The organism is Phenylobacterium sp., from assembly GCF_036264965.1.
Lineage (GTDB): Bacteria > Pseudomonadota > Alphaproteobacteria > Caulobacterales > Caulobacteraceae > Phenylobacterium.
Map to the genome: position 1 here is coordinate 1 of NZ_DATAPY010000168.1, position 47,879 is coordinate 47,879.

Sequence of the window (47,879 nt, forward strand, 5' to 3'; positions counted from 1 at the left end):
ATCCTCGGGTCGGCCTTCGGCCGAGCCCGGGGGCGGCCACCTCCTCCCACAAGGGGAGGAGGCTGCCTCAAGCACCCGGCCTCAATGTCGATCCGTCCTAGAGCTGTGGCCCCGGAAGCCCGGCCAATGCGACGCGGCGCCGAAGCGCGAGGCCGACAGTTGGAGCCAACGCAACCAGATGTGCTACGCAGGCGGCTCGCCGATCACCTAAGGCTAGACCCGGCCGTCACGGCCCACGGCAGGAGTTTGAAATCTTGAGCGATCTGACGATCCAGGCCCCGTCGGTAGAGACCCTGGTGAACATGGCCGATGGCCTGATGTGCGCCGGAGACACCCCCACCGCCGCCAACCTCTACGCGGTCGCCCTGCGGCGCGCCTCCCCAGAGCAGCGAGAGGCCATTCAGATCCGCCATGGTCTGGCGTCGACGACCAGCCGCCGCCGCGTGGCGATGTACGGGGTGCTGCAAGAGCTCGAGCAATTTGGTGAGCATGTCTTCGTCGGGGACGGTTTGGCCACCTGGTACAAGACCATGCCGTTCATGGCCGACGAGCGCTTCCTGGAGCTTGCCGGAAAACATGCCCACCTGCTGCCCATCGCCAACTGGCACTGGAACCTGCAGACGGTGCTATGGGCCGCGCAGCAAGCGCGCACGGTTGAGGGTCAGTTCGTCGAACTCGGCGTCTTCAAGGGCCATACGTCCATCTTCCTGGCCGAATACCTGGAGTTCGCGGGCTGGGACAAGCGTTGGTACCTCTACGACACCTTCGACGGCATCCCCGACGACCAGCTGGATCCCGGCTGGGCGAAGAACAACAAGGTCGTCTACAACCCACAGACCTTCAGCTACGAGGAAGTCCGCGCCCGCTTCGCGCCCTTCCCCAACATTGAGGTCATCAAGGGCCGCGTCCCCGAGATCCTCCTCGACAATTCGCCGGACCGCATCGCCTTCCTGCACATGGACCTGAACAACTCCACCGCCGAGATCGCGGCCCTTGAGGCGCTGTTCGACCGGATATCGCTCGGCGGCGTTATCGTCTTCGACGACTATGGCTGGGCCGCGTCGAAGGCGCAGTATGACGCCGAAAATAGATGGTTCGCCGACCGGGGCCTGCAGATCCTGACGCTGCCCACCGGCCAAGGCCTGTTCATCAAGACCGCCTGAGCGCCCTTAGACCCTGTCCCGGCTGACTTGAATCAAGTCAGCCGGGAAAGAACAGGGTCGTCGTCTATATCTGGAGCCGTTTGCTTGTCCACTTAGGTTGATACAACCTGAGTGGGAAGGGCTCTAGAGGACCATCTGCCACTGCCGGCTCAGCGCGACCGCCGCGCCGCGGCGGACCTGCACCTGCGCCGCGTAGGTTCCGTGCGGCCAGCCTCCGGCCGGCGCGGCCTTGCGTCCGACCTGGGCGAGCCACTGGGCCTTGTCGTGGTCGAGCGGCGGCAGGGCGTCGCGGGCCAGGACCTTCCCGTCGGGCCCGCTGAGCCCGATCTCGATCACATCGCCCGCTTCCAGGCCAATCAGCCGGGCGTAGGCGACGAGGGATGACGTCGCCTTTGGCGTCGCGATCGCGCCCTGTTCGACAGCGTCCATTGACGCGCGCTCGCCGGAAAAGCCTACGTTCAGGGCCTCGCCACGCCGATAGGCCAGAGCCTGGGCGGCGGCCGGCGCCCACAAGCCAGGCTGGGCGGCGCAGGTCGGGGCCGACACGGGCCCCGGCGCGAAGGGGTCGACCACCGCGTCCGCATGGCGGACGCTGAAGTGGAGGTGCGGGAACTCCGTTTGCCCCGAGAGCCCCACATGCGCCAGCCTCTGGCCCGTTGAAACCGTGTCCCCCACCTTCACCGCGACGCTGCCGTTGGCCAGGTGGCAGTAGTCGATGATCCAGCCGCCGCCGAGGGCGATGCCGACGCGATTGCCGCATTCGTGGCCGGCGACCGAGGGCGCGCCCGGCGCGTTGATCGAAACGTCAGCCACCCCGTCCCGCACCGCCACGACCTTGCCCGGCGCGGCGGCCAGGACGTCGACGCCGGCCCGCTGTGCGGCCATGTCGGGGACGCGGATATCGGTGCCGTCGTGCTTGTCATAGGTGCGGTGACCGCAGTGGTAGTCGAACGCCCCGGGGCCGCCGTCCCGGTCCACGTAGTTCTGGACCCCGCAAGTCCGGCCCACGTCGCAGGCGATCGGCAGGGCAAGCTGCGGTCCGTCGGCGCTCGCCGCGCACGCGCCGGCCCAGGGCGCAGCGAGGGTCAGGACGGTGAGGGCGGCGAAGGGCGTCAGGCGCATGGAGGGCCTCCTGTGCGGCGTCACCCTCGCGGCGCGCGGCGACCAAACTGTGGCCTCAACCGAATCGCACGCCCGTCAGGTCCGCCAACCGCGCGGCGTCGCGGGCGTAGACCGCCCGCAGGTGCGCCACGTCGTCGTCCGTCAGCTGGGCGCCATAGTCCATCTCGCGTCCGACGTGGACCTCGCGCGGCGCCGGCGCGGCGGACGGCGCCAGGCCGAGGAAGGCGCGCAGCCGCTCCAGAACCGGCCCCGGATCGGCGCGCAGATCCTCGGCGCGCAGCACCAGAACCTGGTCGCGCGGGAACAGGCCATAAAGCCGCGCCATCTGCTCGCCGTAGAAGCCGCGCTCCACATAGGAAAACTCGCGGTGGACGCCCCAGGGCTCAGCCGCGAACAGGCGCTGGCGGCCCTGGCGGATGCACCAGGCGAAGGGCTGGGTCTCGGCGCCGCGGGCGAACTCCATCTTCCAATGCGACCAGGCCCGCGCCACCGGATCGCGCAGCATGACCACCAGCTTCATCGCCGGATTGTAGGCGGCGATGCGTTCGAGGCTTTGCGGCCAATAGAGATAGATCGGCGTCGCCTCGCCGCGCAGCCGCCCGTCGAAGGGCGGGAAATGGGCGTGATAGGCGGCGACATCGGGGGCGGCCCAATCCATGACGTCATTGTCGAAGAAATGCAGTTCCTTCTCATCCGACATCGCCAGCCCCGGCGCCTCGGCCAGGTAGTCGAACAGGGCCGTCGTGCCGCCCTTTTGGACGCCGGCCACGATGAAGGCGACGCGATCCCCTGCCATGGTCCTCACATCCCCCGGCGCGACCGGCGCCGCAAGGCCTTCCAATCGGCTTATTGCGACTTCATAGCCCACGGCCTAGGCGATAAGACAGGCGCGGGGCGAGAGGCTTTTTGACGATGAAGACGGTGATCCTGGCGGGCGGCCTCGGCACGCGCATCTCGGAAGAGAGCCATCTGAAGCCCAAGCCGATGATCGAGATCGGCGGGCGGCCGATCCTGTGGCACATCATGAAGCTGTACTCGCACTACGGCTTCAACGACTTCATCGTCTGCCTTGGCTACAAGGGCTACGTGGTGAAGGAGTATTTTTCCAACTACGTGCTGCACAACGCCGACCTCACTGTGGACCTCGCCAGCGGGACCACCGAGTACCACGCCACCAAGCACGAGCCCTGGCGGGTCACCCTCGTCGACACCGGAGAGGGCACAATGACCGGCGGGCGCGTGAAGCGGGTGGCCCAGTACCTCGACAAGGACGAGCCGTTCTTCCTCACCTACGGCGACGGCGTTGCCGACGTCGACCTGCGCGCCCTGGCCGACTTCCACAAGGCGCATGGCCGCGAGGCGACTGTCACCGCCGTCTCGCCGCCCGGCCGCTACGGGGCGCTGGAGATCGTCGACGAGAAGGTCCAGCGGTTCATCGAAAAGCCACCCGGCGACAACGGCCTGATCAATGGCGGCTTCTTCGTGCTGCAGCCCAAGGTCCTGGACCGCATCGCCGGCGACGAGACCAGCTTCGAGGTCGAGCCGTTGGAGACCCTGGCCCACGACCAGCAGCTGATGGCCTATCGCCACGACGGGTTCTGGGCGGCCATGGACACCCTGCGCGACAAGAATCATCTGGAGACGCTATGGGCTTCCGGCGAGGCGCCGTGGCGGCGCTAGACCCCGAATTCTGGCGCGGCAAACGGGTCCTCCTGACCGGCCACACCGGCTTCAAGGGCTCGTGGGCGGCGATCTGGCTGGCGGAACTGGGCGCAGCCGTCACCGGCCTGGCGCTGGCGCCGGATCAGGAGCCCAGCCTGTTCGAGCTGGCCGGCGTTGAGGCCTGCACGACCTCGCTGATCGTCGACCTGCGTGACGCGGCGGCGGTCGAGGCGGTGCTGGCCGGCCGCAGCTTCGATCTGGCGCTGCATATGGCGGCCCAGCCGATCGTGCGCGCGGCCATTGCCGATCCGGTGGCCACCTTCGCCAGCAACGTCATGGGCACGGTCCATTTGTTGCAGATGCTCCGTACACAGACGAGTCTGCGTGCCGTGCTCGCGATCACCTCGGACAAGGTCTACGCCAACGCCGAGACCGGCCGCGCCTTCGCCGAGGGCGACGCCCTGGGCGGCAAGGATCCCTATTCGGCCTCCAAGGCGGCGACGGAGATCGCCGTGCAGAGCTTCGCCAGAAGCTATTTCGAACCGGCCGGCGTGCCCCTCGCCACAGCGCGCGGCGGCAATGTGATCGGCGGCGGCGACTTCTCGCGCGACCGAATCGTGGCCGACATCGTGCGCGCCGCGCGCGCCCAGCAGCCGGTCGTCCTGCGCCATCCTGACGCGACGCGGCCCTGGCAACATGTGCTGGACTGCGTGGCGGGCTACCTCGTTTATCTGCAGGCCTTGGCTACCGAACCCTCGACGCCGCGGGCGATGAACTTCGGCCCCCGGCCCGGCGGCCGCGAGGTGACGGTGGGCGAGCTCGCGACCCTGGGCGTCGAGGCGCTGGGGGCTCAGCCCTGGCGGCACGAACGCGACCCCACGTCCCTGGAAGCCCGGTCGCTGGCGATCGACGCCAGCCTGGCGCGGCGGGTGCTGGGCTTCGAAAGCCGGCTCGACGCGCCCGCCGCCGTGGCGCTGACTATGGACTGGTATCGCCGCCAGGCCAACGGCGAGGATGCGGCTCTCTTGTGCCGGGACCAGATCCGCATCTACGAAGGCGCCGCATGACCGTTCCCCTCTGTCGCTTCTGCCAGACGCCGCTCACCCACACCTTCCTGGACCTGGGCGACCAGCCCCTGGCCAACAGCTACCTCACCGCCGAACAGCTGGCGGCGGGGACGGAGCGCGCCTACCCGCTGCACGTGCGGGTCTGCCACAAGTGCTTCCTGGTGCAGGCCGACGACGCGGTGCCGGCCGACGCCATCTTCGACGACGGCTACGCCTACTTCTCCTCCTATTCGACGAGCTGGGTGGCGCACGCCAAGCGCTACGCCGAGACCATGACCGAGCGGTTTGGCCTGGGCCCGGAGTCATTGGTCGTCGAGGTGGCCAGCAACGACGGCTATCTGCTGCAGCACTTCGTCGAAATGGACATCCCCGTGCTGGGCGTCGAGCCCACGGCCAACACCGCCGAGGCCGCCATCGCCCGCGGTGTGCGCACCGAGGTGATGTTCTTCGGCGAGCTGACCGGGGCGCTCCTGGCGGCCAAACTCTTGTCGGAAAGGGGCGACCGGGCGGACCTGATGGCCGCCAACAACGTCCTGGCCCATGTGCCCGACATCGGCGACTTCGTGGCCGGCTTCCGGGAAGTCCTTAAGGACGAGGGCGTGCTGACCTTCGAGTTCCCGCACCTTTTGAATCTGATCGAGAAGGTGCAGTTCGACACCATCTATCACGAGCACTTCTCCTACCTGTCGCTGCTGGTCGTGGAGCAAGTGCTGCGGGCCAATGGCCTCAGACCGTTCGATGTCGAACGATTGGCGACCCACGGCGGGTCGCTGCGGCTGTTCTGCTGCCACATGGGCTCCGGCCACGAGGAGACCGACGCCCTCGTCGCCCTGCGCGAGGAGGAACACGCCGTCGGTCTCGACCACATCGACAGCTACGCCGGCTTCGCGCCGCGGGTGGAGGCGGTGCGCGACAGCTTCCGCGCCTTCGTCGCCGCCGAGAAGACGGCGGGGCGGCGGATCGCCGCCTATGGCGCGGCGGCCAAGGGCAACACCTTCCTCAACTACTGCGGTACGACATCGAACGATATCGAGGTGGTGTTCGACGCCAGTCCCGCCAAGCAGGGCCGCTACCTGCCCGGCAGCCACCTGCCGATCCTGGCCCCGGCTGAAGTCAGCGCGGTTCGGCCCGATGATCTGGTGATCCTGCCTTGGAACCTGAAGGACGAGATCATGGGTCAGATGGCGCGGATCCGGGACTGGGGCGGCCGGTTCGTGACCGCGTCGCCGGAGACGCGGGTCCTGCCCTGATGCGCTTTTCGTCGACCCCGATCGCCGGCGTGATGGTGGTGGACGTCGAGCCGCACGAGGACGAGCGCGGCGCGTTCGCGCGTCTTCAGTGTCCTGACGAATTCGCAGAGGCCGGCCACCCCTTCGCGCCGGTCCAGACCAGCCTGTCGCGGAACCCTCGCGCCGGCGCCCTGCGCGGCCTGCACTATCAACCCGCGCCCCACGGCGAGACCAAGCTGGTGCGGGCTGTCCGCGGACGGATATTCGACGTGGCGTTGGACCTTCGCGCCGACAGTCCGACCTACCTCCGCTGGACCGCCGAGGAGCTGTCGGCCGACAACGCCCGGGCCCTGTTCATCCCCGAGGGCGTCGCGCACGGCTTCCTGACGCTCGAACCCGACACCGACGTGCTCTATCAGATCAGCCCCGCCTTCCAGCCCGGCCACGAGGCCGGCGTGCGCTGGAACGACCCGGCCTTCGCCATCGCCTGGCCCGCCGCGCCCACGCTTATCGCGTCGCGCGACGCAGGCTATCCCGACCACCCGAGGTCCTCCGATCACTGAGGCTGAGATTGCCTGAGCGATCTGCTAGATGTGCCGCGCTTTCAAGGAATAGGTTCTCAATTCATGTCTCAGGAAAAGGCGCTGATCGCGCTGGAACGCATCGCCGGCGACGAGGCCTGGCGCGCGGCCTTCATCCGCGAGCTCATCGCCTTTGAGGGCGCCATCGACGCGCCCGGCGTCGACGTCCGCGAGGAGATCACCGGCCCGCTGGTGGACGCTCTGTTCGATGACGACCAGGTGATCCGCAAGACGCTCTCGACCGGCGTCACCTTCGAGTTCCTCTATCGTTCGAAGATCGCGCGCGACTTCGTGATGTCCACGCCCGAGGCGCCCGACCACGCCTGGGAGCCGCAGACCAGCCGCATCCTGGTGAACCTCGCCAAGCGCGCCAAGCAGGTGGTGGTCGGCGGCGCCTATTTCGGCGACCACGCCGTGCTGATCGCCCGCGAGATCGCGCCGCGCGGCGGCGTGGTGCACGCCTTCGAGCCCAACAATCAGCAGCGCGCCATGCTGGCCCGTAACGCCGAGCTGAACGGCCTGACGAACATCCGCCCGCGGCCCGAAGGCCTGTGGTCCGATAGCAGCACCAACCTGAAGCTAGTCGGCTACGACAGCTTCGCCAGTGTCGAGGTGGCCGAAGCCGACGCCGAGGACGGCTTCAAGACGGTGACCATCGCCGACTATCTGAAGGCCGCCGGCGTCGACCAGCTCGACCTGATCGTGGTCGACATCGAGGGCGCGGAATTGGGCGCCCTGAAAGGCGCCGAGCCCTTCCTGGCGATGCCGGCCGGGCAGGCGCCGGACATCCTCTTCGAGGTGCACCGTCACTACGTCGACTGGTCGGACGGCCTCGAAGCGACGGAGATCGCCCGCCTGCTCACCGGCCACGGCTATCACCTCTTTGCGCTGCGCGATTTCAACTCGAACTATGATCTCTCGGGCAAACCGATCGAGCTGATCCCGGCCGACGCCATCTACCTCGAAGGCCCGCCGCACGGCTTCAACATGGTCGCTGTTAAGGACCCGAAGGTCTTCGAGACCGCCGAGTACAGGATCGTCCGCGACGTCTCGCCGAAGTACCTGCGCCACAAGGATCCGAAGCTGCATCACCCGGCCGGAGGCCTCTAGACGACGTGACCGGCCTCGCCACCATCCTGGGCGCGACCGGCTTCGTCGGCCGCCGCCTGCAGGCCAGGCTCACGGCCGAGGGCTGGGACGTCTATGCCCCCGCCAAGGGCGACAAGTCGCTATTCGGCCGCGACATGGGGGTGGTGTTCTACTGCGCGGGCCTGACCGCCGACTACGACCGCCGGCCCTTCGATACGGTGGAGGCTCACGCCACTCTGGTCAGCGAGCTGATCCAGGCCGGCCGCTTCGAGCAGTTGATCTACCTGTCCTCCACCCGGCTCTATGACGGCCAGGCGGCGGCCGAGCTCGACGAGACCTCGCCGTTGCTGTTCGACGTCGCCGACCCGCGCCGGGTCTATGACCTCTCCAAGGCGCTGGGCGAAAACCTGACGCTCACCCGCACCGAGGGCCGCGGCGCGGTGGCCCGCCTGGCCAATGTCTACGACTGGGAGCCGGAGGCGCCGGGCTTTCTGTCGGAATGGCTGATCGAGGCCGCGCGGACCCGCGACCTGCGCCTGGACTCCAGCCCGCACGTCGCGCGCGATTACATCCACCTGGACGATGTGATCGCCGCCCTGATCGCCATGTCGGAAAAGCCGGCCCAGGGCATCGTCAACGTCGCCAGCGGCGACCTCACCGCCAATGGCGAGATCGCCAACATCTTCCTGCAGGCCGGATGGCATGTGGATTTCTCGCGCGACATCTCGCCGGCGCCGCCGCCTCGGTCCGACAATGCCCGGCTGCTGGCGCTTGGCGTGACGCCCGCGCCGGTCAAGGATGTGGTGCGCCGCTACCTGGAAGGGCTGAAGGCTTGAAGCTTCGGGGCCATACCCGCGAGACCCTGCTCGCCTACGTCACCGCCCAGTGCGCCCATGTGGTCCCGGACGGGCGCGAGGCGGTGTTCCGCACGGTCGCCGACGCCCACTTCGACCAAGCGCTGGAGCGGATGCACCGCTGTATCAACGCCTGCGCGCCCTGGCGGAAAGACGAGTTCAACGTCCTGCAGTCATCGCAGCACGCGATCTTCCTCTATTTCCTCAGCAACACGATCTGGAAGCGGTCCGGCGACACCGAGGCGCCGACGCGGCTGTTCCTGATGAACAAGGCCTTCAACGGCATCGACCTGTTCTACGAGATCGCCATGCCGGAGGTCTTCTACATCGGCCACAGCGTGGGCATCGTGCTGGCCAAGGCGACCTATGGGAATTACCTGGTGCTCTATCAGAACTCGACCGTCGGGCGGCACAAGGACCAGATCCCGGTGATCGGGGACCGCGTGGTGATGTATCCCGGCAGCTCCATCGCCGCCGGCGCCGTGGTCGAGGACGACGTGGTCATCTCCCAGGGCGTGCGGGTGATCGGCAAGCACGTGCCGCGCGGCCAGATGGTGTTCGCCGGCGCCGGCGCCGACCTGGTCCTGCGGCCTCGGCCCGACGACCTGATGGGCGAATACTTCCGGCTTTAGGCGGGCGCGAGCACGGTCTTGGCGATCAGGTCGTAGAAGTCCTGGGCGAACTGGCCGGTCTGGCCGAGTGGGCCCGAGCGCACCATCTCGCGCAGGTTGTGGCGCAGCTCCAGGCGCCGCGCCCGGTCGCCGGCCAAGACCACGGCCTTTCGGACGAACCCGTCGATGCTATCGCTCGCCAGGTCCGCAAGCCCGCTGTTGGCCAGGATCGAATAGCTCAGCCGCTCATAGAATGCCTCGCCGATCAGGCTGATCACGGGCACGCCCATCCACAAGGACTCGGTCGTCGTCGTACCGCCGGTCAGGGGGAAGGTGTCGAGGCTGATGTCGATCTCGTTGTAGAACGGCATGTGAGCGCCGCGCACGGTGCTGAAGACGATACGGTCGCCGGCGACGCCGCCCCGCTCAAATTCGGCGAGCACATTGCGGCGGAAGCTGGCGGTCCCACCTTCTGGACGCACGAACATGAACCGCGAGCCGGGTGTCTCGCGCAACACGCGGGCCCAGACCTCGAACATCTCGCGATTGTACTTATGCGGATTGTTGGCGGTGCCGTAGGTGATCAACCCGCTGCGGTCCTGGGGCACGCCGGGCTTGATCTCATGGGCGTCGGTGAACACCGCGCGCCCGAGCGCGATCCAGGTGTGCGGCATGATCAGCGGCGTTTCGAGCAACAGGTCGCGCTTGGGCGGGGTATTGTAGGGATCGGTGACCAGGTAGTCGATCGTCGAGAGGCCCGCCGAGTGCGGATAGCCCAGCCAGCTCGCCTGCCTGGGCGCGGCGCGATAGGCCATCAGATCCAGGCGGTTCATGTGCGTGGTGCCGCCCAGCTCGATCAGGATGTCGAGCTGATCGTCAGCGATCATCTGCGCCGCGTTGGGGCTGCTGATCTCAGGGTTCCAACGGTAGGCCGTCGACTTGGATGCGAAGTACTGCTGCATCCTGTCAGCCTGCGCGCCCTGATAGAACGAATAGACATAGAGCTCAAACCGCGGATCGACGTTGTCGAACAGCGGCTGGGCGAAATAGCCCACCGGATGCGCGCGAAGGTCAGAGGACATGAGGCCCAGGCGGATCTTGCCGTCCGGCGTGCGCGGCGCGGGATGACGCACCGGGTTGCGGGCGGCGTCGGCCTCCGCCTTCCGGCCCCAGATGGCGTGCTGCTCCAGAAGCTCGTAGCGGTCGTCCAGCGTCTTGACGTGCGCCAGATGCTTCAGAAGCGCGGTGTGGCGGTTGGTCGTCGCCCAACCGCGGCCCAGCGATTTGAAGTCGCCGAGCCGCGGGATGTCGTCGAAGGCGCAGACCCGGATCATGATCTCGTTCAGCACCTTGAACTGGCCCGGGCTCGTCGGCTTGAGCGCCAGAGCGCGTTCCACCAGCTGATAGGCCGCCTCGATGTGGCCGCCCTCGTCCCCGCTCCGGGTGCGCTCCAGGCTTTCGATGAAGCTGACCAGGTAGTCGAGGTTGTCGGGGGCCAGTTCCGTAGCCCGTCTGAGGTGCACGTTCGCCCGGTCGCGGTCGTAATCGCCGATCGTCGCGCCGAGCTGGAAATGCACCCAGGCGGTGTCGGGCATCCGCTCCACGAGCTCGCTCAGGTAGGCGTCGACGCGGCGGTTCTCCTGGGCGCGGCGCATCAGGATGATCCGCACCTCGTGCAGTTTCTGGCTGTCCGGATTGGCCGCCAGGGCCTTCTCCAGCAGACTCTGGGCCTCTGCCGGATCCTGCTCCTCGTTGGCGATGGCGATGATGTCCATCCAAGCTTCAACCAAGGTCTTCTGCAGGGCGAGCGCTTGCCTGAACCGGCTCTTGGCGGCGGCCAGCTTGCCCTGTTTCTGTAACGAGCGGCCCAGTTGGCGGAGCAACTCGGCGTTGCGCGGGTCGCCCCGGACCAGGCGCGTCCACACCGGCTCGGCGCGCACGCCGTCGTCGAGGTCCAGCAGCACGTTGCCGCGGTTCGACAGGACTGCGGTGTTGTTGGGAGCCAACTTGGCCGCCACATCGAGCCTCGCCAGCGCTTCAGGATAGCGCTTGAGCTTGCGCAGCATGACGCCGGTCAGGTTGAGCAGGTCCAGGTCGCGGGGATAGCGCTCCAGGCCGGCCGCGCCCCACTCGGCGCCTTCCGCGAACCGCGCGCGCTTGTAGAGCTGGGTCAGCAGCACACGGTGGATGTGGACCGGCTGGCCGGGGTCTTCCCGGATGACGGGGATCATCAGATCGATCGCCTCGTCGAGCCGGCCCGCCTTCAGCGCCGCATCCGCTGCGACCAAACGTTCGTCCATGCGTCCACTCAAAAAGCCCGCGCCCCCGCGTGTCGCGCAGCCTTAAGGCCGCTGGTGCGATGTGGCTAGAGCACGCGCCGGCGCAAGGGGTCAGCGCTTGCGGCTGAAACGCCATTTCAGCGCTAGCACCGCCGCCGACATTCCCAGACAGACAAGGTTCGAAACGGTCACCGGCCAGCTGGCGACGAGCACGCCATAGGCGCTCCAGAGGCAGAACCCCGCGACGGTGACCAGGTACATGGTCAGCGAGACTTCCGCGGCGTCGCGGTCGCGCCAGATCTTGGCGATCTGCGGCGCGAAGCTGCTCATCGAACAGAGTGCGGCGACGGTTCCGACGGCGTCGGCGAGGAGGTTGGACACGTGATGGCCCCGGCTGAGCGGGTTGAACGGGCGTGGCCAAGCTCAAGTTCCCACCGTCATCTGCAGCTGATCGGCCGGACTGTCACGGCCCCGTCACACGACTGGCGATGCTAGACTGACGTCCGAAGAACGGAGATTCGCCGCTGTCCCTGCTCGATCCCATCTCGCCGTCGATGCCGGCGTCGCAGCTTTATGCGACGCTGATCGACGCCTTGCCGGATCCGATCCTGGTGGTGGCCGGCTTCGATCGCGATGAGCTGACCGGCCGGCGCTACATCCTGGCCAACGCCGCCGCCCGCGAGCTGCTGCGCATCACCGCCGAGGAGGGGATGCTGCTCTCCGCGGTGCGCGATCCGGAGGTGCTGGGCGCGGTGGACAAGGCCCTGTTCGACGAGGATGACGCAGAAGGGGTCTACGAGACCACCGGCGCCCAGACACGCAGCCTGCGGGTCCGCGCGCGCTGGCTGGGCTTCGGCGGCGACGGCGCGCGTCTGGCGCTGCTCACCTTCCACGACGAGACCGAGGTGCGGCGCGTGGAGCGCACCCGCGTCGACTTCCTGGCCAACGCCAGCCACGAGCTGCGCACGCCGCTGGCCTCGCTCTCGGGCTTCATCGAGACCCTGCGCGGCCACGCCAAGGATGACGCCGTGGCGAGGGAGAAATTCCTCGGCATCATGCAGACGCAGGCCGACCGCATGGCCCGCCTGATCTCCGACCTGACCTCGCTAAGCCGCATCGAGCTGGACGAGCATGTCCCCCCGCGCGGCGTGGTCGACCTGGGCGTGCTGGTCGGCGAGGTGGTCGAGGCGGCCGGGCCGCTTGGCGCCCAGCGGCGGGTCAAGCTGGACTGGCGTCCCTACCTGGGCCCGTCAGCCCTGGTCCGCGGCGAACGCGACCAGATCGTCCAGGTGGTCCAGAACCTGCTCGACAACGCGATCAAATATTCGCCCGACGGGGCGGCCGTGCGCATCGAGATGCAGAGCGGGCTGAGCGATCTGGCGGCCGCCGCCAGCCAGGAGGGCGTGCCGCGTCTTTCGCTGGTGGCGCCCGATCCGTCGGGGGAAACCTACGCCACCCTTCGGGTCACGGACCTCGGCCCCGGCATCGCGCGCCAGAACCTGCCCAGGCTGTCGGAACGCTTCTATCGGGTGGACGGCCAGAAGACCGGCGCGCGCTCCGGCACCGGCCTGGGCTTGGCGATCGTCAAGCACATCATGAACCGCCATCGCGGCGGCCTGGTGGTGGCCAGCGCCGAGGGAGAAGGCTCGACCTTCTCCGCCTATTTCCCCATGGTGATCGCCCCGGAAGGCGTCGTCAAAGCGTCATGAGACTGTAGCATAGGGACCGCATGGGGCGGTTGCCCCGAAGGGCGAGGCGTATGAGCGAGCACATCGTCAGATCTTACGAGGATGAGCTGAACAGCCTCGCGGCCGAGTGCGTACGGATGGGCGGTCTGACCGAAGCCCAGGTGGCCGACGCCGTCAGCGGCGTGGTCAAGCGCAACCAGGAACTGGCAGCCTCGGTTGTGGTGCGCGACGACAAGCTGGACGAGGCCGAGCGCGACATCGAGCGCAAGACCATCCGCCTGATCGCCTTGCGCCAGCCGGTGGCCGACGATCTGCGCCGCGCGGTGGCCGCCATGAAAGTGGCCAACAACCTCGAGCGCTGCGGCGACCTGGCCAAGAACATCGCCAAACGCACCCTGGTGATCATCGAAAGCGATCCCTTGACCCCGCTCACCCGCTCCATCGAGCGAATGGGCAAGCTGGTGCTGGGCCGGCTCTCCAGCGTCATCGACGCCTATTCCCGTTCGGACCTGGAGCGCGCGCTCGCCGTCTGGAGCCAGGACGACGAGGTCGACGAGCACTACAATTCGCTGTTCCGCGAGTTGCTCACCTACATGATGGGCGATCCGCGCACGATCACCGCATGTGCGCACATGCTGTTCGTGGCCAAGAACCTCGAACGGATCGGCGACCACGCCACCAACATCGCCGAGATCGTGCACTATGAGATCACCGGCGCCGAGATGGTCGGTGGCCGGCCCAAAACCGACGCCCTGCAGGCCTGACCCAGATGCAAATGACGCCTCACGTCCTGGTGGTCGAGGACGAGGACTCGCTCGCGACCCTGCTGCAGTACAACCTGCAAAAGGAAGGCTATGAGGTGGCTCTCGCCGGTGATGGCGAGGAAGCCATGCTGCTGGTCGACGAGCGCCTGCCCGATCTCGTCGTGCTGGACTGGATGCTGCCCAAGGTCTCGGGCATCGAGGTCTGCCGCCGACTTCGCCAGCGCAACGAGACCCGCAACGTGCCGATCATCATGCTGACCGCGCGCGGCGAGGAGACGGATCGCGTCCGCGGCCTCGACACCGGCGCCGACGACTATGTGGTCAAGCCCTTCTCGATGACCGAGCTGACGGCTCGCATCCGCGCGGTGCTGCGCCGCATCCGCCCCGGCCTGGCCGAGGACCGGGTCCGCCGCGGCGACCTGCTGATCGACCGCGTGGCCCACCGGGTGAAGCGCGCGGGCCAGGAGATCCACCTCGGCCCCACCGAGTTCCGCCTGCTCGACTACCTGATGCAGCATCCGGGCCGCGTGTTCTCCCGCGAACAGCTGCTGGACGCCGTCTGGGGCTCCGACGTCTACGTCGAGGCCCGCACCGTCGACGTGCACATCGGCCGCCTGAGGAAGGCGCTCGGCGTCTCGGAAACCGACGACCCGATCCGCACGGTCCGCTCGGCGGGTTACTCCCTCGACCTCGAGGGCTGAGCCGCGCTCGGGGTCCGCTGCAGGCGCATCGTCGACGTCGAAGACTCAGCTAACCTTGGTGCGTGGAGACAGCTCGACCGATCGGAACCAGAGGGTACGGCGAGGCGGCTCCTCGGCTTCTGTCGACGCGCCTTCGCTTCGAGGAGGTGCATCGGCACATTCTCCACCTCTTCCCAGTCCAGCCATCCCGGATCTTGGATGTCGGCTCCGGTCCCGGTCACGACGCGGCCAGGCTGGCGGCCGACGGACATGCGGTGACAGCCGTCGAACCGACGCCCGAGCTTCGCGAAGGGGCTCGGGATTTATATGGCGACCTTCCGATCGTGTGGATCGATGACAGCCTTCCCTTCTTGGAGCACCTCACGTCCGCCGGAACGTGTCCCTTCGCCTTCATCCTCATTGAAGGCGTGTGGGCCCATCTGACGGCGGCGGAACGCAAGCACGCGTTCCCAATCCTGGCGGGATTGCTTTCGAGGCGCGGCGTGATCGCGATCTCGTTGCGACATGGTCCGGCCGCGCGTGGGCGCGTCGTCTTCCCCGTCACGGCCGCGGAAACCGCCGGTCTCGCTGCGGCCGCCGGCCTGGATACCCTGGTGAACGTCGAAACGGGCTCGATCCAGGTGGCCAATATCGCCGGCGGCGTGACCTGGACGCGCATGGCCTTTGGCGCGTCGCCCTGATCCAGGGCCCTGACGTCTTGACCGCCTCCGCCTGACGGGTGAAAGCCCGCCCATGAACATCCTCCTCGTGGGCTCCGGCGGGCGCGAGCATGCGCTGGCCTGGAAGATCAAGCAATCGCCGCTGCTGACGCGCCTGGTCTGCGCGCCGGGCAATCCCGGCATGGCCGCGCTGGCCGAAACCCGGGACATCAAGACCACCGAGGTCGCGCGTCTGGTGGCGCTGGCCCGGGAGATCGCCGCCGACCTGGTGGTGATCGGGCCGGAGGTGGCCATCGAGGCAGGCCTGGCCGACGCGTTGGCCGAAGCTGGCATCCCCTGTTTCGGCCCGACCGCGGCGGCCGGGCGGCTGGAGTCCTCCAAAGCCTTCACCAAGGCCTTCTGCGACCGCCACCATCTGCCGACCTCGGGCTACCGGATCTGTGACGACGCACCGGCCGCCAAGGCCGCCCTGGCGCATTTCGGGCCGCCCTATGTGATCAAGGCCGACGGCCTGGCGGCCGGCAAAGGCGTGGTGATCGCCCCGGACCGCGCCGGCGCGGAAGCCGCGATCGACGACGCCTTCGGGGGCGGGTTCGGCGCGGCGGGCGCGCGGGTGGTGATCGAGGAATTCCTCGACGGCGAGATCGGCTCGCTGTTCGCGCTCTGCGACGGCAAGCATTCGATGCTGTTCGGCTGGGCGCAGGACCACAAGCGCGCCTTCGACGGCGACGAGGGGCCGAACACGGGCGGCATGGGGACCTATTCGCCGGCCCCGGTCTTCACCCTCGACCTGGTGGACCAGATCGACCACCGCCTCGTGCGCCCCGCGTTCAAGGGCATCGCCGCCGACGGCGCGCCTTACCGCGGGGTGCTGTTCGTGGAGCTGATGGCCACGCGCCACGGGCCCAAGCTGATCGAGTTCAACGCCCGCTTCGGCGACCCCGAATGCCAGGTGCTGATGCTGCGCCTGGAGAGCGACCTCGTGCCCTACCTGATGGCCTGCGCCACCGGTCGCCTGCACGAGATGCCGCAGCCGGTCTGGCGCGACGACGACGCGGTCTGCGTGGTGCTGGCCACCGAAGGATATCCGGGGCCGGCCAAGGCCGGCAGCGTGATCGGCGGCCTGGACCAGGACTTCGGCGAGGGCGTGGTGGTCTTCCATGCCGGAACGTCCGCCGGGCCGAACGGGACCGTTCTGGCGGGCGCCGGCCGCGCGCTCAACGTCTGCGCCATCGGCGACGACCTCGCCGAAGCCCGGGAGCGGGCTTATGGCGCGGTGGCCCGTATCGACTGGCCGCAAGGCTTCCACCGCACCGACATCGGCTGGCGGGCGCTCGTGCGCTGAGCGCCTTGCTCCCAGGACGCCCGCCCCGATAAAGTGGGTTCAAACAACTGTACGAGGGATCGCCATGGTCGACGCCGCCGAGCAGGAGCGCGAACAGCTCAACACCGGCACCAAGGCCGTGGCGGAGTCGCACAAGTTCGATGAAACCGCCCTGGCGCGCTGGATGACCGCCAATGTCGCGGGCTATGCCGGGCCGCTGGAGGTGCGCCAGTTCAAGGGCGGCCAGTCGAACCCGACCTATCAGCTGATCACGCCGGGCAAGAAATACGTCCTGCGCCGCAAGCCGCCGGGCAGGCTGCTGCCGTCCGCCCACGCGGTGGACCGCGAGTACAAGGTGATCACCGCGCTGGGCACGACCGGCTTCCCGGTGGCCAAGACCTATGGCCTGTGCGTCGACGACGAGGTGATCGGCACCTGGTTCTACATCATGGACATGGTCGAGGGCCGCATCCTCTGGGACCAGACCCTGCCGCAATATTCCCCGGCCGAGCGGCGCCCGATCTTCATGGACAAGATCAAGGTGCTCGCCGACCTGCACAACACCGACTACGAGGCCATCGGCCTTTCCGACTACGGCCGGCCCGGCAACTACATGGGCCGTCAGGTCGAGCGCTGGACGAAGCAGTACAAGGCGTCTGAGACCCAGCACATCCCGGAGATCGAGCGGCTGATCGACTGGCTGCCGAAGACCCTGCCGGCACAGGAGCGGACCTCGATCGTCCACGGCGACTACCGGCTGGACAACATGATCTTCCACCCGACCGAGCCCAGGGTGACCGCGGTGCTCGACTGGGAGCTGTCGACGCTCGGCGAGCCGCTGGCGGACTTCACCTACCTCCTGATGAACTGGGTGAACGGCACGATCTCGACTATCCCGGACCTGAAGGCCCACGGCCTGCCGACGATCGACGAAACCGTCGAGTACTACTGCAGCCTGACCGGCCGCACCGGCCTGCACGATCTGAACTGGTTCTTCAGCTACAACGCCTTCCGCCTGGCGGGTATCCTGCAGGGCATCGTCGGCCGGGTGCGCGACGGCACCGCCAACAGCCCGCACGCCGCCCAGCAGGCCGACCGCGTGGTGTCGCTCGCCCAGGCCAGCTGGAAGTTCGCGGAGAAGGCCGGCGCGGTCGCCTAGAGGCCCGCGCGGTCCAGCAGGGCGTCGAGCGGCGCCGGATCGTCGAACACCGCCTTCACCGGCCAGACGACGACCCGCGCGCGCCACGCCGGCGGCAGGCGCACCCAGTCCTTCTCGGTGGTCACCAGGCCGGCGTTGAACACCGCCGCGCGGTCGGCCAGCGCCTTCAGCGTCGCCTCGGCATAGGTCGCGTGGTCGGGGAACGGCGCGAAGTCGGCCAGCTCGCAGCCGGCAGCCTTCAGGGAGGCGGCCACCTTCCACGGCTTGCCGATGCCTGCGAAACCGAGCTGCGGTCCGGCGGGCGGCGCGGATGTCGGCTGCAGGTGGCCGGTCAGCAGCGGCGGGCCGCGAAGGAGGGCTGTGAGCTCCGGGTCGGCCTGCGGCAGGTCACCCGGCAGCAGCACCAGCACCGCATCGGCCCGCGCCAGGCCCACGGCCAGCGGCTCGCGCATGGGTCCGGCGGGAAACACGCGGCCATCGCCAAACGGCCAGTCCTCGCCGCGGGTCTCGCCGTCCACCACCACCAGCGACAGGGTCTTCTTCACGGAAGGGTTCTGATGGCCGTCGTCCATGATGATCGCCTGGGCGCCGGCGGTGGCCGCGGCCTTGGCGCCAGCGGCGCGGTCGCGGGCCACCCATACCGGATAGTGAGCCGCCAGCATCAGGGGTTCGTCGCCGACGTCGGCGCTGGAATGGCGGTCAGGATCGACGCGCACCGGGCCTTCCAGTCGCCCGCCGTAGCCCCGCGAGAGCAGGTGGACAGCCAGGCCTCGCGCTGTCAGCCGTTCGGCCAGCGCGCTCACCACCGGCGTCTTGCCGACGCCGCCGACCGTGAGGTTGCCGACGCAGATCACCGGGACGCCCGGATCGAAGGGGACCGCCCGCGCGATCCGCCGGGCGGTCACCGCCGCCCAGATCCAGGACACCGGCGTCAGCAGGGCGCGGATCGTCGGCATCCCGCCGCTCCGCTGCGCGTCATGGCGCACATACCACCAGCGGGGCGTGGAGAGCTTCATATGGCCAGCAAGGGTTCGATCAGGGCCATGGCCGCAGTCAACGCAGCGCCTTGGCGGGCCGCGTAGTCGGCGGCGGCCTCGCCGATCCGCCGCGCGATCGCCGGATTGGCCAGCAGGCCCGCGATGTGCCGGGTAAGCGCTGCGCCGTCGGCGGCCTCGATGGCCGCGGCGTCGGCGAACAGCGCCGCATAGATGTCGCGGGCGTTGAAAATCTCGGCCCCGGTGACGATGGCCGCCTCCAGCCGCGCGGCCTCCAGCGGATTGTGCCCGCCGATCCCGGTCACGAAGCTGCCGCCCATCACCACCGCGTCAGCGGTGACGTAGAACGCGCCGAGCTCGCCCAGGGTGTCGACGACATAGGCAGTGGTCTGCGCGCCCAAGGCCTCGCCCGCGCCGCGCCGCGCCACTGTGAAGCTCAGCCCCTGAAGCTCGGCGGCGACATCCGGTCCCCGCTCGGGGTGCCGCGGGGCGACGATCAGTACCGCGGCCGGACCGTCGGCGACTGCGGCGCGGAACGCCTCGGCGATGAGGCGTTCCTCGCCGGGATGGGTGCTGGCGGCCAATACGGCCTTCCTGGCGTCGAGGCCGGCCTTGAGGGCGGCCACGGTCGCCGCGTCCACCGGCGGCGCCTCGCCGACCAGCTTCAGGTTCAGGCGCGGTCCGACGTGGGCGCCCAGACCGGTCAGCCGCGTCTCGGTCTCGCCGTCCTGCGCCAGCACCAGGTCGAACGCTTGCAACAGAGCCCGCGCCGTCCCCGGCGCACGGGCCCAGCCGTCGGCGCTGGCCTGGGTCATCCGCGCCGAGAGCAGGGCCAGGCGCACGCCGCGCGCCGTGGCGGCGACGATCAGGTTGGGCCAGAGCTCACTTTCCACGAACAGCGCCGCCTGCGGCCGCCAGTGGTCCAGGAACCGCCTCGCCGCGCCCGGGGCGTCGATGGGCGCGAACTGGTGGATCACGCCCGCCGGCAGCCGCCGGGCCAGCACCTGGGCCGAGGTCACGGTGCCCGAGGTGACCAGGATGTTCAGGCCGGGCTTCACCGCGCGCAGGGCGGCGATCAGCGGCAACAGCGAGAGGCTCTCGCCCACGCTTACGCCGTGCAGCCAGACCAGCGGTCCCTCAGGCCGTGGCAGGGCTGGGCGGCCCAGGCGCTCGTTGAGGCGGTCGGGAGCCTCCTTGCCGCGGGCCGCGCGCCGGCGAAGCAGGCGCGGCGCCAGCGGCTCCATCAGGCCGGTCGCCGCGGCGTAGAGGGCCAGCGGCAGCGTGCGCGGAGCTCGGCTCACACCACCCCGTGGGGCGCCAGCCGGCAGGCGGTGTCGCTGTCGGTCTCCACCTGCAGGGTGGCGTGGCCGATGTTGAAGCGATGCGCCAGGCCCTCGCAGGCCGAGTGCAGGAAGCTGTCGCCGTCGTCGTTGGCCGGGCGAATGACATGGGCGGTCAAGGCCGTCTCGGTGGTGCTCATAGCCCAGACGTGCAGGTCGTGGATCTCCTCGACGCCGGGAAGCCCCGCCAGCCACTCGCGCACCTCGGCGACGTCGATGCCGCGCGGCGCGCCGTCCAGCGCCAGATTCACCGAGTCGCGCAGCAGGCCCCAGGTGCCCATCACGATGATCACCGCGATGCCCAGGCTGAGCACCGGGTCGATCCACTGCAGGCCGGTCAGAGCGATGATCCCGGCGCCGATCACCACGGCCACCGAGATCGCCGCATCGCTGGCCATGTGCAGAAAGGCGCCGCGGACGTTCAGGTCCTCCTGGCTGCCGCGCATGAAGAGGAGCGCCGTAGTGGTGTTGATCACCACGCCCAGGCCCGCGGTCAGCATGACCGTGCGGGAGTCGATGGTGCTGTGCAGGGTCAGGCGGTGGATCGACTCCGAGACGATTGCCCCGATCGCCAGCAGCAGGAACACCGCATTGCCCAGCGAGGCCAGGATCGTGCCCTTGCGCAGGCCATAGGTCCGGCGGCTGGTCGGCGCACGCTTGGCCAGCACCGTCGCGCCCCAGGCCATCAGCAGCGCCAGCACGTCGGAGAGGTTGTGGCCGGCGTCGGCCAGCAAGGCCATGGACCCGGCCCAGAACCCCGCGCCGACCTCGACCAGTACGAAGAGGGTGTTCAGCGTCACCCCGATGGCGAACACCCGGCCCATGTCGGTTGGGACGTGGTGGTGATGGCCGCCGTGCGAATGGCTGTGCCCGTGACCGTGGCTGTGTCCGCCGCCATGCTTATGGCCATGGTCGTGCTCGTGGCCGTGGTCATGATGCGCGTGGTCCTCACGATCATGAGGCTCATGGTCGTGGTGATCGTGATCGCCGTGGTCGTGGGTGTGCGCCATGGCCCTATGTCTCACCGCGGGCCTGCGGGATCAATGCGGCGCGCGTCCCACCAGGGCCTCGGCCTGTCGGGTGACTTCCGAGAGGCGGGCTGACCATTGGGCGAGCAGGGCCTCTGAGCCCGCGTCGTCGATGCCATCCGGGACATGGAGCGGCCCGTCCCAGACCACCGCGCCGCGGCCGAACGGGGCGGCGAACATCACCTTGTCCCAGGTGTCGAACTGCTTGGCGGGGTTCGCCGCAATGCCCATCAGGAAGACCGGCTGCTTCGAACGCTTGGCGATCTGCAGGGCCCCGGGCGCGATGATCTCGTTCGGTCCGCGCGGTCCGTCCGGCGTGATGACCAGCGCGCCGCCCTCGGCCACGTGGGTCACCGCCTCGCGGATCGCCGCCACCGCCTGGCGGGCCTTGGCGGCGTCGCCCTTCTTGGCCGAGGAGACGCGGATGGCGGGGAAGCCGGCCATCTCCAGGGCCGTGGCGATGAACTGGCCGTCGGAGGAGGGCGACACGAAGGCCCGCGTCCGCTTGCGCCACCACTGCGGCGCGGTCGCCAGACAGAGCGGAACCCGGCCATGCCAGAAGAGGGCGATCGCGCCGCTGTCGCCTGCCAGCACCGGCTCGACGCAGTCCAAGTTCTCGTGGCGCCAGCGCACGGTGTTGAGGATCAGGCGGATATAGACGCCCAGCAGCCAGCCCAGCAGGTTCTGGACCGCGTCGCTGCGCAGCAGCTTCTTCAAGCCGCCGGTTCCGGCACGGCGTCCGGCTCCAGGTCCTGGCGGCTGGCCAGGCGCGCATAGAGGCCGCGTTTGCGGACCAGGCCGGCGTGGTCGCCGGTCTCCACGATCTTGCCTTTGTCGAGCACGTAGATGCGGTCTGCGCCGCGCACGGTCGAGAGGCGATGGGCGATCAGGATCGTCGCGCGGCCGGCCATCAGCCGCTTCAGCGCCGCCTGCACCTGGGCCTCGCTCTCGGTGTCCAGCGCGCTGGTGGCCTCGTCGAGCAGCAGGATCGGCGCGTCCTTTAAGAACGCGCGGGCGATCGCGATCCGCTGCCGTTGGCCGCCGGAGAGCCGCGCTCCGGCTTCGCCGACCTGGGTGTCGTAGCCCTTGGGCAGGCCCATGATGAAGTCGTGCGCGGCGGCCTCGCGCGCCGCCTGCTCCACCGCCGCTTCGCTGGCGTCCGGGCGGGCATAGGCGATGTTGGCGCGGATGGTGTCGTCGAACAGGAAGGCTTCCTGGGTGACCAGCGCGATCTGGCTGCGCAAGGATTTCAGCGTCACGTCGCGCACGTCCACGCCATCCAGGGTCACCCGGCCCTCGGTGGGATCATAGAAGCGCGGGATCAGGTTCAGGATGGTGCTCTTGCCGCCGCCGGAGGGGCCGACCAGGGCCACGGTCTCGCCGCGGCAGGCTTCGAGCGTCACACCGTTCAGGATCGGTGGGCCCTCGCCCTCGTAGCGGAAACTGACCTTCTCCAACCGGACGACGCCCTGGCTCAGCGCCAGAGTTCCGGCGCCCGCCCGCTCGCGCACCTCCGGCTCCACGTCGAGCGCGGTGAACAGCCGGCGCGCCGCTGTCATGCCTTCGGCGAACACCGTCTGCAGGTTGGCCACCTGGCGCAGCGATTGCGAGCCCATCGCCAGGGCGGCCATGAAGGCCACGAAGGCGCCGGCGGTCATGTGCCCCTGCTGTGAGCGCCAGCCGGCGTAGTACAGCACCGCGGCGGTGATCAGGGTCATCAACAGTTCGGTGGACGGCGCGGCGAAAGCCCGCGCGTTGGCGCCCTTGATCAGGTGGGACTGGCGGCGATGGACGACCCCGGCCACCCGCTCCTCCTCATAGGCCTCGCGGTTCTCGATCTTGACGATCCGCACCCCGTCCAGGCTCTCCATGATCGCCGTCGACAGCGCCGAGGTCTCGGCCATGGCGCCGCGGGCCGCTTTGCTGCTGCGCCTGGAGAACCGCCGCATGATCGTGCTGGCCAGCGGGGCGACCACGACCACGGCGATGGTCAGCAGACGGTCGTTGGCGATCATCACGGTGATCGCGCCGATCACGATCAACAGGTTCTGGGTGTAGTTTATGAACCCCGAAGTCACCGCCTCGCGGATCAGGCCGGCGTCGTAGAGCACCGAGGCCACGTAGGAGCCGGAATGTTGGCTGCGGATGCGCGCCAGATCGGCGCGAACCATGCGGCCGAACAGCTGCAGCTGGACGTCGCCCACAACGCCGTTGCCCATGCGGTTGACCAGCGAGGCCTGGATCAGCGAGGCGACCATCCGGGCCAGCGCGATGGCGACGATCATCAGCGGCAGGCGCACCAGCTGGCCGGGCTTGTGGTTGATGAACAGGTCGTTGGTCGCCGGCTCGAGGATCTGGGCCAGCTTGGTGGAGAAGAAGGCCACGGCGACCGCCGCCACGAAGGCGGTGATCCAGCCCTTCCAGCGTGGCGCCAGGTAGATCCGCGCCACCCGGCCGATCAGGGCGCGGGCGCTAAGCTCGGGCGGTGAAGGCGCGCTCATACGGCTTGGGGTCGTCCGATGCGGGGTTGGAGTCAAGCGGGCGGCCGGTCGTGGCGGCGCCTGCGTCGTTTGGGCGCCACAGCTTCCGTCGAGGCGGCGGAACCCTTAGATGGGGCGCCATGACGCTTGCGCCAACCGAGCCCGCATTCGACCTCGCCACGCCGGGCGGGCGGTTCAAGACCTATGCGGACTACCTGTGGAACGACCACGCCTACCTCAGGCTTGGCTTCCAGAACGCCCACTGGATCTCCGACGAGCTGGTGCGCACCAACCAGCCCTGGCCGCACCAATTGGCTGCCTGGAAGGACCGCGGGATCAAGACCATCGTCAACCTGCGCGGCGGCTTCGACGCCAGCTTCCACGCCCTGGAGAAGGACGCCTGTCAGCGGCTCGGCCTGGACATGGTCGACTTCACCATCACCTCGCGCGAGGTCCCCAGCCGCGACCGGGTGCTGGGCGCCAAGCGGCTCTACGAGACCATCGCCTACCCGGCCCTGATCCACTGCAAGTCCGGCGCGGACCGGGCGGGGATCATGAGCGTCCTCTACATGCACTTCCGCAAGGGCCTGCCGATCCGCGAGGCGCTCGACCAGTTGCACATCCGCTACCTGCATGTGAAGCAGGGCAAGACCGGCGTGCTGGACTACGTCTTCGAGCGCTACCTGGCCGAGGGCGAACCCGCGGGCCTGTCGTTCCTCGAATGGGTCGAGAGCCCGGTGTACGACCCGGTGGGCATGAAGGCCGACTTCCGCGCCGGCATGCTGGGTTCGGTGCTCACCGAGAAGCTGCTGCGCCGCGAGTAGCCCTAGTGGCTGTGGTCGTGATCCCCGTCCGAGTCCGGATCCAGCAGCTTGTGGGCGTGGATGATGAAGTAGCGCATCAGCGCGTTGTCGACGGTCGACTGGGCCTTGCCGCGCCAGGCGGCCAGCGCCTCGGTGTAGTTGGGATAGGCGCCCACCAGGTCGACCTTGGTCAGGTCGCGGAACTCCGCGGGGCCGTCGAGGGCCTTCAGTTCGCCGCCGATCACCAGGTGGAGGAGCTGTTTGTCGGACATGGGTGTCTCAGAGTCTTCTTTGGGTCGTGAGGTGCGCGGAGGCGCTTGGCGCAGCCGATAGGCCGCCGCCGCCTCCGGATCAATGGCTGGCCGCCTAGAGGCCAGCGATCGCCAGGCCGTCCACCAGGATCGACGGCGCGTTCGAGGCGCCCCTGATCTCCAGGTCGGCGCCGGGAATCAGGCGGGCGTAGATATCGATCAGGTTGCCCGCAACGGTGATCTCGTTGACCGGATAGGCGATCTGGCCGCCCTCGAACCAGAAGCCCGAGCAGCCCACCGACCAGTCGCCGGTGTTGCCGTTCAGCGACGGCCCGAACATCGAGGTGACCAAGAGGCCCGCGCCGGCGTCAGCCATCAGCTCGGCCTGGCTACGCGTCCCCGGAACCAGCGTCAGGTTGGACGGCGCGACGCCGGGCGGCCCCGCCAGGCCGCGCGAGGCGTGGCCGGTGGTGGCGAGGCCGAGCTGCCGCGCGGACGAGGTGTTCAGGAGCCAGGTGGTCAGCACGCCGTCGTCGATCAGGTTGATCTTGTGGTTGGCGACGCCCTCATCGTCGAAGGGCGAGGAGCCGAGGCCGCGCGGGCGGTGCGGGTCGTCCGTCACGGCGATGCCCTTGGCGAACACCGGCTGGCCTAGCTTCTCCTTCAGGAACGAGGTGCCGCGCGCGATCGCAGGGCCGGAGACGGCGCCGATCAGCGGGCCCAGCAGCGAGGCGGCCAGGCGGTTCTCGAAGATCACCGGCGCGGTGGTCGACTTGATCTTGCGCGCGCCCAGGCGGCCCGCGGCGCGGGACCCGGCCTCGGTCCCGATGGCCGCGGCGTCCGGCAGGTCGCCCTGCCAGCGCACCGAGCGGCCGTCATAGCCGGTCTCCATCCCGTCGGTGTCGCCGGCGATGGCCGAAGCGCCCAGCGAGAAGGACGAGGCGCGATGCAGGCCGGAGAAGCCTGCGCTGGTGACAATCCGCCATTGTCCGGCCGACCAGCTGGCCGAGCCGCCATCGGAATTGGTGACCTTGGGCACGGCGCGGGCCGCGGCCTCGGCGGTGCGCGACTTGGCTTCCAGGGCTTCCGGCTCGGGCTCGGCCGGATCGTAGAGGTCGAGGTCGGCCAGGGGCCCGCGGGCCAGGCGGTCCGGGTCGGCGAGGCCGGCGTAGGGGTCTTCCGGGGCCAGCCGCGCCATCGCCACCACGCGGGCCACCAGCTTGGCGCGGGCCTCGGCGCTGACGTCGGAGCCCGAGACGGAGGCCTGGCGCTGACCGATGAAGACCCGCAGGCCCAGGTCGCGGCTTTCCTCCCGCTCGACTTCCTCGAGTTCGCCGTTGCGCACGGTGATCGAAAGGGCCCGGCGATCGGCGCCTACGGCCTCGGCGGCGTCAGCGCCTGCGGCCAGGGCTGCGGCCACTACGTCGTTCAACAGGTTTTCGTCCATGGCGGCCATATGGCCGAGCCGGCGCCTGAGAACAAGCTAGGGCGGCTTAAGGGATGGCGTGGAAGATCAAGGCCACGCCGCCGACGATATAGGCCAGCCAGGTGGCGACGACGCCCGCCGAGCGCAGGATCGAGGATCCGCCGCTGCGCGACAGGCCGATCGCATGGGCCACGCGGCCCACGAACAGGGTCAGGCCGATGGCGTGCACTTCCATGGGCGCCGCGCCGGCCATGGCCAACACCGCGATGGCGATGAGGCCGCCGGGGACATATTCCGTGGCGTTGCCGAAGGCCCGGACTGCCTGGGCCAGCTGTGGGATGTCGGCGTCGCCCAGCACCACCTGATGCTTGCGCCGCTGCCGCACCACCAGCACCGACAGCACCAACAGTAGGATCAGATGCAGCCCGACCCAGAGGGCGGCCGCGTGGGCGGAAGGCGTGACGTCCATGGCGTGTTCCCCTAGAGCCCTTCCCACTCAGGTTGGATCAACCTGAGTGGACAAGAAGGGCTCCAGATATAGACGACGACCCTGTTCTTTCCCGGCTGACTTGGTCCAAGTCGGTCGGGACAGGGTCTAGGCGCGGGAGGTTGCCCGCGCTTCGCGGCTTCCCGCAAGGTCAGCCGATGGGCTTGCCCTCGCCCGGCAGGCCCAGGCGCGACCACATCTGCGTGACCACCGTCACCGTGGCCTCGTCCATGGCCAGCTTGCGGCCCCACTCGCGGTGGGTCTCCGGCGGCCACTTGTCGGTGGCGTCCAGGCCGATCTTCGAGCCCAGCCCGCTCTCCGGAGAGGCGAAGTCCAGGTAGTCGATGGGCGTGTTCTCCACGACCGTGATGTCGCGGGCCGGGTCCATGCGCGTGGAGATCGCCCACATGACGTCCTTCCAGTCGCGGGCGTTGATGTCGTCGTCCACGACGATCACCCACTTGGTGTACATGAACTGCCGCAGGTAGCTCCAGACGCCCATCATCACTCGCTTGGCGTGGCCGGCGTAGGCCTTCTTCATCGAGACGACGGCGATGCGGTAGGAGCAGCCCTCCGGCGGCAGCCAGAAGTCGACGATCTCCGGGAACTGCTGGCGCAGCAGCGGGATGAAGACCTCGTTCAGCGCCTCGCCGAGCACCGAGGGTTCGTCCGGCGGGCGGCCGGTGAAGGTGGTCAGGTAGATCGGGTCCTTGCGCATGGTGATGGCGCTAACCCGGAAGACCGGGAATTTCTCGACTGAGTTGTAGTAGCCGGTGTGGTCGCCGTAGGGCCCCTCGTCCTCGTAGTCGTCCAGCAGGACGTGGCCCTCGATGACGATCTCGGCCTGCGCCGGAACCATCAGGGGCACGGTCTTGGCGGGGACCAGGTCGACCTTGGCGCCGCGCAGCAGGCCGGCGAACTGGTACTCCGAGAGTGTGTCCGGCACCGGGGTCACGGCGGCCAGGATCGTGCCCGGATCGGCGCCGATCACCGCGCAGGCGGGCAGGGGCTCGCGCTTGCCCTCGGCCTTCCAGCGGCGGTGGTGCTGGGCGCCGCCGCGGTGCGCCAGCCAGCGCATGATGGTGCGGTCCTTGCCGGTCACCTGCATGCGGTAGATGCCGAGGTTGTAGTCGTCCTCCCGCGTCTGGGACGGGCCTTTGGTCACCACCAGCGGCCAGGTGATCAGCGGCGCGGGCTCGCCCGGCCAGCAGGTCTGGATGGGGAGCTTGTTCAGGTCGATCTTGTCGCCGGTCCAGACCACCTGCTGCACGGGCGCGGATTTCACCGTGGCCGGGCGCATGGACATCACCGTCTTGGCCAGCGGCAGCATCTCCATGGCGTCCTTGAAGCCGCGCGGCGGCTCCGGCGCGCGCAGGAAGGCCAGTAGCTCGCCGACCTCGCGCAGATCGGCGGCGGTGGTCCGCGCGCGGCCCTCCAGCGTCACGCCCATGGCCACGCGCTTCACGGTGCCGAACAGGTTGATCAGGCAAGGCATGGGCGAGCGTTCGCCGTCGGCGCGGATGACGTTCTCGAACAGGACCGCAGGTCCGCCTTGCGCCAGCAGCCGCCGATGGATCTCGGTCATCTGCAGGACCGTGGAGACCGGCTCGGTGACCCGCACCAGCTCGCCCGCCGCTTCCAGGACTTTCAGGAACTCGCGCAGGGATTTGTAGGCCATGCGACTTCCCTAAGAGGCCTGGGCTCCCCTGTCATCTCTAGCGGCGCTAGGATCGCCGCCATGAAGCGCATCGATCTCGACGACCTGCCGCCGAAACTGGCCGCGCTGCTGACGGGGGCCGAGGCCGGCGAGGAGGTGCTGCTGGTCCGGAACGGCGCGGTGGTCGGCCGGCTGACGGGCGGTGGCGCCGAGCCGGCGCTGTCCACCCAGGCGGATCCCAATCAAACGCCCGATGAGCGCGCCAAGGAGATTTTCGAGCAGTTCCGCGCCAGCATCGAGGACGAGTTCTAGCCGGCGGCGGCGCGGGCCCTGAGGACCTCGTCGGTCACTTCGTCGACGATGTGCATCAGGTAGATCAGCCGCCCGTCCTCGTCGTGCAGCGGCGTGTTCACCGCCCGCCAGTGGCGTTCCACGAACACCCCGTCGGCGTTGCGCACATCGTAACGCAGGATAGGCATGGCGTGCGGACGGCCGGTCTCAGCCACCCTGCGAAGCGAGGCGTAGATCTGCGAGACGCCGACTGCGCCTTCTTCTCCGGGGTTCTCCGGGAACATTATGAACAGCGGCCGGCCGATCACCTCATCGCGGGTCAGGCCGGTGGCGGCTTCGAAGGCCGCGTTCACCTCAACGAAGTTCAATCCGGGCGCAGGGTCGATGATGTAGGCGACATGCTCGGAAGCGCCGAATTCACGGTGGAAGTCGGCGGCGAGGCCTACCTGGGTGGCGGCGAGGCTCTCCTTGGCGCCGATCGGCCAAGGCGGCGCGCCGGCCCCGGCCTCGGCCGCCTCAAGCAGGGCCAGCTCGCGCTCGACCGTGGCCAGCATGGCCTGCACGCGGCGGCGGTCGCCGTCGTCGGCCGCGCCGGCCATCCGGGCCCGGAAGCGGTCGATGTTCTGCTGCAAGATGAAACGCTGCACGCTGGGAGCACTCCGGCGCCGTCGCCGCTGTTCTCTAATAAGTTGCAGAGTTCCTACCAAAGGGTGAGCGCCGCCGCCACGGCGCGACGCCCCCTGCGACGTCAAGCGTCAGGCGCCGTTTGCCGCGTCGTACTCCTTGACCAGCTTCTTGGGCGCGACCTTGCGCCAGCGGCGTTCGAGGAAGGCCTTCAGCGAGCCGGGATGCAGGGTGGCGATCCGCGCCAGCACCGCCGGATAGTCCTTGTAGTGCGCGGTGAAATGGAAGGTGCCGGGCTCGGCTTCCACTAGCATCTCGCGCTCGTCGAAGCTCACCTCCATCAGCATCATGGACTCGTCCTCGCGGCGCAGGCGGGTGAAGAACTTGCCGTTCACCTTGTAGGACGGCCGGCCATAGCTCACGCCCTTCTCCATCATCGGGAAGGCCATGACGATGGCGTCCATTTCCTCGGCGGTCATCTGTTGTGCCGTGTGTCGATCTGGGTTGGGCTCATCAGCTTGAGGCCCTGGGCCGAGGCGTCAACCAGGATCGTGAGCCGGCGGGCGCGGGTTTCCGGCCCCTTGGCGGAGACCACCCGGTGGATCGCCACCTTGCGGTAACCGGGCGGGAAGGCCTGCCAGGCGGTCCAGGCCACAGCGTTGGCCCGGAAGGCGTCGGTCTCGGCAGGCGTGAAGTCTTGCAGAGGCCGTTCGTGGCTGTAGACGCGCGTCCGGCCCTTGCCGACCTCCCAGGCGGTGCGGCCCGCCGGCGCAATGCGCCCCTCCGCCTCCAGCTCGGCGAAGCGCTTCAGGTTCACCTGGCTCCAGATGCCGCCGGCTTTGCGCGGCGTGAAGCGGATGCGGTAGGCCTCATCGTCGATCCGGTGGCGCACCCCGTCGATCCAGCCGAAGCAGAGGGCCTCGTCCACGCTTTGCGGCCAGGTCATCGACGCCTTGCTCGAGCCGACCTTCCAGAACCCGACGGAGAGTTCCATCGCGGTGGCATGGTTCCCCGCCAGCCACTCGCGCCACTCGGCCTGGGTCGTGAAGAATCTTGGCGCCATCAGTACGCCAGGGCGGTCCCGTCCTTGCGCATTTCGGTGGCCGCGGCGTAGCGGCCGGGGTGGCGCTGGATGGCTTGGCAGCCGCCGTAGACACCGGGATTGGGCGCCAGCGGCCAGCCGAGATCGGCGAGCGCCTTCTTGGTGGCCTCCGGCACGCCGGTCTCCAGGTTCAGCTTGCCGATCGGCCCCAGGTTCTCGCCGGTCGGCTCGTTGCCGCCCTCGTGGTGCCAGCGGGGGCTGTCGCCGGCCTCCTGAAGCCCTAAGTCGAAGTCGACGATGTTGGAGACGATCTGCGCCTGGCCCTGCGGCTGCATGTCCCCGCCCATCACGCCGAAGCTCATCAGCGGCTCTCCGCCCTTCGTCGCGAAGCCGGGGATGATGGTCTGGAACGGCCGCTTGCCCGGCGCATAGAGGTTCGGGTGGCCGTCGGTGAGCGCGAACAGCTCGCCGCGGTTCTGGAACATGAAGCCCAGGCCGTCGGGCATCAGGCCCGAGCCCATGCCGCGGTAGTTGGACTGGATCTGGCTGACCATCATCCCGTCCTTGTCGGCGACGGTGAAATAGGTGGTGTCGCCGTGGCTGGGCGCCTGGCCGGCGTAGGCGGGATTGAGGATCCGGTCCGGCCGGATCAGCCTGGCGCGTTCCTTGGCGTAGTCCTTCGACAGCAGCCACTCGGTGGGCTGTTTGTAGAAGTGCGGGTCGGCGTAGAACTTCGCCCGGTCCTCGAACGCCAGCCGCTTGGCCTCTACCTCGTGGTGCAGGGCCATGGCCGACTGGAAGCCCATCCCCTTAATATCGAACTGCTCCATGATGTTGAGCATCTGCAGGGTGACCAGCCCCTGGCTGTTGGGCGGCAGGCCCCAGACGTCGGTCCCGCGGTAGTTGATCGACAGCGGCTCGACCCATTCGGTGTGGTGGGCGGCGAGGTCGGCCTTGGTCATCCAACCGCCGATGCGCTTGAAATAGGCCTCGATCTTCTCGGCGATCTCGCCCTCGTAGAAGGCGCGCCCGCCGCCCTCGGCGATCAGCCGGTAGGTGTGGGCCAGCATCGGATTGCGGAACACCTCGCCCTCGCGCGGCGTCTTGCCGTTCGGCGCCCACAGCGCGTTGAAGTTCGCGACCTCCTCAATGTGGCTCTCAGGCTTGTTGAAGGTCCGCTGCGAGCCGCCGACGTAGAAGGCCACGTTCTGGACGACCGGAGCGCCTTCCTCGGCATGGCGGATGGCCGGCTGGAAGAGGTCCTTCCAGGGCAGCTTCCCGAACTTCTGGTGCAGGGTCCACCACGCGTCGACCGCACCCGGCACGCTGACCGAGACCGCGCCGAACGAATTGATCAGGCCCTTGGCGTTGGCGCGCTTGCGCTGCTCGGCCAGCGTCAGGCCCCCGGGGCTGCGGCCGGAACCGTTGAGGCCCAGGACCTTGCGGGCCTTCGGGTCCCACAGCATGGCGAAGCAGTCGCCGCCGACCCCACAGGAGATCGGCTCGCCGAAGCCCAGCACCGCATTGGCGCAGACCGCCGCGTCCACCGCCGAGCCGCCGGCTTTCAGGATCTCGATGGCCGCCAGCGTCGCCAGCGGATGCGCCGTCGCCGCCGCTCCCTGCAGCCCCCAGGCCGGACTGCGCGACGCCCAGGTCGCCCCGTCGATCCGGTCCCCGCCATGCACGTCCGGCCGGTCCCGCACCGGGTTCTCCTGCCGGCTGGTGGCGAACGCGCGGCCCGCAAGGGCGCTGGCCGGAACGGCGGCCATGAAGGTGCGGCGATTCATACGGCGGAGGCTCCCCGGACTGGCCCGCACCAGTGTTAGCAGAGGCGCGCGCGGTGGCGAGGGGCGAGGTGGGCTCTGCGCCTGTCAGCGGGCCGGTCCGGCGCCTTGCGCAGATCGGAGCAAGCTGCTCACATGCTTTGACCGAACGGTCGGTCGGCCAGTTTAGAGCTGGGTCGTGAGACGCCGCAGAGCGTCGACGACGGGGAGAGTTGAGTTCCGGGAGTCGGCGATGCCTGATGATCTGCCTGTCGAAGGCATTGTGCCGGGCGTCGAAACGTCCCCGCCGGCCAGCACGGCCGCCCAGCCGGCCCGCCTGCCGACGATCACCAAGTTCCTGTTCGGGGTGGGCTCGGTCGCCGACGGATCGCAGATCCGGATCATCGGCGGGATCCTGCTGCTCTACTACAGCCAGGTGCTGCACCTGCCGACCGCGAAGGTCAGCGCGGCGCTGGGGCTCGCCCTGTTCATCGACGCCTTCTTCGACTTGTTCGTGGCGCAGGTCTCCGACAACCTGCGCACCCGGCTCGGGCGGCGGCACATCCTGATGTACGCCTCGGCCCTGCCGGCGGGGCTCAGCTTCATGCTGCTGTGGATGCCGCCCGCCGGCCTCAGCCAGGACCAACTGTTCCTCTGGCTGATGGTCTTCATCCTGGCCTTCAGGTTCAGCCACAGCCTCTACATGGTGCCCTCCGGCGCCCTCTTGCCCGAGCTCGCGCCGGACTATCACGACCGCACGGTGCTGTTTGGCTACCGCTACATGCTGGGCACCATCGGGGGCGCGATCGCCGCGGTGCTGGCCTATGGGGTGTTCCTGAAGAAGACCCCGGCCTTTCCGCTGGGCCAGCTCAACCCCGCGGGCTATCCGCCGATGGCGGTGACGGTCGGCCTGCTGATCGTGGTCACCAGCCTGATCTCCAGCTTCGGCACCCATTCGCGGATCGGCGGGCTCTACCGGCCGCCGGCGCGCAAGGTCCCCTTGATGGACTCGCTGCGCGAGGTGGCCAGCATCCTCAACAACCACAACTTCGCCGTGGCGGTGGGTGCGGGCATGCTGGCGGCGGTGGCGCTCGCCCTGGTCCAGGGCTTGGAGCTCTACTTCAACACCTTCATGTTCCACATGCCGTCCAGCAACATCATGCTGATCGTCGGCACCCAGGTCCTGTCGGCGCCGATCGCCTTCATTCTGGCGCCGGCGGCGGCGCGACGGTGGGGCAAGCGCTACGCCTATATGGGCCTGTTCGCGGCCAGCCTGATCTTCACCCACGGGCCGATTGCGCTGCGCCTGCTGGGCGTCTTCCCGGCCAACGGGTCGCTGCTGCTGCTGCCGTCGCTGATGTTCGCCACTACGGTGGCCGGACTGCTGCAGACCGCGGCCCTGATCATCAACACCTCGATGATCGCCGACATCGTCGAGGAGAACCAGGCCAAGACCGGCCGGCGGTCCGAGGGCCTGGTGCTGTTCTCCGACCGGCTCCTGTTGAAGGTGGCGTCGAGCCTGGCGACCGTGCTGCCGGGCATCCTGTTGGCCTGGATCCACTTCCCGCTGGGCGCCAAGCCCGCGACGCTGAGCCCGGACGTCATGCGCCACCTGGCGCTGATCTACCTGCCGCTGGCGACGGGCTTGAGCGTGCTGGCCATCCTGTCGTGGCTGCTGTTCCGCATCGACCGCGACGCCCACGCCCGCAACCTGCAGGCCATCGCGGCGCGGCGGGCGGCGGCGGTCGACTGACCTCAGATGGCCGTCAGGCCGCCGTCGACCATCAGGGCGGCGCCGGTAATGAACGAGGCCTCATCGGACATCAGGAACGAGACCGCGGTGGCGATCTCGTCGGGGTCCGCGGCGCGGGCCATGGGCGTCGTGAACCGCGAGCGCGGCAGGGGCTCGCCGGCGGGCGTGGCCTGGCCCTGGCGGTCTTCGGCGGCGTGGGCGCCGAGGCCAGTGGTCACCGCGCCCGGGCAGACGCAGGCCGCGCGCACCCCTTGCGGGCCATAGTCCACGGCGATCTGGCGGGTGAGCTGCAAGAGGCCGCCCTTGCTGGCCGCATAGCTGGCCGCCGAGCCGCCGGCGCCGATCACCACCGAGGCGATCGAGCCGGTGGTCACCACCACGCCGGAGCCCGCCGCCAGGAAGTGCGGCAGCACGTGCTTGGCGCAAAGGAAAGCGCCGGTGAGGTTGATGTCCAGGACGCGGCGCCAATCCTCCACCGTGGTCTCGTGGATCCAGCCGCGCCCCGCCGTGCCGGCGTTGGAGAACAGGCCGTCCACGCGCCCGAAGGCCTCGACCGTGCGCGCCACCATGGCCGCGACCTGGGCCTCGTCGGCCACGTCGCAGGCGACGGCGATGGCGCGCCCGCCCGCCGCCGCGATCTCGGCTGCGACCGCCTCGGCCAGGCCCGCGCGGACGTCGGCGACGGTCACGCAGGCGCCTTCGCCCGCGAGCCGGCGAGCCGCCGCCGCCCCGATCCCGCTGCCGCCGCCAGTGACGATGTGGACGAGGCCGTCGTGTCGGCCCGCGGAAAACTTGGCGGCCATGGGCGCGCGCCTCCGGAGTGTGGACGTTGCGCCGCGTGGACCGGCCGGCCGCCACCTTCGCCGACCGAGCGGTCGCTTCCAAGGCGCTTCGCCCGGCTTTCCGGAGTGTGAAATTGTTGGCGTAGCGGCCGATTAGGCTATGGGTCGCCTCTTGCCCGTCCACACGCCAGGAGCCCGTTCAGTGCCCGCTTTCGATTTCCTGATCATCGGCTCCGGCATGGCCGGCGCGGGCGCGGCCTATGAGCTGGCGGATGGCGGCCGGGTGCTGCTGCTGGAACGGGAGGAGGCGCACGGCCACCACACCACAGGTCGCTCGGCGGCGCTGTTCATGGAGAGCTACGGCAACGACGTGATCCGGGGTCTGACGCGGGCCAGCCGGGCCTTCTTCGAGGCGCCGCCGGAAGGTTTCACCGACTATCCGCTGCTGACGCCGCGCGGCTGCCTGCACCTGGCGCGGCCCGACCAGATCGAGGCCCTGGCCGGCGTGCCGGGCGTGGTCGGGCCGCTGGACAAGGCCGCCGTGCTGGCGATGGTCCCGGCGCTCCGCGAGGGCTACGTCGGCGCCGGGCTCTATGAGGCCGACGCCATGGACGCCGACGTGGCAGGGTTGCATCAAGGCTTCCTGAAGGGCGCCAAGACCCGCGGCGCGGAGATCCGCCTGAACGCCGAGGTCACCGGGATTGCGCGCCACGGCGACGGCTTCGTGGTGACCGTCGCCTCGGGCGAAAGCTTCGAGGCCGCCGTGGTGGTCAACGCCGCCGGAGCCTGGGCCGACGTGGTGGGGCGGATGGCCGGCGCCACGCCCATCGGCCTGCGGCCCATGCGCCGCACCGCCGTCATCGTCGACGCGCCGGAGGGCCTGGACATCCGGTCGTGGCCGGCGGTCATCGACGTGGACGAGCAGTTCTATTTCAAGCCCGACGCCGGCCGCATCCTGGCCTCGCCGGCCGACGAGACCCCCGCCGAGCCGCACGACGCCTGGGCCGACGACATGGACGTGGCGATCTGCATCGAGCGGGTGCAGGAGGCGGCCGACATCCCCGTCCGGCGGATCGTGCGGTCGTGGGCCGGCTTGCGCAGCTTCGTCGCCGACCGCTCGCCGGTGATCGGCTACGACGACGCGGCGCCCGGCTTCTTCTGGCTGGCCGGGCAGGGCGGCTACGGCGTCCAGACCGCGCCCGCCGCTGCCCGCGCCGCCGCGGCCTTGGCCCGCCGCCGGGACCTTCCGGCGGACATCGTGGGTGAAGGCGTGACGGCGCAGAGCCTCTCGCCGGGGCGGCTGCGCCAGGCGACCTGAAAAGATCGCGAGACGGTCAGGCCTTGTTCCGGTCGCGGTTGGGCGGCAGGTTCTGGGGCCATGCGCCTCGCCATCCCCCTGCTGATCGCGTCCGCCCTGTCCGGGGCCGCCGTTTCGGGCGTGGCCCTGGCCGCCCCGCCCGCCACGGCGCCCGCTTCGCCGCCGGGGGAGACGGTCTCGCCGCTCACCGTCTACCCGAAGACCGACGCACCGAAGCTGGTCAAATCCTACCCGGCGGCCGGCCAGGCGATCGCGCCGGGCATCCTGGTGCTCAGCGTCACCTTCGACCAGCCGATGCTGAAGACCGGCTTCGACCTGACCTCGGCGCCCGGCGCGGAGCCTCTGGCCTGCCTGAAGACCCCGCGCCTGCTGGATGACAAGAAGACCTTCGTCCTCCTGTGCACCACCAATCCCGGCAAGACCTATCAGCTGGCGCTCAACGGCGCCGCGCAGGGCGGCTTCCGCAACGAGGCCGAGCACCGGGCGGATCCCGGCGGCGTCAGCTTCACCACCACCACTGACGTCAACGGGCCAGGCGACATCCATGCGGCGATGAAGGCCGCGGGCCTGCGCGACATCGACATGCCGATCCAGGACACGCCCGACCGGCGCGGCGAAAAGCCGGGCGTTTAGGCCTGCTGCGCCGCTACGATCAGGGCCAGCGGGTTCGGCGTCGGCTCCGCCACCTTCACCAACGTATTGACGTCGCGGTGCCGGAACGGCTCGGCGCGGCCGCGCACCACCAGCGTCGTGTCGGAGACGTAGGACCAGCTTCCGTCGGGGTTGAAGGTGATCTTCAGGTCGTAGGCGTCGGTGCGGAAGGCGTATTCCAGGAAGGCCGTCGAGGCGATGCCGTGCTCGGTCGAGCCGCGCCTGGCGCTGACGCTCAGGCTTTTGCCGTCGGGCGACGCCGCGCCGCCGGCCAGCAGCACCTGGCCGCGCGGGATGGCCAGGGTCTGCAGGATGAGGCCCGTCGCCGCATCCCAGAGCCAGTAGCCCACCTGGTCGTGGAAGGTGATGTCCTCTTCCGCGGTGTTGATATGCACGTGGTAACGCAGGCCGTAGAACAGCTGCGGGCCGTTGGCCTGCGGGTCAATCGGCTGCATCTCGATGCGCTCGAGGTAGACGCGCCGCTCCGGGCCCTCGGCCTTGGGATTGAGGTCGACGCCCTTCTTGCCTTCCCACGTCCCGGCCAGGCGGGTCAGCGGACCGAGGTTGGCCAGCGTGTTGGGGTCGACGTCTTCCGGCTCGGTGAAGATGTCTTCGGGGAAGGGATTCATGGGGCGCCGCGCTCCGGGTTTGATCTTTGCGAACGTCGTGACGGAGAGGCGCAGGGTCAAGCCCGGACCGACCGCCGCGTGCGGCGAGGCGCGGATCGCGGCTTTGTGATGCGCGCGCGTCATCTGGCGGGGCGCCCGGCGGCGACTTACATGAGAAACGTTAGGGGAGATTTTTTGATGACCCGTCTTCGGACCCGGATTTCCGCCGCGCTCGGCGTGGCGCTGGCGCTCAGCATGCTTGTCGCCGCGCCGGCCGACGCGCGCCGGGGCGGCAGCTTCGGCAGCCGCGGCTCGCGCACCTATTCGGCGCCGGCGCCCACCGCCACCGCGCCCGGCTCTGTGGCGCCGGTGCAGCGGTCGATGACCTCGCCCACGGCCGCGCCGGGCGGAGCCTATGCGCCGCGGCCCGGCATGCCCGGCTACAGCGGCTATCAGCCGGGCTTCGGCTATGGCGGCGGCCCCTTCGGGCGCAGTCCGTTCGGCGGCTTCATGGGCGGCCTGGTGGCGGGCGGCCTGATCGGCGGCCTGATGGGTCACGGCTGGGGTGGCGGTTGGGGCGGCGGCGGCTGGGGCGGCGGCGGCGGCGGCCTGCTGACCATCATGATCCAGCTCCTGATCCTGTTCGTGGTCGTCAGCCTGGTGATGCGCGTCTTCCGCCGGCGCAGCGCCGCCTATTCGCCTTTCGAAGAGCCGGCCTATGGGAGCGGCCCCCAGCCCTTCGCCGGCGCGGGCGCCGGTTTCGGCGGCGGCCCGTTCGGCGGCAGCGGCTTCGGTGGCGGCCCCGCGGCGGCGCCTTACGTGCCCACCACCGGCCCCGGTTGGGAGATCCCGATCACCCCGCAGGACCAGGCGACCTTCGAGAGCCTGCTGACGGAGATCCAGGACGCCTTCGGCCACGAGGACTACGCGCGGCTGCGAGAACACTGCACGCCGGAGATCGTGTCGTACCTGTCCGAAGAGCTGAGCGACAACGCGACCCACGGCCGGAAGAACGAGGTCAGCGGCACGCGCCTGCTGCAGGCTGACGTCGGTGAGGCCTGGCGTGACAATGACGTCGAGTACGCCACCGCGTCCATGCGCTACGAGAGCATTGACCTGATGCGCGACCGGACGACCGGTGCGGTGCTCAGCGGCGATCCCAACACGCCCAGCCAGACCACCGAGCTCTGGACCTTCGCGCGCCAGATCGGCGGACCCTGGAAGCTCTCGGCGATCCAGGACGCCAAGGCTTAAGGCGCCTCAGTCGTGGTCGCTGGGCGGCGCAAAGGACCTTGAGGTCCGCGGGGCTGCTGTCGGCAAGGGGACGGTCAGGGTGAAGCAGGCGCCATCGGCGTTGGTCGCTTCGAGGTGGCCGTTCAACTGACGCACGACGGCCTGGACGATGGCCATGCCCAACCCGCCGGGGCGAGGCCCAGCCAGGGTTTCGCCCAGACCGCGGCCTTCGTCGGCCACGATCAGGCGCAGCCGCTCGCCGCTGCGTCGGCAGGCGATGTGCAGCGGGCCGCGCTCGCCCCAGGGATAGGCGTGCTTGGCGGCGTTCATCGCCAGTTCGTTGACGGCGATGGCCAGTTGCTGGGCCATTTCGCCGGGGACCTCGACGGGTTCGGCGTGGACGTCGCAGACCAGGCCGGTGCTCTCGCCGATCAGCCCGCCCAGTTCGGCGAGAAAGGCCGCTAGATCGACCTCAGGTCCCCGCCGCAGCGACAGGAAGCGGTGCATCTGCCCGACCGCCGAAAGCCGCTCGGCCGTCTCGATCAGCACGGTGCGGGCCTCGGCGTCCCGCACCCGAAGCTGGGCGAAGATCAGGAAGTCCGCGGCGAGTTGCAGGCTGTTGGCCAGACGATGATCCAGTTCGCGCCGCTCGTCGGCGGTCGCAGCCGTCCGCCCGTTGCGCGGCTTGCCGCCCAGGTCGTCGTTCGCTGAATCTGGTCGCGCCGGGTCGGTCACGTCCGCCTCCGATTGAGGTGCCCCCCCAACGGCGACGGCCATCAAAGCCCCAGAAAAGTGTAGCGCTGGTCAACAAGCGTGGTTGATCCGCGGTACAGCAAAGCCAGCTGGGGAAAACGTTCGCTAGATCGGGTCGTCGATCGACTTGGCGAGCGGCGTGAAAAGCTTCGGCCCGGCCTCGGTCATCCGCCAGCAGTCCTCCAGCCGGATGCCGAACTCGCCGGGGATGTAGATGCCTGGCTCGTCGGAGAAGCACATGCCGGCCTCCAGCGGGGTGGCGTCGCCGTGCACCAGGTAGGGCGGCTCGTGGCCGTCGAGGCCGATCCCGTGGCCGGTGCGGTGCGACAGGCCCGGCAGCTTGTAGCCGGGGCCCCAGCCTTCCTTCTCGTAGTAGGCGCGCACGGCGTCATCGATGGTCCCGACCGCCACGCCCAGCCTGGCGGCAGCCAGGGCGATCTCCTGGCCGCGTTTGACGGTGTCCCAGACCTTGCGCTGCTTGGCCGTGGGGGAACCCATGACCCAGGTGCGGGAAATGTCGGACTGGTAGCCGTGCACCGTGCAGCCCACGTCCATCAGGATCACCGAGCCGTCGCGCAGGGTCTGCGGCTGCTTGGAGCCGTGCGGATAGGCGCTGGCCTCGTTGATCAGCACCAGCGAGAATTCCGGTGAGCCCCCAAGCGCCACGGTGGCCGAGTTCATCAGCGCCCCGATCTCGCCCGGGCTCATGCCCGGACGCGCATTGGCATGGACGTGGCGCAGCGCGGCCAGGGTCACGTCGTTGGCGGTCTGCATCAGCGCCAGCTCGGTCGGCGACTTGATCAGCCGGCAGGCGCGCACGAGGGCCGTGCCGGAGACGATGCTGAGCGCTGGCGCGGTGGCGCGCACGCCGTCGACGATGTAGAGCCGCGTGGTGTCCTCGAAGGCAAGCTTGCCGGCGCCGGCGCCGCGGTCGCGCAGCGCGCCGGCCAGCACCGTGAACGGGCTCTCGTGCTCGTTCCAGGGCCGCACCTCGCCGCCGACCGCCAGGGTCTCGCGCACCGAGGGCTCCTCGAAGGCCGGCGTGACGAGCACCACTTCGCCCTTGGCCGGGATCACCGCGGCGGTGGTCCGCTCCGAGCGGCGCCACTGGACGCCGGTGAAGTATTCCAGGCTGGAGCCGGACTCCATGATCATGGCGCCGACGCCCTGCTCGCCCATCAGCCGCTGGAGCTTGCCGATCCGCGCCACCCGCTCCTCGCGGGAGATCGGCCTGGCGTCCCGGGTCATGGAGCTGAGGCCGACGGGCGCGGCGGCCGTCGCCGGGCGCGGAGCGATGGCGGATCCCGCCACAGCGAAGGCTGCGGCGGTCAGGAACGCGCGGCGGCGCATGGGCGGCATCCTCTAGGGTTTGCGGTCGGCCTGCTGAACCGGCGTCTCGGGCGGCGCCGTGAGGTTCAGGGTCTTCAGCGCCTCGTCAATGGGGATGAAGAAGTTGATGCCCACCGGCGCGCCGTTGACGATCTGGCCCGAGGCGGTGAGGCCGATCACCCGGCCGGTCTCGTCCAGCAGCGGCCCGCCGGAAGAGCCATGATTCACCATCACGTCGCTCTGGATGTAACTCAGCCCCTGCTGGTTGCGCAGCGCCGAGACGATTCCCTTGCTCATGGTGTTCTGGAATTCGGCGCCCAGCGGCGAGCCGATGGCGAACACCGTCTCGCCCTGCTGCGCCGTCGTGTGGCGCAGGCCCAGCGCCGCGCGGCCGCCGGGCGCCGTGCGGACCAGGGCCACGTCGCGGCGCGGGTCGCTGCGCAGCACCTCGCCGACGGTTTCGCCGCCGTCCGGCCACTTCAGCCGCACCACATTGGCCGCGCCGACCACGTGGTGGTTGGTGATCAGCAGGCCGTCATCGGAGACCAGGAAGCCGCTGCCGGAGCCGCTGGGCGAGATCACCAGGGCGACCGAGAGCGAGGCCTGGGCAATGCCGGGCTTGGGCTTGGCCGCCACCAGAGTCAGCGCGCCCTGGCTGGCCGGCGAGGGCAGGGTCGAGACGGGCGCGGCGGCCGGACCGGTGACCGCGCGGCGGAAGTCGACGTAGGTGAGCAGCCGGCGGACATTGTCGCGGAAGGCCTCGTCGATCAGCCGCTCCGGGTCGCCGTCCACGCCCTTGGACGGGGAGTTGAAGCCGCCGGTGATGTCGGCCGCCGCGACCACCCTCTGCTCCGCCGTCGAGTAGACCTCCCAGTGGGCGGTGATGACCACGGCGCCTTCCCAGCGGCCGCTGGAGAGGATCAGGCCGCAGCTCTTGCAGAACCGGCCCTGCATGTCGGTGACCTTCACCGCGACCAGCAGCTCGGGCGGCGGGCCCGGGTCGGCGGCGAAGAGGCCGTTGGCGCCGACGGCCTTGCCGCTGGCCTTCTTCAGCTCCTCGTCGAAGATCTGGGCGAAGAGCTGCGGGTTGATCGCCTTCTGGCCGTCCTGCCAGCTGATCAGCCGGTCTTCCGCCAGCGTGTCCTTGTTGCGCAGGAAGGCCCAGGGCTCGGGCTTCAGCTGCACCACCATCTTGGCGAACTTCACCGCTCGCGCATCGTGGGGCAGGGTCGGCGCAGCGATCGCCGGCGGCGCCTGCAGGTTCTTCAGCTTGCCCGCATCCGCCGCCTGCGCCGCGCCGGCCGAAAGGACCAGCGCGAACGCCGCGAAGACTGCCAGCGATGTCCACGGCCGCATGCGTCGTCCCCAACTGCGGCGCAGACTATCAGACGCCGGGAGGGAAGAAAGCGGCGGCGGTCGTCAGCCGGCAGGCGTAAGCGAAAGCGCCTTCAGTGCGTCGTCGATGGGAATGAAGAAGTTGAGGCCGATGGGCGAGCTGTTAGGCGCCAAACCCAAGGCGGTGATGCCGATCACCCGGCCCTTCTCATCCAGAAGCGGGCCGCCTGAATTGCCATGGGTGACCGCCACGTCGCTCTGGATATAGGGCAGGCCGTCGCGCACGCGGGTCGCGGACACGATCCCCTTGGTCATGGTGTTCTGCTGCGCTTCGCCGAGTGGGGAGCCGATGGCGAAAACTGCGTCACCCTGCTGCACTGGACCCGGGTGAAGGTCGAGGGGCGTGCGGCCACGGACATTCGACTTGACCAGAGCGACGTCACGCCGGCTGTCGCTGCGGACCACTTCGCCCAGCGTCTCCAATCCGTCCGCCCGTTTCAGCTTCACATATTTCGAGCCGCCGACCACGTGTTCGTTGGTGATCAGGTAGCCGTCGTCGGAAATCAGAAAGCCGCTCCCCGAGCCATCGGCGGCAAAGACAACGGCTACGGCGTTCGAGGCCTGAGCGGCTGTCAGGTGGGCTGTTCCGCCTCGCAGCAGGATGGGTGTCAGCGACGGTGACGTGGCGGTTGGCGCAGCGCCCGCAGATGTCATGGCCAGCTTGCGGAGTTCGCCGTTGGCCAGGAATTGCCGGACGTTCTCCCGGAACCCTTCGTAGACGGCTGGCAGAAAGCTTGCTCCGAGGCGGCTGTTGTAGTCGCCGCCGCCGCTGGTCGTGACCTTGGCGATCACCTTCCGCTCTAGCGTGGAATAGATCTCCCAGTTCGCGGTCATGATCACGGTGCCGGGAACGCCACCGCGATTGAAAAGGTTGGGGCAATCGATGCAGAATCGCCCTTCGATATCGGTGATCAAGACGCCGACCTTCAAATCCGTTGAACTGCCGCTTTCGGCGAACACACTATCCGGGGCGTCGCCGGCGAATCCGGCCTTCTCCAGTTCCTCGTCGAATACCTTCTTGAACGGCGCGGGCTGCTCCTGCACCCGGCCGGAACTCCAAGTCATGAGCCGATCGGCCGGCGAGTTTTCGTTGTCACCCCTTACCGAACTGGAATTGTAAGCAAGCGCCCACGGCTCGCCGTTACGGGGCTGGATCACGATCCTCACGAACTGCAGTGGCCTAGGATGGGACGCGGCCGGCAGCGGCGCCACGGCCGTTGGAGCCGACGCATTGAGGTGGCGCAGCGTCTTGAAATCTGCTCCGTGCGCCGTGCCTGCGATAAAGGCCGCGCTGATGGCCAGCCATGTCCATCTCACCATGCTCACCCCCCCGTTTTCGTACGCTATGAAAGCCCGGGCCAGGTGAATAGAGTCCTACAACCTGGGCGCTACTCCCCCCAAACCGCCAACTCATTCCCGCTCGGGTCGGTGAAGTGGAACCGTCGCCCGCCGGGGAAGCTGAAGATGGGGCGTACGATGGTCCCACCGGTGGCGACGACCTTGGCTTCCATGGCCTCCAGGTCGGTGGCGTAGAGGATCACCAGGGGCTTCGGCACGGCCTCGGCGGCGTTCGCGTAGAAGCCGCCGTCCAGCCCTTCGCTCATCGCGGCGTATTCCGGGCCGTAGTCGGTGAAGCTCCAGCCGAAGGCCTGGCCATAGAAGGCCTTGGTGGCCGGCAGGTCGCCCGCCGGCATCTCCACATAGTCGATCTTGCCGTCTTCGCGCATGGCGTCGCCGCTCCAGATGTTGCCAATTTGTTCCAAGATAAATCGCGGTTCGGGCGGAGTCGAGTCGGTTTGGGCTGGCGGCCGGCGCATGGGCTCCCCAGCTTGGCGTGCACGCAACCTCAGGAGACGACGATGATCCGCAAGGCGAGCGCAGTTTGGCGCGGCACGGGCCGCGACGGAGCCGGCGATCTGACCACGGCGTCGGGCGTGCTGAACGGCACGGCCTACAGCTACAAGACCCGCTTCGAGGACGAGCCCGGCACCAATCCGGAAGAGCTGCTGGCCGCCGCCCACGCGGGCTGCTTCACCATGGCGCTGGCCTTCGCCTTGCAGCAGGCGGGCGTGACCCCGCTGGAGCTGAAGACCGAGGCCGCGGTGTCGCTCGACCCGGCCGACGGCGGCGGCTTCAAGATCAGCAAGTCGGCGCTGACCCTGAGGGCCAAGATCCCAGGCCTCGACGACGCCAAGTTCCAGGAACTGGCCAAGGGCGCCGAGCAGAACTGCCCGGTCTCCAAGGTCCTGAACGCCGAGATCACCCTGGATGCGCAGCTGGAAAGCTAACCCGCCAGTAGGATCGCGCCCAGCGAGATCAGGCCCGCGCAGACCCCGCGCTGCAGGGTGAAGCGCTCCTTCAGGAACAGCGCCGCCAGGATCGCGGCGAACAGGATCGAGGTCTCGCGCAGGCCCGAGACCTTGGCCATCTGCGCCCCGGTCATGGCCCAGACCACGACGCCATAGGCCACGATGGAGATCGCCCCGCCGCCCACCGCCTTGGCCGTCTCGCGATCGAGCCCAATCGCGGGCCAGCGGCGGCGGATGGCGAAATAGACGAAGGGCATGGGCGCCGCCTGGGCCAGCGACATCCAGGCGAAGTAGGAAATCGGATGGTCTGACGCGCGCACACCGATGCCGTCGCAGACCATGTAGGCAGCGATGAACCCGCCGCTGGCCAGGGCCAGCAGGGTGGCATGCAGGTGCAGCCGCTGGCGGCCCATGCTGAGCCCCACGATGCCGCCGGAGATCAGCGCCAGCCCGGCGACGGCGGCAGGCGAAGGGCGCTCGCCGGCGAACACCGCCGCGCCCAGGGCGACCAGCAAGGGCGCGGCGCCGCGGGCGATCGGGAAGACCTGGCCGAGCTCGCCCTTCTCATAGGCCCAGACCAGGAAGACGCAGTAGCCCACCTGCAGCAGGCCCGAGCCCGCCGCATAGGCCCAGCTCGCCACGGCCGGCGCGGGCAGGAAGCCGATCGCCACCGCGGCCGTCAGGCCCGAGACCAGGCTCATCACGGTGATCGACCACAGCCGATCCGCGCCCGAGCGCAGCAGCACGTTCCAAGTGGCGTGCAGCAGGGCCGAGCCCAGCACCAGGGCGACGACCAGCGGCGCGATGCCGCTCACGCCCCGCCGCTTTCCGGTATCGCCCAGACGCAGGTCCGCTTGATCGCCATGTCCTCCAGTTCCCGCGTCGTCGACACTTGGTACTCCGCCAGCTTGGTGAGGCCGGATCGCGGGAAGTAGCTGCGCCCCGGATCGCCGATCAGCACGGTCGCGCCACCCGCGCGGGCCTCGCCCAGCCAGGCCAGCACCCGTTCGGCCAGGGGTTTCTCGTAACAGATGTCGCCGGCAAGAATGAGATCGGCCCAGGCTGGCGGCGGGGCGTCCAGAAGGTCGTTGGCGGTGAAGGCGCAGGTCACGCCGTTGGCGGCGCTGTTCACCGCCACGGCGGCCTCGCAATAGGCGTCGATGTCGGCGCAGAGCACGTCGCTGGCGCCGGCCTTCATCGCCGCGATCCCGACCATCCCGGAGCCGGCGGCGAAGTCGATCACCCGCTTTCCGGCGACCAGGCCGGGGTTATCGATCAGGTAGCGGGCCAGGGCCTGGCCGCCGGCCCAGGCGAAGGCCCAGAAGGGCGGCGGCAGGCCGATCTCCTCCAGCGCCTCTTCGGTCAATTTCCAGATGGGGGTGATTTCGTCCGCCAGATGCAGCTCGATCTCCGCCACATGGGGCGGCCGCTGCAGGCGGGTGTTGGCGACAATGAAGTCGCGGCGGCCTTGCAGGGTGGCGGGGATCATCCCGCTTCCTCTGCGGGGGCGACCGCGGGGTCAAGGCCGCCTGGTCCTTCGGCGCCGCGGATGCGCCGCCCTTGGGAGCGCGCGATCCGCCGACACTTGGCGCCTCGGGATCAAGTCAGCTTAGCAGGGGATCCAGTCGTACTGGCCGCGGCCCGGATTCCAGGACCAGGATCCGCAAGCCGCGGGCGGCGACGCGGCGGCCGGCGGCGGGGCGTAGTCGTAGCCGTAGTCGGGATAGTACGGGTACGGCGCGTAATAGCCGTCGTAGTACCAGGGCGCCGCGGCCGCCCCGAGCGCCAGACCCAGGCCGAAGCCGCCGAAGGCCGGAAATCCGCCGTGGAAGTGGCCTCCGTGGAAGCCGCCGCCATGGAAACCGCCCCCATGGAAGCCGCCACCGCCGCCGTGGAAACCTCCACCGCCGTGGAAACCGCCACCGTGGGATTGGGCCGCCGCGGCGAACGGAACCGCCAGCAGCGAGGCGCCCGCCAAGGCGCCGAGAATAGGTTTCAGGATCGCTTTCAAAATGACCTCCTAAGTCCAGAGGCCGAGGGTCACTATGGCCAACGGTCGAACTGGCCCGGTTTCAAACGGGTGTTCTAGACATAGGCGCCCGCAGATCGGCCGCCATACCGGGAACGTGATATAATTGAGGTGATTAGGTGGCGATTTCGGGCCATGTCCGGTCTCCCGCCCGAGATCCTCGTGACAAGCCGCCGCACGGGCTCGATAGTCGCCCCGCAGGGTCGCGTCCAGACGGCCCGCGGAGGACGGACCATGGCCTACGCTCCCGCGCACCGGGCGTTCTACGACGCCGACAGCCACATCATGGAGCTGCCGGATTTCCTCAAGAAATACGCCGATCCTAAGTTGCGCGACGACATCCCCGAGGTGAGCTATGCCGCCTCCCTCGTCACCGACGAGGAAGTGGCGGTGATCGTAGGGCAGGGAAGCCGCCACAGCCGCGAGCACATCGCCGCCCAGGTCGCGCTCGGCGACCGGCTGATCGAGAGCTCCAAGGAGATCCAGGCGCTGGGCGCCTTCGACCGCGACGACCGCAGCCGGGCCCTCGACCTCTTGGGCTTTAAGAAGCAGCTGGTGTTCGCCACCCACAGCGTGGCCATGCCGTTCTCGCCGTCGTCGAAGATCACGCCGGAGCTGCGCTATGCCGCGACCCGCGCGCACAACCGCCACATGGCCGATTTCTGCGGCGCCGACCCGCGCCTCCTGGGCGTGGCGATCATCCCGCTGGACGAGCCGGCGCTGGCCATCGCCGAACTGGACGCCGCCATCGCCGCGGGGCTGAAGGCGGTCTGGGTTCCGCACCGCCCGCCCGCCGAGCGTTCGCCGGGCCACCTCGACTTCGACCCGTTCTGGGCCCGCATGGCCGAGGCGGGCCTGCCCTTCCTGCTGCATGTGGGCGGCGCGCCGCTGCAACAGGCCCGCGCCTGGATGAACAACGGCAAGGGCGCCGTGAAGGACTGGATGGGCGGCGGCGAGAACCTGCGTTCGAAGGATATCGCCATCCTGCACCAGGGGCCGGAGACCTTCCTCTCGGTGATGCTGATCGACGGGGTCTTCGAACGCTTCCCGAACCTGCGCGGGGCCAGCGTGGAGCTGGGCGCCGGCTGGGTCCCGTCGCTGCTGACCCGCCTGGATTGGGTCGCCAAGAACTGGATCCGGGCCAACAAGGGCCAGGCGCCGTTCAGCCGCAAGCCGTCAGAGACCCTGCGCGCCCAGATGGCCTTCACGCCCTTCGTCTTCGAGGACGTGGGCGTCCTGATCGACCAGTCGAGCCCGGACCTCTACCTGTTCTCCAGCGACTATCCGCATGTCGAGGGCGGGCGAGATCCGATCAAGAAGTTCGAGGGCTTCCTGGGCGAACGCAGCGAGGCGGTGCGCGAGGCCTTCTACGCGGAGAACTTCCTGCGCATCTTCCCCGGCGAGCGGGTGACCGGACCCGCGAAGGAAATGGCGGCCCAGGCCTAGCCCGGATATCTCACGGAAATAGGTGCATCGGGGCTCTGAATCTGGGAAAATACTTCTGCGACAAAGACTTAACCGTCAACAGAGGTGTTCCCCGATGCAGGCAGAGTGTAGCGCAGAACGGTTCGAGTTTGCAC

Annotated in this window: 49 protein-coding genes; 22 read left to right on the top strand and 27 right to left on the bottom strand. The window is 69.1% G+C overall.

The genetic code is table 11. The annotated features are described in order from the left end of the window. Positions 1-254 precede the first annotated feature (254 nt). Positions 255-1,163, top strand: coding sequence for a TylF/MycF/NovP-related O-methyltransferase (locus tag VHS75_RS22055; protein WP_329640783.1), 909 nt, complete (start codon positions 255-257; stop codon positions 1,161-1,163). A 123-nt stretch (positions 1,164-1,286) separates the two neighbouring features. On the opposite strand, the gene VHS75_RS22060 is transcribed toward VHS75_RS22055, so the two are convergent. After that, complete coding sequence (locus VHS75_RS22060) at positions 1,287-2,285, bottom strand: M23 family metallopeptidase (RefSeq protein WP_329640784.1); 999 nt, start codon at positions 2,283-2,285, stop codon at positions 1,287-1,289. A 55-nt stretch (positions 2,286-2,340) separates the two neighbouring features. Beyond that, on the bottom strand, positions 2,341-3,081 hold the full coding sequence (locus VHS75_RS22065; protein ID WP_329640785.1) for a sulfotransferase family protein: 741 nt from the start codon (positions 3,079-3,081) through the stop codon (positions 2,341-2,343). Between the two features lie 116 nt (positions 3,082-3,197). Here VHS75_RS22065 and rfbF point away from each other — a divergent pair, with 116 nt between their 5' ends. From rfbF to VHS75_RS22100, 7 genes are all read left to right on the top strand, one after another. Further along, positions 3,198-3,965 (top strand): glucose-1-phosphate cytidylyltransferase, encoded by a 768-nt coding sequence (gene rfbF / locus VHS75_RS22070; protein ID WP_329640786.1) that lies wholly within the window; start codon positions 3,198-3,200, stop codon positions 3,963-3,965. Then, entirely contained in the window at positions 3,953-5,014 is a 1,062-nt protein-coding gene (rfbG, locus tag VHS75_RS22075) for a CDP-glucose 4,6-dehydratase (protein ID WP_329640787.1), read from the top strand. The genes rfbF and rfbG overlap by 13 nt, the downstream gene beginning before the upstream one ends. Beyond that, positions 5,011-6,264 carry a class I SAM-dependent methyltransferase gene (locus tag VHS75_RS22080; RefSeq protein ID WP_329640788.1) on the top strand — a complete coding sequence of 418 codons (1,254 nt, stop codon included), beginning with the start codon at positions 5,011-5,013 and terminating at the stop codon, positions 6,262-6,264. The genes rfbG and VHS75_RS22080 overlap by 4 nt, the downstream gene beginning before the upstream one ends. Next, positions 6,264-6,806 (top strand): dTDP-4-dehydrorhamnose 3,5-epimerase, encoded by a 543-nt coding sequence (gene rfbC / locus VHS75_RS22085; protein WP_329640789.1) that lies wholly within the window; start codon positions 6,264-6,266, stop codon positions 6,804-6,806. Before VHS75_RS22080 ends, rfbC begins: the two co-directional genes overlap by 1 nt. Positions 6,807-6,869: 63 nt before the next feature. Next, on the top strand, positions 6,870-7,934 hold the full coding sequence (locus VHS75_RS22090; protein ID WP_329640790.1) for an FkbM family methyltransferase: 1,065 nt from the start codon (positions 6,870-6,872) through the stop codon (positions 7,932-7,934). 5 nt (positions 7,935-7,939) lie between these two features. Next, on the top strand, positions 7,940-8,749 hold the full coding sequence (locus VHS75_RS22095; protein WP_329640791.1) for an SDR family oxidoreductase: 810 nt from the start codon (positions 7,940-7,942) through the stop codon (positions 8,747-8,749). Continuing rightward, positions 8,746-9,399, top strand: coding sequence for a hypothetical protein (locus tag VHS75_RS22100; RefSeq protein ID WP_329640792.1), 654 nt, complete (start codon positions 8,746-8,748; stop codon positions 9,397-9,399). Before VHS75_RS22095 ends, VHS75_RS22100 begins: the two co-directional genes overlap by 4 nt. Here the strand turns inward: VHS75_RS22100 and VHS75_RS22105 are convergent. Next, positions 9,396-11,678, bottom strand: coding sequence for a tetratricopeptide repeat protein (locus tag VHS75_RS22105; protein ID WP_329640793.1), 2,283 nt, complete (start codon positions 11,676-11,678; stop codon positions 9,396-9,398). The two genes, VHS75_RS22100 and VHS75_RS22105, sit on opposite strands and share 4 nt — an antisense overlap. A 90-nt stretch (positions 11,679-11,768) precedes the next feature. Continuing rightward, positions 11,769-12,038, bottom strand: coding sequence for a SemiSWEET transporter (locus VHS75_RS22110; RefSeq protein WP_329640794.1), 270 nt, complete (start codon positions 12,036-12,038; stop codon positions 11,769-11,771). A gap of 173 nt (positions 12,039-12,211) precedes the next feature. On the opposite strand from VHS75_RS22110, the gene VHS75_RS22115 reads away from it, so the two are divergent. The 6 genes from VHS75_RS22115 (at position 12,212) to VHS75_RS22140 (ending at position 17,952) form a co-directional block, all read left to right on the top strand. Then, the gene (locus VHS75_RS22115; RefSeq protein ID WP_329640795.1) at positions 12,212-13,366 is read left to right on the top strand and encodes an ATP-binding protein; all 1,155 of its coding nucleotides are present in this window, start codon (positions 12,212-12,214) and stop codon (positions 13,364-13,366) included. A gap of 50 nt (positions 13,367-13,416) precedes the next feature. Further along, positions 13,417-14,109 (top strand): phosphate signaling complex protein PhoU, encoded by a 693-nt coding sequence (phoU, locus tag VHS75_RS22120; protein ID WP_329640796.1) that lies wholly within the window; start codon positions 13,417-13,419, stop codon positions 14,107-14,109. An 11-nt stretch (positions 14,110-14,120) separates the two neighbouring features. Then, entirely contained in the window at positions 14,121-14,810 is a 690-nt protein-coding gene (gene phoB, locus VHS75_RS22125; RefSeq protein ID WP_329640829.1) for a phosphate regulon transcriptional regulator PhoB, read from the top strand. 194 nt (positions 14,811-15,004) lie between these two features. Then, complete coding sequence (locus VHS75_RS22130; RefSeq protein ID WP_329640797.1) at positions 15,005-15,490, top strand: SAM-dependent methyltransferase; 486 nt, start codon at positions 15,005-15,007, stop codon at positions 15,488-15,490. A 52-nt stretch (positions 15,491-15,542) separates the two neighbouring features. Next, positions 15,543-16,814, top strand: coding sequence for a phosphoribosylamine--glycine ligase (gene purD, locus VHS75_RS22135; protein ID WP_329640798.1), 1,272 nt, complete (start codon positions 15,543-15,545; stop codon positions 16,812-16,814). A 64-nt stretch (positions 16,815-16,878) separates the two neighbouring features. Further along, positions 16,879-17,952, top strand: coding sequence for a phosphotransferase family protein (locus tag VHS75_RS22140; protein ID WP_329640799.1), 1,074 nt, complete (start codon positions 16,879-16,881; stop codon positions 17,950-17,952). Here VHS75_RS22140 and lpxK read toward each other — a convergent pair. Genes lpxK through VHS75_RS22165 form a run of 5 tightly spaced genes read right to left on the bottom strand, consistent with a single transcriptional unit; the run spans position 17,949 to position 23,816 of the window. Continuing rightward, the gene (gene lpxK / locus VHS75_RS22145; RefSeq protein ID WP_329640800.1) at positions 17,949-18,968 is read right to left on the bottom strand and encodes a tetraacyldisaccharide 4'-kinase; all 1,020 of its coding nucleotides are present in this window, start codon (positions 18,966-18,968) and stop codon (positions 17,949-17,951) included. The two genes, VHS75_RS22140 and lpxK, sit on opposite strands and share 4 nt — an antisense overlap. After that, positions 18,965-20,248, bottom strand: a complete 1,284-nt coding sequence (locus VHS75_RS22150) for a 3-deoxy-D-manno-octulosonic acid transferase (protein ID WP_329640801.1) — start codon at positions 20,246-20,248, stop codon at positions 18,965-18,967. The genes lpxK and VHS75_RS22150 overlap by 4 nt, the downstream gene beginning before the upstream one ends. Next, positions 20,245-21,297 (bottom strand): cation diffusion facilitator family transporter, encoded by a 1,053-nt coding sequence (locus VHS75_RS22155; RefSeq protein ID WP_329640802.1) that lies wholly within the window; start codon positions 21,295-21,297, stop codon positions 20,245-20,247. The genes VHS75_RS22150 and VHS75_RS22155 overlap by 4 nt, the downstream gene beginning before the upstream one ends. Positions 21,298-21,327: 30 nt before the next feature. Further along, the gene (locus VHS75_RS22160) at positions 21,328-22,032 is read right to left on the bottom strand and encodes a lysophospholipid acyltransferase family protein (RefSeq protein WP_329640803.1); all 705 of its coding nucleotides are present in this window, start codon (positions 22,030-22,032) and stop codon (positions 21,328-21,330) included. Then, positions 22,029-23,816 carry an ABC transporter ATP-binding protein gene (locus tag VHS75_RS22165; RefSeq protein WP_329640804.1) on the bottom strand — a complete coding sequence of 596 codons (1,788 nt, stop codon included), beginning with the start codon at positions 23,814-23,816 and terminating at the stop codon, positions 22,029-22,031. The genes VHS75_RS22160 and VHS75_RS22165 overlap by 4 nt, the downstream gene beginning before the upstream one ends. A 119-nt stretch (positions 23,817-23,935) precedes the next feature. On the opposite strand from VHS75_RS22165, the gene VHS75_RS22170 reads away from it, so the two are divergent. Continuing rightward, complete coding sequence (locus tag VHS75_RS22170; RefSeq protein ID WP_329640805.1) at positions 23,936-24,619, top strand: fused DSP-PTPase phosphatase/NAD kinase-like protein; 684 nt, start codon at positions 23,936-23,938, stop codon at positions 24,617-24,619. A 2-nt stretch (positions 24,620-24,621) separates the two neighbouring features. Here VHS75_RS22170 and VHS75_RS22175 read toward each other — a convergent pair whose 3' ends face one another. The 4 genes from VHS75_RS22175 to VHS75_RS22190 form a co-directional block, all read right to left on the bottom strand. After that, the gene (locus tag VHS75_RS22175; RefSeq protein WP_329640806.1) at positions 24,622-24,870 is read right to left on the bottom strand and encodes a DUF4170 domain-containing protein; all 249 of its coding nucleotides are present in this window, start codon (positions 24,868-24,870) and stop codon (positions 24,622-24,624) included. A gap of 94 nt (positions 24,871-24,964) precedes the next feature. After that, the gene (locus VHS75_RS22180; RefSeq protein ID WP_329640830.1) at positions 24,965-26,296 is read right to left on the bottom strand and encodes a TldD/PmbA family protein; all 1,332 of its coding nucleotides are present in this window, start codon (positions 26,294-26,296) and stop codon (positions 24,965-24,967) included. A gap of 46 nt (positions 26,297-26,342) precedes the next feature. Next, positions 26,343-26,744, bottom strand: a complete 402-nt coding sequence (locus VHS75_RS22185; protein WP_329640807.1) for an MAPEG family protein — start codon at positions 26,742-26,744, stop codon at positions 26,343-26,345. Positions 26,745-26,913: 169 nt separating this feature from the next. Continuing rightward, positions 26,914-28,440, bottom strand: coding sequence for a UbiD family decarboxylase (locus VHS75_RS22190; RefSeq protein ID WP_329640808.1), 1,527 nt, complete (start codon positions 28,438-28,440; stop codon positions 26,914-26,916). A 60-nt stretch (positions 28,441-28,500) separates the two neighbouring features. Here VHS75_RS22190 and VHS75_RS22195 point away from each other — a divergent pair, with 60 nt between their 5' ends. After that, a complete protein-coding gene (locus VHS75_RS22195) occupies positions 28,501-28,731 on the top strand; it encodes a hypothetical protein (RefSeq protein WP_329640809.1) in 231 nt (76 codons plus the stop codon). Here the strand turns inward: VHS75_RS22195 and VHS75_RS22200 are convergent. The 4 genes from VHS75_RS22200 to VHS75_RS22215 all read right to left on the bottom strand — a co-directional run bounded on the left by VHS75_RS22200 (position 28,728) and on the right by VHS75_RS22215 (position 32,163). Beyond that, positions 28,728-29,357: a PAS domain-containing protein gene (locus VHS75_RS22200; RefSeq protein WP_329640810.1), complete on the bottom strand. Its 630-nt coding sequence runs from the start codon at positions 29,355-29,357 to the stop codon at positions 28,728-28,730. The genes VHS75_RS22195 and VHS75_RS22200 overlap by 4 nt on opposite strands. 108 nt (positions 29,358-29,465) lie before the next feature. Next, positions 29,466-29,813: an MmcQ/YjbR family DNA-binding protein gene (locus VHS75_RS22205; RefSeq protein ID WP_329640811.1), complete on the bottom strand. Its 348-nt coding sequence runs from the start codon at positions 29,811-29,813 to the stop codon at positions 29,466-29,468. Further along, on the bottom strand, positions 29,810-30,397 hold the full coding sequence (locus tag VHS75_RS22210; protein ID WP_329640812.1) for a YdeI/OmpD-associated family protein: 588 nt from the start codon (positions 30,395-30,397) through the stop codon (positions 29,810-29,812). The genes VHS75_RS22205 and VHS75_RS22210 overlap by 4 nt, the downstream gene beginning before the upstream one ends. Continuing rightward, positions 30,397-32,163 carry a gamma-glutamyltransferase family protein gene (locus VHS75_RS22215; protein ID WP_329640813.1) on the bottom strand — a complete coding sequence of 589 codons (1,767 nt, stop codon included), beginning with the start codon at positions 32,161-32,163 and terminating at the stop codon, positions 30,397-30,399. The genes VHS75_RS22210 and VHS75_RS22215 overlap by 1 nt, the downstream gene beginning before the upstream one ends. Before the next feature lie 229 nt (positions 32,164-32,392). On the opposite strand from VHS75_RS22215, the gene VHS75_RS22220 reads away from it, so the two are divergent. After that, positions 32,393-33,892 (top strand): MFS transporter, encoded by a 1,500-nt coding sequence (locus VHS75_RS22220; protein WP_329640814.1) that lies wholly within the window; start codon positions 32,393-32,395, stop codon positions 33,890-33,892. A 2-nt stretch (positions 33,893-33,894) separates the two neighbouring features. Here the strand turns inward: VHS75_RS22220 and VHS75_RS22225 are convergent, their stop codons facing one another. After that, positions 33,895-34,695: an SDR family oxidoreductase gene (locus VHS75_RS22225; RefSeq protein ID WP_329640815.1), complete on the bottom strand. Its 801-nt coding sequence runs from the start codon at positions 34,693-34,695 to the stop codon at positions 33,895-33,897. Between the two features lie 181 nt (positions 34,696-34,876). On the opposite strand from VHS75_RS22225, the gene VHS75_RS22230 reads away from it, so the two are divergent. Together VHS75_RS22230 and VHS75_RS22235 are read left to right on the top strand one after the other, a co-directional pair. Continuing rightward, positions 34,877-35,992 (top strand): FAD-binding oxidoreductase, encoded by a 1,116-nt coding sequence (locus tag VHS75_RS22230; protein WP_329640816.1) that lies wholly within the window; start codon positions 34,877-34,879, stop codon positions 35,990-35,992. 60 nt (positions 35,993-36,052) lie between these two features. Beyond that, entirely contained in the window at positions 36,053-36,625 is a 573-nt protein-coding gene (locus VHS75_RS22235) for a hypothetical protein (protein WP_329640817.1), read from the top strand. Here VHS75_RS22235 and VHS75_RS22240 read toward each other — a convergent pair. After that, complete coding sequence (locus VHS75_RS22240) at positions 36,622-37,272, bottom strand: FABP family protein (protein WP_329640818.1); 651 nt, start codon at positions 37,270-37,272, stop codon at positions 36,622-36,624. The genes VHS75_RS22235 and VHS75_RS22240 overlap by 4 nt on opposite strands. 177 nt (positions 37,273-37,449) lie before the next feature. Here VHS75_RS22240 and VHS75_RS22245 point away from each other — a divergent pair, with 177 nt between their 5' ends. Beyond that, on the top strand, positions 37,450-38,505 hold the full coding sequence (locus VHS75_RS22245) for a Tim44 domain-containing protein (RefSeq protein ID WP_329640819.1): 1,056 nt from the start codon (positions 37,450-37,452) through the stop codon (positions 38,503-38,505). Between the two features lie 6 nt (positions 38,506-38,511). On the opposite strand, the gene VHS75_RS22250 is transcribed toward VHS75_RS22245, so the two are convergent. The 5 genes from VHS75_RS22250 to VHS75_RS22270 form a co-directional block, all read right to left on the bottom strand. Beyond that, positions 38,512-39,219: a sensor histidine kinase gene (locus tag VHS75_RS22250; RefSeq protein WP_329640820.1), complete on the bottom strand. Its 708-nt coding sequence runs from the start codon at positions 39,217-39,219 to the stop codon at positions 38,512-38,514. A gap of 123 nt (positions 39,220-39,342) precedes the next feature. Next, entirely contained in the window at positions 39,343-40,587 is a 1,245-nt protein-coding gene (locus VHS75_RS22255) for a Xaa-Pro peptidase family protein (protein ID WP_329640821.1), read from the bottom strand. Between the two features lie 12 nt (positions 40,588-40,599). Continuing rightward, entirely contained in the window at positions 40,600-41,922 is a 1,323-nt protein-coding gene (locus tag VHS75_RS22260) for a S1C family serine protease (protein WP_329640822.1), read from the bottom strand. 63 nt (positions 41,923-41,985) lie between these two features. Then, positions 41,986-43,281, bottom strand: a complete 1,296-nt coding sequence (locus VHS75_RS22265; RefSeq protein ID WP_329640831.1) for a S1C family serine protease — start codon at positions 43,279-43,281, stop codon at positions 41,986-41,988. Between the two features lie 68 nt (positions 43,282-43,349). Continuing rightward, positions 43,350-43,688 carry a VOC family protein gene (locus VHS75_RS22270; protein ID WP_329640823.1) on the bottom strand — a complete coding sequence of 113 codons (339 nt, stop codon included), beginning with the start codon at positions 43,686-43,688 and terminating at the stop codon, positions 43,350-43,352. 132 nt (positions 43,689-43,820) lie between these two features. On the opposite strand from VHS75_RS22270, the gene VHS75_RS22275 reads away from it, so the two are divergent. Beyond that, positions 43,821-44,249: an OsmC family protein gene (locus VHS75_RS22275; protein ID WP_329640824.1), complete on the top strand. Its 429-nt coding sequence runs from the start codon at positions 43,821-43,823 to the stop codon at positions 44,247-44,249. Here the strand turns inward: VHS75_RS22275 and VHS75_RS22280 are convergent. The 3 genes from VHS75_RS22280 to VHS75_RS22290 form a co-directional block, all read right to left on the bottom strand. Then, complete coding sequence (locus tag VHS75_RS22280) at positions 44,246-45,085, bottom strand: DMT family transporter (RefSeq protein ID WP_329640825.1); 840 nt, start codon at positions 45,083-45,085, stop codon at positions 44,246-44,248. The two genes, VHS75_RS22275 and VHS75_RS22280, sit on opposite strands and share 4 nt — an antisense overlap. Next, a complete protein-coding gene (locus tag VHS75_RS22285) occupies positions 45,082-45,759 on the bottom strand; it encodes a methyltransferase (RefSeq protein WP_329640826.1) in 678 nt (225 codons plus the stop codon). Before VHS75_RS22285 ends, VHS75_RS22280 begins: the two co-directional genes overlap by 4 nt. A 120-nt stretch (positions 45,760-45,879) precedes the next feature. Continuing rightward, entirely contained in the window at positions 45,880-46,281 is a 402-nt protein-coding gene (locus VHS75_RS22290; RefSeq protein ID WP_329640827.1) for a hypothetical protein, read from the bottom strand. A 252-nt stretch (positions 46,282-46,533) separates the two neighbouring features. Here VHS75_RS22290 and VHS75_RS22295 point away from each other — a divergent pair, with 252 nt between their 5' ends. After that, complete coding sequence (locus VHS75_RS22295; protein WP_329640828.1) at positions 46,534-47,745, top strand: amidohydrolase family protein; 1,212 nt, start codon at positions 46,534-46,536, stop codon at positions 47,743-47,745. The last annotated feature ends 134 nt before the right edge of the window (positions 47,746-47,879 follow it).

Coding starts and splice junctions, on each gene's coding strand:
- rfbF (WP_329640786.1), top strand. CDS start 3,198: ATGAAGACGGTGATCCTGGCGGGCGGCCTCGGCACGCGCATCTCGGAA.
- VHS75_RS22165 (WP_329640804.1), bottom strand. CDS start 23,816: ATGAGCGCGCCTTCACCGCCCGAGCTTAGCGCCCGCGCCCTGATCGGC.
- VHS75_RS22190 (WP_329640808.1), bottom strand. CDS start 28,440: ATGGCCTACAAATCCCTGCGCGAGTTCCTGAAAGTCCTGGAAGCGGCG.
- VHS75_RS22220 (WP_329640814.1), top strand. CDS start 32,393: ATGCCTGATGATCTGCCTGTCGAAGGCATTGTGCCGGGCGTCGAAACG.
- VHS75_RS22285 (WP_329640826.1), bottom strand. CDS start 45,759: ATGATCCCCGCCACCCTGCAAGGCCGCCGCGACTTCATTGTCGCCAAC.
- purD (WP_329640798.1), top strand. CDS start 15,543: ATGAACATCCTCCTCGTGGGCTCCGGCGGGCGCGAGCATGCGCTGGCC.
- phoU (WP_329640796.1), top strand. CDS start 13,417: ATGAGCGAGCACATCGTCAGATCTTACGAGGATGAGCTGAACAGCCTC.
- rfbC (WP_329640789.1), top strand. CDS start 6,264: ATGCGCTTTTCGTCGACCCCGATCGCCGGCGTGATGGTGGTGGACGTC.
- VHS75_RS22175 (WP_329640806.1), bottom strand. CDS start 24,870: ATGTCCGACAAACAGCTCCTCCACCTGGTGATCGGCGGCGAACTGAAG.
- VHS75_RS22185 (WP_329640807.1), bottom strand. CDS start 26,744: ATGGACGTCACGCCTTCCGCCCACGCGGCCGCCCTCTGGGTCGGGCTG.
- VHS75_RS22205 (WP_329640811.1), bottom strand. CDS start 29,813: ATGACCGCCGAGGAAATGGACGCCATCGTCATGGCCTTCCCGATGATG.
- VHS75_RS22260 (WP_329640822.1), bottom strand. CDS start 41,922: ATGCGGCCGTGGACATCGCTGGCAGTCTTCGCGGCGTTCGCGCTGGTC.
- VHS75_RS22210 (WP_329640812.1), bottom strand. CDS start 30,397: ATGGCGCCAAGATTCTTCACGACCCAGGCCGAGTGGCGCGAGTGGCTG.
- VHS75_RS22225 (WP_329640815.1), bottom strand. CDS start 34,695: ATGGCCGCCAAGTTTTCCGCGGGCCGACACGACGGCCTCGTCCACATC.
- VHS75_RS22105 (WP_329640793.1), bottom strand. CDS start 11,678: ATGGACGAACGTTTGGTCGCAGCGGATGCGGCGCTGAAGGCGGGCCGG.
- VHS75_RS22275 (WP_329640824.1), top strand. CDS start 43,821: ATGATCCGCAAGGCGAGCGCAGTTTGGCGCGGCACGGGCCGCGACGGA.
- VHS75_RS22090 (WP_329640790.1), top strand. CDS start 6,870: ATGTCTCAGGAAAAGGCGCTGATCGCGCTGGAACGCATCGCCGGCGAC.
- VHS75_RS22065 (WP_329640785.1), bottom strand. CDS start 3,081: ATGGCAGGGGATCGCGTCGCCTTCATCGTGGCCGGCGTCCAAAAGGGC.
- VHS75_RS22115 (WP_329640795.1), top strand. CDS start 12,212: ATGCCGGCGTCGCAGCTTTATGCGACGCTGATCGACGCCTTGCCGGAT.
- VHS75_RS22180 (WP_329640830.1), bottom strand. CDS start 26,296: ATGGACGAAAACCTGTTGAACGACGTAGTGGCCGCAGCCCTGGCCGCA.
- VHS75_RS22060 (WP_329640784.1), bottom strand. CDS start 2,285: ATGCGCCTGACGCCCTTCGCCGCCCTCACCGTCCTGACCCTCGCTGCG.
- VHS75_RS22270 (WP_329640823.1), bottom strand. CDS start 43,688: ATGCGCGAAGACGGCAAGATCGACTATGTGGAGATGCCGGCGGGCGAC.
- VHS75_RS22170 (WP_329640805.1), top strand. CDS start 23,936: ATGACGCTTGCGCCAACCGAGCCCGCATTCGACCTCGCCACGCCGGGC.
- VHS75_RS22255 (WP_329640821.1), bottom strand. CDS start 40,587: ATGCGCCGCCGCGCGTTCCTGACCGCCGCAGCCTTCGCTGTGGCGGGA.
- phoB (WP_329640829.1), top strand. CDS start 14,121: ATGACGCCTCACGTCCTGGTGGTCGAGGACGAGGACTCGCTCGCGACC.
- VHS75_RS22265 (WP_329640831.1), bottom strand. CDS start 43,281: ATGGTGAGATGGACATGGCTGGCCATCAGCGCGGCCTTTATCGCAGGC.
- VHS75_RS22215 (WP_329640813.1), bottom strand. CDS start 32,163: ATGAATCGCCGCACCTTCATGGCCGCCGTTCCGGCCAGCGCCCTTGCG.
- VHS75_RS22235 (WP_329640817.1), top strand. CDS start 36,053: ATGCGCCTCGCCATCCCCCTGCTGATCGCGTCCGCCCTGTCCGGGGCC.
- VHS75_RS22295 (WP_329640828.1), top strand. CDS start 46,534: ATGGCCTACGCTCCCGCGCACCGGGCGTTCTACGACGCCGACAGCCAC.
- VHS75_RS22080 (WP_329640788.1), top strand. CDS start 5,011: ATGACCGTTCCCCTCTGTCGCTTCTGCCAGACGCCGCTCACCCACACC.
- lpxK (WP_329640800.1), bottom strand. CDS start 18,968: ATGAAGCTCTCCACGCCCCGCTGGTGGTATGTGCGCCATGACGCGCAG.
- VHS75_RS22195 (WP_329640809.1), top strand. CDS start 28,501: ATGAAGCGCATCGATCTCGACGACCTGCCGCCGAAACTGGCCGCGCTG.
- VHS75_RS22240 (WP_329640818.1), bottom strand. CDS start 37,272: ATGAATCCCTTCCCCGAAGACATCTTCACCGAGCCGGAAGACGTCGAC.
- VHS75_RS22155 (WP_329640802.1), bottom strand. CDS start 21,297: ATGGCGCACACCCACGACCACGGCGATCACGATCACCACGACCATGAG.
- VHS75_RS22140 (WP_329640799.1), top strand. CDS start 16,879: ATGGTCGACGCCGCCGAGCAGGAGCGCGAACAGCTCAACACCGGCACC.
- VHS75_RS22245 (WP_329640819.1), top strand. CDS start 37,450: ATGACCCGTCTTCGGACCCGGATTTCCGCCGCGCTCGGCGTGGCGCTG.